At 41.9% G+C, this 57671-nt stretch carries 34 protein-coding genes (1 of these 34 running past the window's edge); 1 reads left to right on the forward strand and 33 read right to left on the reverse strand.

The features are described 5' to 3' along the window. Window positions 1-54 precede the first annotated feature (54 nt). From ABIN91_RS04635 to ABIN91_RS04725, 19 genes are all read right to left on the reverse strand, one after another. The gene (locus tag ABIN91_RS04635; RefSeq protein WP_348048966.1) at window positions 55-1635 is read right to left on the reverse strand and encodes a sodium/solute symporter; all 1581 of its coding nucleotides are present in this window, start codon (window positions 1633-1635) and stop codon (window positions 55-57) included. After that, complete coding sequence (locus ABIN91_RS04640) at window positions 1635-2708, reverse strand: Gfo/Idh/MocA family oxidoreductase (RefSeq protein ID WP_348048968.1); 1074 nt, start codon at window positions 2706-2708, stop codon at window positions 1635-1637. Before ABIN91_RS04640 ends, ABIN91_RS04635 begins: the two co-directional genes overlap by 1 nt. A 3-nt stretch (window positions 2709-2711) precedes the next feature. Beyond that, the gene (locus tag ABIN91_RS04645; RefSeq protein WP_348048970.1) at window positions 2712-3446 is read right to left on the reverse strand and encodes an L-rhamnose mutarotase; all 735 of its coding nucleotides are present in this window, start codon (window positions 3444-3446) and stop codon (window positions 2712-2714) included. Beyond that, window positions 3443-5335 (reverse strand): right-handed parallel beta-helix repeat-containing protein, encoded by a 1893-nt coding sequence (locus tag ABIN91_RS04650; RefSeq protein ID WP_348048972.1) that lies wholly within the window; start codon window positions 5333-5335, stop codon window positions 3443-3445. The genes ABIN91_RS04645 and ABIN91_RS04650 overlap by 4 nt, the downstream gene beginning before the upstream one ends. A gap of 35 nt (window positions 5336-5370) precedes the next feature. Then, window positions 5371-6288, reverse strand: a complete 918-nt coding sequence (locus ABIN91_RS04655) for a sugar phosphate isomerase/epimerase family protein (protein ID WP_348048974.1) — start codon at window positions 6286-6288, stop codon at window positions 5371-5373. A 3-nt stretch (window positions 6289-6291) separates the two neighbouring features. Beyond that, window positions 6292-7701: an acetylxylan esterase gene (locus ABIN91_RS04660; protein WP_348048976.1), complete on the reverse strand. Its 1410-nt coding sequence runs from the start codon at window positions 7699-7701 to the stop codon at window positions 6292-6294. A 1-nt stretch (window position 7702) separates the two neighbouring features. After that, the gene (locus ABIN91_RS04665; protein WP_348048978.1) at window positions 7703-8833 is read right to left on the reverse strand and encodes a sialidase family protein; all 1131 of its coding nucleotides are present in this window, start codon (window positions 8831-8833) and stop codon (window positions 7703-7705) included. A gap of 1 nt (window position 8834) precedes the next feature. Continuing rightward, a complete protein-coding gene (locus tag ABIN91_RS04670; protein WP_348048980.1) occupies window positions 8835-11609 on the reverse strand; it encodes a family 78 glycoside hydrolase catalytic domain in 2775 nt (924 codons plus the stop codon). Continuing rightward, a complete protein-coding gene (locus ABIN91_RS04675; RefSeq protein WP_348048982.1) occupies window positions 11606-14404 on the reverse strand; it encodes a glycoside hydrolase family 2 TIM barrel-domain containing protein in 2799 nt (932 codons plus the stop codon). Before ABIN91_RS04675 ends, ABIN91_RS04670 begins: the two co-directional genes overlap by 4 nt. A 1-nt stretch (window position 14405) precedes the next feature. Further along, on the reverse strand, window positions 14406-15848 hold the full coding sequence (locus ABIN91_RS04680) for a sialate O-acetylesterase (protein ID WP_348048984.1): 1443 nt from the start codon (window positions 15846-15848) through the stop codon (window positions 14406-14408). Next, window positions 15848-17686: an exo-alpha-sialidase gene (locus ABIN91_RS04685; protein WP_348048986.1), complete on the reverse strand. Its 1839-nt coding sequence runs from the start codon at window positions 17684-17686 to the stop codon at window positions 15848-15850. The genes ABIN91_RS04680 and ABIN91_RS04685 overlap by 1 nt, the downstream gene beginning before the upstream one ends. 26 nt (window positions 17687-17712) lie before the next feature. Further along, window positions 17713-18633, reverse strand: a complete 921-nt coding sequence (locus ABIN91_RS04690) for a glycoside hydrolase family 43 protein (protein ID WP_348048988.1) — start codon at window positions 18631-18633, stop codon at window positions 17713-17715. A gap of 1 nt (window position 18634) precedes the next feature. Then, window positions 18635-20032, reverse strand: a complete 1398-nt coding sequence (locus tag ABIN91_RS04695; protein WP_348048990.1) for a glycoside hydrolase family 140 protein — start codon at window positions 20030-20032, stop codon at window positions 18635-18637. Window positions 20033-20039: 7 nt separating this feature from the next. After that, the gene (locus ABIN91_RS04700) at window positions 20040-23195 is read right to left on the reverse strand and encodes a DUF6298 domain-containing protein (protein ID WP_348048992.1); all 3156 of its coding nucleotides are present in this window, start codon (window positions 23193-23195) and stop codon (window positions 20040-20042) included. Between the two features lie 36 nt (window positions 23196-23231). Then, on the reverse strand, window positions 23232-24908 hold the full coding sequence (locus ABIN91_RS04705; RefSeq protein ID WP_348048994.1) for a polysaccharide lyase: 1677 nt from the start codon (window positions 24906-24908) through the stop codon (window positions 23232-23234). A 526-nt stretch (window positions 24909-25434) separates the two neighbouring features. Next, a complete protein-coding gene (locus ABIN91_RS04710) occupies window positions 25435-26421 on the reverse strand; it encodes a hypothetical protein (RefSeq protein WP_348048996.1) in 987 nt (328 codons plus the stop codon). A 62-nt stretch (window positions 26422-26483) separates the two neighbouring features. Continuing rightward, complete coding sequence (locus tag ABIN91_RS04715) at window positions 26484-28385, reverse strand: RagB/SusD family nutrient uptake outer membrane protein (protein WP_348048998.1); 1902 nt, start codon at window positions 28383-28385, stop codon at window positions 26484-26486. A gap of 21 nt (window positions 28386-28406) precedes the next feature. Next, window positions 28407-31574 carry a SusC/RagA family TonB-linked outer membrane protein gene (locus ABIN91_RS04720; RefSeq protein WP_348048999.1) on the reverse strand — a complete coding sequence of 1056 codons (3168 nt, stop codon included), beginning with the start codon at window positions 31572-31574 and terminating at the stop codon, window positions 28407-28409. Window positions 31575-31630: 56 nt separating this feature from the next. Then, on the reverse strand, window positions 31631-32311 hold the full coding sequence (locus ABIN91_RS04725; protein WP_348049000.1) for a DUF3826 domain-containing protein: 681 nt from the start codon (window positions 32309-32311) through the stop codon (window positions 31631-31633). A 470-nt stretch (window positions 32312-32781) separates the two neighbouring features. Here ABIN91_RS04725 and ABIN91_RS04730 point away from each other — a divergent pair, with 470 nt between their 5' ends. Continuing rightward, a complete protein-coding gene (locus ABIN91_RS04730) occupies window positions 32782-33675 on the forward strand; it encodes an AraC family transcriptional regulator (protein WP_348049001.1) in 894 nt (297 codons plus the stop codon). A 35-nt stretch (window positions 33676-33710) separates the two neighbouring features. Here ABIN91_RS04730 and ABIN91_RS04735 read toward each other — a convergent pair whose 3' ends face one another. The 14 genes from ABIN91_RS04735 to ABIN91_RS04800 form a co-directional block, all read right to left on the reverse strand. Further along, complete coding sequence (locus ABIN91_RS04735; protein ID WP_348049003.1) at window positions 33711-34742, reverse strand: substrate-binding domain-containing protein; 1032 nt, start codon at window positions 34740-34742, stop codon at window positions 33711-33713. Window positions 34743-34871: 129 nt separating this feature from the next. Further along, window positions 34872-37283 (reverse strand): beta-galactosidase GalB, encoded by a 2412-nt coding sequence (galB, locus tag ABIN91_RS04740; RefSeq protein ID WP_348049005.1) that lies wholly within the window; start codon window positions 37281-37283, stop codon window positions 34872-34874. 3 nt (window positions 37284-37286) lie between these two features. Next, a complete protein-coding gene (locus ABIN91_RS04745; protein ID WP_348049007.1) occupies window positions 37287-38438 on the reverse strand; it encodes a glycosylase in 1152 nt (383 codons plus the stop codon). 4 nt (window positions 38439-38442) lie between these two features. After that, window positions 38443-41205: a family 78 glycoside hydrolase catalytic domain gene (locus ABIN91_RS04750; RefSeq protein WP_348049009.1), complete on the reverse strand. Its 2763-nt coding sequence runs from the start codon at window positions 41203-41205 to the stop codon at window positions 38443-38445. Beyond that, window positions 41202-42461: an acetylxylan esterase gene (locus tag ABIN91_RS04755; protein ID WP_348049011.1), complete on the reverse strand. Its 1260-nt coding sequence runs from the start codon at window positions 42459-42461 to the stop codon at window positions 41202-41204. Before ABIN91_RS04755 ends, ABIN91_RS04750 begins: the two co-directional genes overlap by 4 nt. 5 nt (window positions 42462-42466) lie before the next feature. Further along, a complete protein-coding gene (locus tag ABIN91_RS04760; protein ID WP_348049013.1) occupies window positions 42467-46051 on the reverse strand; it encodes a malectin domain-containing carbohydrate-binding protein in 3585 nt (1194 codons plus the stop codon). Window positions 46052-46064: 13 nt separating this feature from the next. Further along, window positions 46065-48872 carry a glycoside hydrolase N-terminal domain-containing protein gene (locus ABIN91_RS04765; protein WP_348049015.1) on the reverse strand — a complete coding sequence of 936 codons (2808 nt, stop codon included), beginning with the start codon at window positions 48870-48872 and terminating at the stop codon, window positions 46065-46067. Between the two features lie 5 nt (window positions 48873-48877). Beyond that, window positions 48878-51625, reverse strand: a complete 2748-nt coding sequence (locus ABIN91_RS04770; protein WP_348049017.1) for a hypothetical protein — start codon at window positions 51623-51625, stop codon at window positions 48878-48880. 17 nt (window positions 51626-51642) lie between these two features. Continuing rightward, window positions 51643-53214, reverse strand: coding sequence for a sodium:solute symporter (locus tag ABIN91_RS04775; protein ID WP_348049019.1), 1572 nt, complete (start codon window positions 53212-53214; stop codon window positions 51643-51645). Between the two features lie 5 nt (window positions 53215-53219). Continuing rightward, a complete protein-coding gene (locus ABIN91_RS04780; RefSeq protein WP_348049021.1) occupies window positions 53220-54383 on the reverse strand; it encodes a four-carbon acid sugar kinase family protein in 1164 nt (387 codons plus the stop codon). Next, entirely contained in the window at window positions 54383-55435 is a 1053-nt protein-coding gene (gene pdxA, locus ABIN91_RS04785; protein ID WP_348049023.1) for a 4-hydroxythreonine-4-phosphate dehydrogenase PdxA, read from the reverse strand. Before pdxA ends, ABIN91_RS04780 begins: the two co-directional genes overlap by 1 nt. Further along, a complete protein-coding gene (locus ABIN91_RS04790) occupies window positions 55432-56358 on the reverse strand; it encodes a dihydrodipicolinate synthase family protein (protein WP_348049025.1) in 927 nt (308 codons plus the stop codon). The genes pdxA and ABIN91_RS04790 overlap by 4 nt, the downstream gene beginning before the upstream one ends. A 50-nt stretch (window positions 56359-56408) precedes the next feature. Then, the gene (locus ABIN91_RS04795; protein ID WP_348049027.1) at window positions 56409-57563 is read right to left on the reverse strand and encodes an iron-containing alcohol dehydrogenase; all 1155 of its coding nucleotides are present in this window, start codon (window positions 57561-57563) and stop codon (window positions 56409-56411) included. Between the two features lie 24 nt (window positions 57564-57587). Further along, the coding region annotated (locus ABIN91_RS04800; RefSeq protein WP_348049029.1) for a glycosyl hydrolase family 65 protein crosses the window boundary (this coding region is incomplete at its 5' end): on the reverse strand, window positions 57588-57671 show 84 of its 351 nt. 267 nt of the annotated region lie beyond the right edge of the window.

Genomic DNA, 57671 nt, shown 5'->3' on the forward strand with positions numbered 1-57671 from the left:
TTGCTTCGTACCTCGCAATGACGCGCTTTTGGTTTCATAACAATCTCTTCCATCCTACTTAAAATAAATATATAACGCAACCATAACCACCGTTAACAGCGTCCACGAAAGCTTAACTTTATTGGTCACTGTCCAAACCGGAACCTCCGCCTTATCATCAACCACATATATTTGCGGAGAGGGGTCAAAAACAGATATCAGCACAGCCAAAATTGTAAGCAAAGCGAATATTAAAAACGACAGCATCATGTAATGCGGCCAAAAAGTGTATTTAGATGCCGGCAGAATCCACAAATAGATCACCCCAGTACCCAAACTGATAACAGAGCCTATGGAAAGTACAAAGTTAACTGCCTTGCGGGATGTGCGTTTCCAGAAAACACTGAGCAAAAACACCACAGCCAATGGCGGCGCGATGAAGCCGAGGATAGATTGAAAAACATCGAACAAGTTCAAATCTTTAATGCTATCAATAGCCAAAGCCATCCCGATGGCGAAAATGCATCCGGCAACAACTGTCCAACGTCCCATCTTGATGATCTGCTCATTACTTGCTTTCGGATTGATCTTTTTAACGTAGATATCCATCGTAAACACCGTACTCAAAGCGTTTAATGACGAACCTATAGTACCAACCAAAACGGCTATCAACACCACAATAACCAATCCGTTCATCCCCGGTGGAAATAGGTTGGTAACCATCGTCATGTAGGCTTCGCTTGGATCTTTTAAATGGGGGAACAGAATAAAGCATAAAATCCCTGTTAAGAGGAATAATGGTAATGATAATATCTTCAACCAACCAATAAAACTTACGCCCAATTGGCCTTGTTCCAGATTTTTAGAACCTAATACCGATTGAACCATAGCCTGATCTGTACAGAAAAAAGCGATTGCCGAAACCGGATATCCCAACATAATAGCATACCACGGATATTTAGGGTCGTTAGCCGGATGAATGAGCGTCCAATAATCCGCAGGTACGCCATGAACCACCGCTGATAAACTACCAACCTTGATAACACCTAAAACATTCAGGGTTAGCGACACCCCAATCAGTAACAACATTTGGAATATATTAACCTTGGCAATGGCCTTTAAACCGCCCGTAAAAGCAAACAATCCAGCGAAAGAAACCAATACAATAACCGATTCCCACATGGGGATACCCAGTACTTGCCTAACCAAAAGGCCGCCTGCAAATAAGCCAAGCGACAACCACGATATCAGCATTTTAACCAATGCGTACCAGGCCAAAATATTCTGTGTAGAATCGCCGTAACGGTTACCCATAAACTCGGGCATGGTAGTTACTTTGGCAGCCAGGTAACGGGGTGCAAAAACCATAGCCAGCAGCATCAAAAATATAAAGGCATACCAATCAAAATTGGCACCAACAATACCCGAGCTAAAACCGATACTCGCGAACGCCAGTAACAGCGATGGCCCTACATTGGTGCCCCACATGTTAAAGCCAATACTGGCCCAACCCAATGATTTATTAGCCAAGAAGTATGATTCTTCCTTATTACGCCCAACAAAGCTAGCGCGATAACCAATCACAATTAATATCACCAGATATGCCACCACAATGGCATAATCTAAAAAGGTAAGGCGGTCAACTATGCTGTGCATTAACTTAGATTTATGTTGTGCACGGTAAACATATCGGCAATTTTTACCGGTTTGCCGGTTTGTAATGATTGATCCATGGCTTGTAGCAAGGCAACGGTACCTATACCTTCTTTCAGATCGGGATAAGCGGTAAAACCTTGCTCAATACTATCGGCAAAGTACTCCAGGTAATTCTGGTATTCACCTGCATGGTGACTTTGCCCTTCAAACCGGAAGTAATGTTTGATTGTTGAATCACCCCAAACAACTATTTTTTCTTCGCCTGTTTTATCTGTAATCGCATAACGCAGTTCATGATAATCGGCTTGCGATGCGCCTACCGTGCCTCTTAAAATAACACTCATACCGCTATCGCGTTGAGCAGGTTGAGTTGGGCCGGTATAGGCTCCGCTTACCCTGGCTATGCGCCCATCAGTAGCTTTAAAAATAAAGTGCATGGTATCTTGATTTTTCAATCCTGCTATAGCACCGTTGCTGCTGATCATACCATAACCCATCACCTCTTCAATGTTTGGTAAATACCAGCGGATAAAATCTACAGGGTGGCTCAATCCGCCATATAGCCATTTAAATGAACTTTCCAATGCCCAGGGTTTTTCCAAAAACCAACGGTGATCGGCATTGTAATGGCTTTCTATGGTGATCAACTCACCTACTAATCCGGCTTCAAAATCTTTCCGCTGCCTTTTAGCAGGTTCAAAAAAACGTGAACTTTGACCAATAAACACTTTTTTGCCAACCTTTTCGGCCAGTTCAATTAATTCATTAGCATCTGCCAGGTCATCAATAAACGGTTTGGTACAAACCACATGTTTGTTATGCAATAAAGCTTGCTTAACATGTTGGGCATGTAGATGATCGGGCGTATAAATGGCAATTACATCAATATCCTTGTCATCCAGCATGTCCTGGTAATTGGTCGTGTAGTCGTACATTTTAAACTCGTCGGCGCGTTGGCGGCATAAATCTTCATTGCGGTCGCAAATCATTTTCAGGTCCCACTTGGGGCTCTCTATCGCTGCCGACATGGTACTACGGCCTTCGCCTAATCCTAATATTCCTAATCCGAGCATAATTTATTGATGATTGATGTGATTGGTTTGGTTATAGGCTTTTAAAAATACCCAGGTCTCGCCTTTCTTCGTCCCGGATACGCCTTGCTGATATTTTGACATGATCTTATTCCATTCATCAACTCTTGGGTTATTTTTAGTGGTCAATGGGTTCAGTTTATCTAAACTATCGCCTTTCGGGATGCTAATTACAAGCATCAACTGCCTGCCATTTCTAAACACCAGTAACCTTTGAAAACTGGCGTTACAAAAACCATTTGATACCTCTGGCCACTTTTCAAATTGTGTAGCATGGTAAGCTAAATACTCGTGCTGCAACTTGGGATCGGCAACAAGGTCAGCCGTCAAAAGAATATTATCCAAACGCGATGAAATATTTTTATTATCACAACGGCTTCGTTCAAAATTGTAAAAAGGCTTTTCGTAAAACTTGATAATGCACTCCTTAAATGCTGATTTCACTTTCAAAAGTAAATGGCCATATCCGTTCCCGTAAATCACAAAGTGGTTGTTCCATTGATAAATATCATTATTATCAATCAACTGCTGCTTGCAAAAGTCAAGCAATTTATCTTGCTCACCTTTAACATTAGCCGGGTATTCAATTTCGATAACACTTGTTGCCTTATACCCTGTAAATGCATAGATTTTTTGTGAGCCACACAACAAACAAAATCCAATTATAAAAAAGCTTAAATAGTTTATAATTAAATTTTTATGTAATTTATATCTATTCATAGTTTAAATATATTTATCTGTTGTTTAGCCGGATTTATAACTTTCTCTTTCAGCAAATATTGGTAAGCCGGCTCCAATCCGGCAGCGTTTTTTATTTGATCTGATACCTTCGGCCCATTGTTTTCCCATACATTTCCGGGGCCATTAGCATTCTTTAAATACTTCTCGGCAGGCGTCCAGTTATCCTTTACGGTGATGTTCGAGGAACCCTCATCCAAATACAAATAAAACCAATGGACAGGGTCATGAGCATACGATGCTTTGTAAATTGAATCCACATAGTTCTCTGAAATTATTGTTCCGGCTTGCGCCGATAAGGTGTAAACCCCCGCCACATCATACATATGTTTTGCGTAATGACTTACCTTATTTGCATGGATGCGATTATCGCTCATAGCATTAGTTGTCTTGGTCCAACCCCATCCTACACTGATGCCCGAATATGATGTTTCACAGATCTCGTTATGTTCAATACTAATGCCTTTAACATAGCCTGCCCCTATTCCTACGCACCCCCAATCTTCATTGCTAATATCAGTTATCACGTTATTTGAGATGTGCTCATTGGTACAAACCTCACGTGCATCTTTAGGATTGTAAGGCAAGTGAACCTCGGTAGCTTCATCAGAGAATACTCCTGCCAATATACCAGTGCCACCTATATCTTTAAACAAACATCCTTTTACTTCATCATCATGTGTGCCGCGTTTATAATCCAATCCGGTTGAAGCCATATGTTCAAACCTGCAAGCTTCAAAACCAGTGTGATTAGCGTATGATACTTCAACCGCTGCCGCGGGACGGCCAACCCAAGCCTGGTTCTCTAATCCCTTTTTATCCGGTGTACCGGGAACTTTCAATTTATAAGCATCCAGCATATACATTCCGGCCTGATGCGGCACCAAACCCGCCTTTGATGGATAAAGCCAGGTAGCATATTTAAAACTAATGCCCTTGAAGTAAACATAGCTCACCGGATTGTCTATAGAGCCTTCAACTTTAACTAATGTTTCTAATGATGGTGCAACTATATTGACCGTAGTCATATTCTCACCTTTACGTGGCCAGTAATAGACCTTTCTGGTTTTGGCATCCAAATACCATTCACCCGGTTCATCTAAAAACTGGATAGCGTTTATTAAATAAAAGGCCGAATTCCCCCCCGGCTTTTTAGATATAAAAGGTGCAGGCCAGGGATGCTCTGATTGTACCCGGCTCTCGGGCTGCATAAAACTTAATTTGGCACTATCACCTCGCACCTGTATTGATTTGATACGCAACACAGCAATTGCCCACCACTGGTGAATGAACATCTCCATACCGGCAACGGCAGTTAGGTCACCAGTTTTAGGTTTGGGTATCCAACAGGTTTGCTCTTTGTGGTTCCATGATAAAATACGGCTCATACCATCGGCATTGATGCTTTTAGCGCGAATAGCCTTACGCTCATTTACCCAAAGTTGCCTAAAGTTTAACATATTACCGGCGGCCATCAGAGCATCAGCAACCCAAACATTCCCCTTGGCTACTTGGGGTAATCCGGGAATTGAACCTTTTACTTTTTGCCATCCTTTAATTTGCTCGCCGCCACTTAAAACAGGAACTTCATTTGGAGCCGCTTCTATTGTTGTAGGGCTGGTTGCCGTTCCGGAATCCTCCGGACGAACGAAAACAGGTTCAAACAATTGATATGTCCCGCCTTTCACAATGATATGAATACCATCTTTAACCGATGCGTCATTTAATCGCCTTAACTCCCTTACTTTACGTAATGCTGCCGAAGGCGTAGCCATAGGTTGTTCTTTAGTCCCCGAGTTTTGATCGGAGCCTGTTGGTGAAACCCATATTTCTGCCGCACGACTCTGCCATACAGATAATATCAGCATCATTCCAATTCCTATTTTACAGATCAGTTTCAAATTATTTACGATTGAAATATTGATTTCACATAAGTTGTATTGGCACCAAAGTTGCCTTTCACATCCTTGGTGTTATTTTTATCGCGCGAACGCTCAATAACCAGCCAGCCGCTCCATTTCATTTTATCTAAAGTTTTCTTCACCTTTTTCATATCTATCTTGGGGTCGTTTTGCAGCCATACACCATCGGTATCACTGCAGTGGATCTGGCAGATCCGCTTTTTACCTAAGGTTTCCAACTCTTTACTCACATCCCTCCCATTATCACAGGCATTGGCGAAGTTGAAATAGCTTTGTACCGCTTTACAGCCTATCTCATCCAATAATCTAACCTCATCCGCAGCAGCTAAAGCAGTTTCGATACCAATGGTTATACCCATAGCTTCCGCTTTTGGTCCGATAGCTTTTAAACGCTCTACAATTGCGGGCCGTAGTTCGGGTTTCTTAACCACATCGCTCCCACCAAGCGGCAGGAATACTACCTTCACATTCATAGCCTTAGCCGTATCCAGGCAATCCTGAACCATTTTGTCAACTCCATCGCGTTCGGCAAATGATTGCGCGTAGAAACCCGTCATAGCAAGCGAGCATATCTCCAAATCCAATTCCTTCGCCTTATCTAAAAATTGCTGACGGATCTCCGGCGTAGCTAACTGGCTCTCAAAAGTAACCCGGTTACCCAAACCACCCATATCAACTTCTACACCATCCGCACCAATATCTTTAGTTAATTGAAAAGCGCCCAATTTTTGACGTTTCAATATCATCAGATCAACCACAGCGACCTTATATTTTTGATTAGATGCTGCAAAAATACTTGCCCATGATGCATTTCTGGCTAACAACAAACCTCCTGTAAGCAAGGCCGCTCTGCCTAAAAAACCTCTCCTGTTTATTGATGCTATTTCTTTGTCTGATTTCATGATCTATATTCTAATTGTTTTAGCTACCGCTTTATCAAATACTTTCACCATTTGCTCAAAGCCATGTATAGCATTGGCGGGTAAATGTTCTCCTTTATCTCCAAATACATACAAAGCCTGCTCCTTTTCTATAACGCTTTTAGTTTCGTCAATAATGCCATTAGCGTCCTGAACCTGTTTAATATCCAAACCTAAATTATGCGCCATAAACTCATATACGGCTTTCCGTTTTGAGATGCCATAATCGTGGCCCTCGGTAGGTAGATGCACATTTTTAACCGCATCCTTTTTGCCATAATAACTATAAACCTTTTGCAGATACGGGAACTCTATTTCGGGCACATGCTCGGTCCAATCTTTTCCATCAGATACTACCAGTTGAGGTTTTGGTGCGAACATCGCGGCCAATTCAGGATTGTTAGTACCGCCCTCACACAAATGAATTGGCATCCCGCTTTCCGACAGTGAACCGCCATAGAAATAGCAGGATAGCATAACCACCGGGGCGCTTACCTTAATCCTATCATCCAAAGCAGAAAGCAACATGGTTTGGCTACCACCGCCCGAGGCTCCGGTAATTCCTAATCGTGAGGCATCTGCACCTTTCTGAGTTAATAAAAAATCAATTAATCTCAAGCCATTCAAAGCTTGTATCGCCATAGCCAAACTGCGGTTATGATCCTCAAACTTAAATTGAAGCATTGATTCACCCCATCCAAACAGATCATAACTGAATGCCATTGCCCCCATTCGTGCCAGTGTAGCGCAAAGCTTTTGTTGATCTTTATTATATCTTCCGGCTTGGAAATGCCCGTTGGGTGCAATAATAACCGGTATTTTGCCCTTAACTTTTGCCGGTTGGTATAAGGAGCCGCAAACATATAATCCCGGTAAGGTTTCAATAGCTACATTCTCAATAGTATAGCCGTCCATTTGCCTTTGGTTGGTAATAAAAGGTTTTGAATTTGGCTTAGCCGGAAGCGGTGACAAACGCAAAGCGCTGTATATGCATTCACGGATCGCTTTCTTTCGTTTTTCAAAACTTGGAACATCATTATACAACGATGATAAATAATCCAATTGCTGTTTGCCATCTTCAACCGTCCAGCGTGGGTAATCAAATTTGCGTAGCTTATAAATATTCCCGGTTTTAGGGAAAGAGATATCCAGCGGCGTTAAAATATTGTTCAATGTCTTATCAGCATCGGGCCTGAAACGCCATTTGGCAAAGGTTACTACTTTATCTTTAACTAAACTTTCGTCATACTTGATCTGCACATGAAAGCGTGCCTCAATCTCTGTTAATACCTGTTTCAACGGCTCCTTTAAGCTATCATCGGCACTTACCTGCGCAAACAACCTTGCCGAAGAAACCAGCATTAAGCATAAAATGATATGAAGCCTTTTAATCATATTATAAATCTTTGGCTTCTCCAGTGGCTACAGGCAAACTGTAACCATCAACTTTGGGCCATTCGCCGTTTTTGATCTCTACCATTTTCAGTTTCGATGGATCAACAACCACGTGCTTGATTCGTTGCCTGCGCCATGTGTACACAAAATGCACCAAGCCATCGCTGGTTTGAATCACCGCCGGATATGAATATTGACTAATGGGCGAATCCTCGAGTATCAACGAGGCGAACCATGTTTTACCATCTTTAGAAAGCGCCACATTGAGGGGAGTACGGGCACCTTTTGCTAAAGTACCCGGAGGCAATACGTGGTTATACACCAGCAACTGGCGGCCATCTTTCAAAGTCACCGCATCAGTACCCGAATTATTGTTAGGCAAGGTGGTTTTAGCCAACGGCGACCAGCTTAATCCATTATCGCTCGACCAGCTTTCCAGAATGGCCCTGTCCTGGCTGCGGCACAAAGCTTGTAACCAGCCATCTTTATGAAACAAAATACTTGGTTGTATAGCGCCCTTGCTTTCACCTTTCGGGATACTAACCAGTTTCCATGTTTTGCCCTTATCGGCAGATATTTCAACATGTGCTTTCCAGCCACCATTTCCTTCAGTACTTGATGGACTCATTATTATGCCGTTTTTAAGCAATACAGGCTTATTCTTTATCGGGCCCAGAATCCCTTCAGGCAACGCAACCTGTGCCGACCATGTGATGCCGCCATCTTTAGACGTTTTGTAAAAACCCTTCCACTCAGATGGTTTTGGGCCTATCTTGTAAAATAATATCAATTTACCTTTCGGGATCTGGTACAACACCGGATTCCAGCAAGGGTAGCGTAAAGTATCGTTCTGGATCCCATTGGCTACGTTAACCGCTTCCAACCATTTGCCATTTACATTACGGCTCACCCAGATACATACATCCGGATTGCGCTCTTTTGTACCACCAAACCATGCTGCTACCAAACCTTTATTGGTTTGTACAATGGTTGATGCATGGCATTCGGGATAAGGTGCTTTTTCGTAAATGAACTCATCGGTCACAATTCCATTCCGCCAGGGATTTTTCTGCTGGGCAAAAGTGTTATTTATGGCCAAACCCAATATCAATATCGCTATTATCCTTTTCATATTACATAATTGATTTAAACGAATAATTACCCGAGCCTATTTCAAATACGGCCCTGTCTTTCTCCATTCTTAAAAATTTAACACTTTCGGCAATGCTTATTTTTTTGCCTGATTCGAGCACATCGGTAACACGTGTTGCCGGAACATAAACCACCGCGCTACTATTAGCCGGAACAGTTATGTTCCAGTTAAAAATTTTGCCGTCCTTTTTCCAGTTGCTTTTGATTACACCGTGAATAGAGTGGTAACTGGCATTCACAAAATCCAACCCTTCGGTTGATTCTGGTTTCATAACCAACTGTTTGAATCCTGGATGTAAGGGGTTAGTTTTTATCCCGGCAAGGTCCTCGTAGTACCAAACCAATAGATCACCCAATAGCATCACATGGTTTTGCGAATTCATTTGCGGACTGGCAGTATCACCGTTCCATAATTCCCAAAAAGTTGTCGCGCCCTTGTTTACCATATAGCCCCAGCTTGGGTAATCTGTGTTGGATACAATTTTATAGGCGATATCCGTACGGCTGTTATCAGTCAAACTGCGCATTAGCCATTGTGTGCCAATAACACCTGTGCTGATGTGGCCTTTGTTATCTATCAGTATCTTGTCCTCAATGTTTTTAAATACGGCTTTTCGGTTAGCCTCCGGTACCATATCAAAATACATAGGCAGCAAGTTTGACGTTACCGAATTATTGCTGTAGCGGTTAGTTTTGGCATTAAAAAACTTTTGGTTAAAAGCGGTTTTGATATTTGCCGATAAAGCCGAAAACTGCTGAGCATCCTGCGGTTTGTTCAATATTTTGGCAAAGTGTTGCATTAGCGATAATAATCTGAAATAGTAGGCCGTTGCTATCAATTTTCCATCCGTAGCACGTAAGGTATCCTTAGAGTGTATCAACTCCGGCGATTCAGGAGGAACACACCAGTCACCGTATTTATCTTTGGTAACAATGTAGTTCTTCATGTACTTAGCCTGCATGTAAGCCAGCCATTTTTTCATGGATTCATAGTGCTTCGCGATTGGTTTGGTATCCCCATATTGATTATAAAGCATATCAGCTACAATCAAATAAGTTGCAGGCCATGTTACATCATCGCTATAATAGTTCCAGTAAGCAGGGGCAACATCGGGTAGGTTACCTTCAGGCTTTTGTGATTCCTCTATATCATCAGTCCACTTAGCGTACAGTTTGGCGTTATCAAACATGAAGCTCTCACTGTAAGAACCGGTAGCATGATCGGCCAACCAAGGCATACGTTCGTTACGTTGCGGACAATCAAGCGGCATACCTTTATAATTAGCCCTTATACCCCAGTAAGCATTCCGGTATATTTTATTGATCAGAGTATTGGAGGTTTCAAATTGACCGGTATTTTCCAGATCATCGTTTACCACCTGCCCCTCAAAATCGTCAACAGTTGGGGTGCCGGGGTAACCTATTATCTCTACATATCTAAAACCATGATACACAAATACCGGGTGCCAGGTTTCTATTTCACCACCTTTAAGTGTATACACATCGGTAGATTTTGCATCACGTAAATTGGCTACGTATAGTTCACCGTCATTTTGAGTGGTTTCGGCAAAACGTAATTGCACTTTATCGCCTTTATTACCTTTCACACTCATTTTTAGCCAGCCAGCCATATTTTGCCCCATATCCATTACATAGGTTGTGGCATTTAATTTGGTGATCGATTTTGGTTTGATGGTTTCAGTCACACGAATCTTCTCATTCATCTGTGCCACCAATTTACCTCCCGGAGCTTCAACCAATTCTGGTTTCAACCAACCGGCATCATTAAAGCCAATAGAATACCAGTTAATTAACTCTTTATTAGCATCATATTCCTCACCATCGTACTCATTATTAGTTCTGATGGGACCATCAGCAGTTACTTTCCAGCTATCATCAGTAACAATAGCCTTGTGAGAGCCATCTGTGTATTCAATATCCATTTGCAACAGCATTTTTGGATAACCGAAGGTTTTGATCTTTTGCGGTTTATAATTTTGGCGCATAGTAAAAAAGCGGCCATTACCCAGGATAGTACCTATTACATTATCGCCTTGTTTAACCTGAGCGGTAACATCGTACGTATTGTATTTAACCGACTTTGTAAAATCTGTTGGAGCGGGCGCCATCACTTGGTCGCCAATTTTATTGCCATTAACGTACAACTCATATAATCCTAAACCAGATACATAAACTGTAGCTTTTTTAATGGCCGACTGTGCCTTAAACTCTTTACGGAAATATCTGGCCGATAATCTTGAAAATTTAGAAACGCTATCCCAGGGGAAAGCTTTATCCAGCCCTATCCATTTACCTTGCCAGTCGGCAGGTTTTAATAATCCCATGCTCCACGTAGCGGGTTTGCTCCAGTCACTTGTACCTTTATTGGTGATTACCTGTACTTTCCAGAAACAAGCTATACGGCTTGCTAGCACTCTTCCTGCATAATTAATTTGAATAGACTTATCAGATTTAATTACGCCCGAATCCCAAAGATCGCCAGTATTAGCGGCAAGCTTTGCTGCCGACGATGCCACAAGAATATGATAAGCGGTTTGCTGCACATTGCGTATGTCACTATTGATCTCCCAACTTAAACGGGGATTTAGGGCATCAATACCCAATGGATCTACCAGCATCTCACAACGCAAGTTTTGTAACTGAATAACAGCAGGGGCTTTTTCCCGAAAGGAAAAGAAGCAAACACTACTTAAAAGTAATGTAACTGTTAAAAGATATGCGCGGTTCAGTTTCATTTGCCCGAAAAATCAAAGTATAAGGTAATTGACAATGCCATATCTATATCCTTGTAGTAATCAAAATACTTATTTGGGAAGCCCTGCGTACCCAACTTCTCCGGCTTTTGCGATTTGGTACCAATTGCCGTTATCCCATTCATGAACGATATATCGCCCGACGGAAATGCAGGTGCCGTGTTGTAAACCTTTTTAGGTTGTGCCGGAGTGAACAAACGCATAAATACATCACGGTTATCACAAACAATAGTAATTGGCTGCGATGTGGTATTCAGTTTCATCCAGTACAGATCAGAGTAATAGCCCTTAAACTCAGGATATTCTACCTTTGGCTGCCCTGTTATGGTATTGTTATAAGTTTTGTCCCAAACATTCAGATTTACACCTTTCAAACGATTTTTCCACACACGACAAGGGCCATCGCCCATGTAGGTAACTCCTTTAACATCCTTTTCGGGATAAGAAAAACTAAAGCCCAACAAATTACCTTCTTCGCCTATAGGCCAATACTTAACAGTTAGCTTTAACCATCCCGATGGATAAATTGTCCATTTCAATCCGGCAATATTTGCTTTCTTTTCAAATGATGCTTCAACAACCAGCGCATTACCTTCATAATGATAACTCAATTTTTGGAAGCCCGTTTTCTCAGCACCTTCGGCTAATATTGGCCCGTTATTGAAGGGGATATTACCTTTCGCATTTTTCACACTAACTAATACGCCCGAGTTGCGGTTAAACTCTACATCAATACCATTGGCATTTACTTTATAAAGCGAATCGGTTTCTTTGATAGTGGGCTTAACAGTTCCGGCAGTATTTATCATTCTACGGGTAATTTCACCATGACCGCTGATGGGGTAACTCCAGGTGAACAATTCATGATGCGTAACATCATAAGCAGTTACGTATAATACATCATAATTCTTCCAATCGGTAGGTAACTGCAATTGCAGATCACCAAACTGACCGGGGGCAATATCAGACGAAGCAATTACACCTGCTTTTGAAGCGACTGTATTTTTACGATAAGGATTATCAAGATTAGTCAGCTTGTAACCGAAACTGCATTGTTTAATGTTGGTATAAAAATACCTATTACGCAAGCGCAACCTACCGTTGAATGATGGCGTAATTTCACGAGCCTCCATATGTACCGGGCACCATATTTCTTTTATAGCATTATAACTGCCTTCCTTTTCGTGATATGGGCCAACTATACCATCGGGAGCATGGTCGCCATCAGAGTCCAACTCACCATTTTTATCTGTACGCACTACATCTTCATCGGCAAAAGCCCAAATGAAACCTCCGGCAGATAGCGGCGTATGCCACATCAGTTCCCAAAAATCATCTAATCCGGCACCTGCGCCACCATCGTATAATCCATGCAAAAACTCGGTAGGGAATGTTACATCATGTCCATGCAGATTGGTGTATGTGCCATAATCATAATTGATATAATGCTGTGTATTTATTCCTTTATATATTGCCCATGGGTGTATAAGCGGGCGCTTTTGAATATCATAATCAGTAAATAGATGGTCAAGATCAAAATTAAAACCACCTTCGTTACCGTTATCCCAGATGGTGATGGATGGATGGTTCACATCTTTTTCAATCATCTCTTTCACCAATTTAGAGCCTACTTCGGTATCATATTTATTATGCCAGCCTGTTAATTCATCCAACACAAATAGACCTAATGAATCGCAAGCATCTAAAAAGTGATCGTCAGGCGGATAGTGCGACATGCGCACCGCGTTCATGTTCATTCCTTTGATCAGCTTAACATCTTCTATGCTGCGGGTTTTATTTAGGGCCCTGCCTGTGGTTGGCCAGAATGAATGGCGGTTAACACCTTTAAATTTGATCTTTACATTGTTCACGTAAATACCATCGTGCTCACGAAACTCAACTGTACGGAAACCAAATTTTTGTTTTACCAAATGGGTTGCCTTACCATTACTTGTTAAAGTAAATACAACCTGATATAAGTTTGGAAACTCAGGCGACCATACTTTAGGCGAAGAAGTATTTGTTTGAAGACGTACAACCGTATCGTTTTTATTTACTTTAGTTTGGAAAGCCAAACCAACTTTTTGTCCAGTAAGGGTATAAATTTGTCCAGTAACCACGCTACCAGCCGATGCTTTTTCTAAAAAGACATTGGCAGTAAATTCCCCATTAGCCAAACCATTTACCGCTACATGGCTGATGTGTTGTTCTGGCGCAGCTTCCAAATATACAGGGCGATAAATACCACCGAATATCCAAAAATCCGCTTTGCGTTCTGCCCCGTTTACCGATGCATTGGCCGAATGTTTATCCACCGTTGCTTCCAATAAATTGGGTTCGCCGTATTTAAGCAGTTTAGTTATATCGTATTTAAAGCGATAAAACGAACCCTGATGTATTGGCCCTGCCGGTTCACCGTTAATTTTTACACGGGTATCGGTCATCGATCCCTCAAAAACGATCTTGATGTCTTTCCCTTTCCAGGATGCAGGCACTTTAAATTCGTATTTATACAAACCTGATTCTTTGCCTCTTACCGTATCCTTGTCCAAACCATAATTATATTTACCAAAGCCTTGTAGTTCCCAGTTTGAGGGTACGGGTATGGTTGTCCATTTGCCGGAGTTCATTCCTGCGGTACAAAAGAATTGCCAGTTTACGGTATGATCGCTGCCCGTACCCGATAGGTATATTTTTTCTGTTTGCTGCGCATAGGATGAGCTAAAGGCAAAAAGCAGAAAGCTAAAGGCGAACAATGGTGCAAAGCGATATCTCATATTAGTTAACCGTAAATTTTAAAGGATTATCGGTACGAAATGGCCCGGCAGGCAAGCCTTCTTTATTAAACAAATTGGGTTGCGCCATTTGGTTCCATGCAAAACGCACCGTTGTTGGCGCGCTAACTTCGGGCGACGATACAATTACTTTATTACCCACAATAACAGCCTTGGCATCAACAAACTTACCATTGCTTCCAGCAATGGTAAACCAATCCAAGGGTTTACCGTTTTTACTGATCAAACCGCTACCGGTATCAGTAAATTCCAGTTCTATCTTATTGCCCACAACTTTCATCGCTTTGTACATTGGGCCGCTGTAAATCACTTTTTTACCATAGGCTTTTCCTAATGCCACCAAGGCTAATCTTTTACCAACTTCCCACTTATATCCTGGGTGCAGTTCTTTCGCATCATCATTCAAATCGGTAATTACGATCATGCCCGTATTGGGGATAGCTTGCGCCATGGTTTGCACTTCCCAAAATTCCGGTAATTTTTCGGGTGATATTCCGGGTATCAGTTTACCGTAATCATAAGGCGCTATCTGTACATAATAAAAAGGCAGGGTTTGATCTCCCCATAAACTCCTCCACGATTTAAATAAGGCCTCCATTTTATAGGCATAACTCACACTTTCAACCATATTGGCTTCGCCCTGGTACCATAAAAAACCGCGGATAGACATTGGCGCCATTGGCTCTATCATACTATGATAAAACTTGCCACCCTCTTTCCAAAAAGCACCTTCGTGTTGAAAGTATGGGATAGGTGCATAAGCCCCTTCAGGTATCCACGGTTCAATAGCGCTTCCGCTGATAGCCGCGCAAACTACACCAATAGGCACATGCAGTTGCTGATGCAGGTTTTTGGCAAAGAAATAGCCCGCTGCCGAAAAGGAACGTAAAGCAGAATCCTGCGCCAATTCCCATTTAGCTAAATAATTACCAGTGGTTCTCAGGTTCTTTTGATTTACCCAAAATATCCTGATCGCAGGATCATGCGCCCTGTCCATTTCATCAACAGGTGAGTTTTTATCCAAGCTATCTGGTTTTCTTACCTTGCTATTCTTACGCATTTCGTATTGCATATTCGACTGGCCTGAGCATATCCAAACCTCTCCTACTAAAATATTATCGAGTGTTATTGTATTAGAAGCTTTGATGACCATGGTAGCCGGTTTATCTGAAGCTATTAATGGATCAAGTATTACTTTCCAGTTCCCTGATGCATCGGCATTGGTTTTCTTTACCTGCTTGCCAAAACTTACCGTTACTTGTTCACCGGCTGCAGCTATGCCCCAAATTGGCAACGGTTTTTGTTGTTGTAAAACCATGTCACTACTAAACACCCGGGGCAATACCACCTGGGCATTCAGCTTGGTTGTAATAGCTGATATTAAAACAAGGAATAACGCGCCTGTATGTATTTTAAAAATCTTCATTAAAAGCTTTTTGTAATAAACGATTTAATATAGAATACTGCTGCTTTATCCTTTTCACCTGCCTTTGGCAGATCATAATCCTGATCTGTTGGCGTATCAGCATTTGGAAATCTGCGTACACCACCGGTACGGAAAACTACACGTTTAACGGTGTTTATCGGCGCAAAAAACAAACTTGGCGACAAATCTTTCCCATCAATATTTATTGTATAAAAGCGGGTATCGGTATTCATTTTTAAAATGATATGATAGGCTTTGTTAACCTCATATTTTTTTAAAAGGCTTTTATTGCGATAGCCCGCCTTAGCAACAAACGCCCCCGTTGAATCGAGCGTCAATCTGATCGCTGCATCACCTTTGGCATTTTGAAATTCAATATCCAGCATGCCATTGCTGTTTTGCCCGGCAGATATGGTGAAATCAACCATTAATTTTTTTGACTCTGGCACCACACGTTCGGCACGGGCATAATCAAATTTATCTTCATCGTGTAAAGCAAGCGCTTTGGTACCATCGATCATCTTTTCTATCTGTACCTTTGCCCATTGCGGACTAAACGTATTCCACTTATCCAGTTCTTTACCAGCAGGCATGGTGTTAAAATCTTCATTAGCATGTGCATCGGCCACATCAGTTACCGGAACAGGGATCGACGACACCCAAATATCCTCTTTATTCATGCTATAAGTTACCCATAGTTTACCGTCGGGAACCACGCCGTTACCCTCTTCAATACCCCGTACATATTGGGGACCGTATGATTTATAAGCGCCACCATAACGCATGGTCGATATTTCGCCATTAACCAACAACAGGTTGGTATAATCCAACCCATCCTTACTAACCGACATAGCTAATGGCCATCTGAATTCTGATGGGTTATAAACTGTAGCATATTTCCCGTCCGATGTTTTTTGTCCCCATATTTTGGCGTTGCTATTTACAAAATGTGGCGCTCGGGTAACTGCTCCCCATGTTTTGCCCTCATCTTTACTGATGGATGTTAAAGCGTTTTTCCATAAACCAACAGTTCTGCCATCGGGTAAATGGTAAAAATTGAATGCCTTATATTCTTTATGTAATGGTATCAACGGGTCTTTACGATCGGTCTCTTCGGCCCATTGCATCATCATTAATGGAGTTGCCATTAATTCATCACAAGCTTGTACAAAACCCTTATCCTTACTTGTTCTATAGAAGGGGTACGATGTGTTTTGCTCGTTCCATTTGGGATTGTAATGAATAAAATAGATCTGTCCGTATTTGCCATTAGGTAAAACCTCGCGCACAACGCGGCCAATACCTAAGCCATCATTAGGGTCATCATGCGGTTCCAAACAAATCCCATAAAAACCCAGTACCAATAAACGTTTTGATTTGGATTGATAAAAACCCATACGCTGGTGCATTACCGAATACAGATCTTTTGCTACAATGTTAATACCGGGTTTGGTTGTACCATCCGGCACCTTATATTGAGGGAAAACAACTTCGGGTTTCGACCAGGTTTGTCCGTCTTTGGATGTAACAACCAGTGTTTGACCTGGCGGCACACTCTCTCCTACTTTATCACTTAAATACTCTACAAAAAAAGTATTGTTCCAATAAGTAAGCATTGGGGCGTGGTTGTAGGTAAAACCAAAACCCTCTGCCCATTCAGGATGTTCACGATTAGCACGGAAGATCTGTGTGCTGTGCACCCCTATGGCCGGGCTCAACTGCCCGTGATGATAATCTACATTAACTACGGTATTGCCGCTATAATGTACCGTATCCTGCGCTTGTGCAAAGGTACAGCATGCCAGTATCAATAACGTTATATTACAAATGCCTCTCATAATTTAAAATCCCAGTCTGAAACTATTTAATTAATTCCAGCTTCTTGTTTTAGTTTATTTAAAACCTTTTTAGTGGTTTTAAAAATGGTACCATGCTTATGCCCAACCGGCACGGTAACTTGTTTGGTTATATTGGTAAACGTTTTAAAATCGGTAGTGGATACAGCGCCAAATATCTTTTCGCGATAAGCATCAAAGTAAATTAGGTAATTTTCGCCTGCTTTGGTAACTGTTGGCCCCTCGGTAAAATTCTCGGTAAATGGCCCAGATGCTTTAGTGTACGGGCCTAATGGGTTTGTGGCGAAAGCAACTTTAATATTGCGGTTAGGGCGTGTGTTATCTTTTACAACCATTACATAATCGCCTTTGCCTCGTTTAATGATTTCAGCATCAATAGCGCTGAATTGCGGATCGTAAAATAATTTCTCTTTACTAAAGGTTTTAAAATCTTTAGTAACAGTGTAATATAAACGATGGTTATTGGTTTCGGTTTCCGTACCTACCGGGAAACGGCCGGGAATAGTTGATGCCCAAACAATAATAAACTGATCGTTTTCATCATCATAAAAAATCTCGGGCGCCCAAACATTTACTGTGGTAGGCTCATCTGCCATTATGTTAATGATTCTTTGTTCCGACCAATGGATCAAATCCTTCGAATCCGCATAGCCAAATCCTTTATTACCTTTCCATGCACATGTCCACACAAAATGGAACACTCCGTCTTTACCCTGAGCTATTGATGGATCGCGCATTACGCTATCACCTACTATTGGTTTTAAGAATGAATGATTCAAATCGTTCCAATGGTACGCATCAAAGCTGTACAACATCCGCAAGCCATCAGTAGCTGGTTCGTGGAATGATGTGAACAGGTATATATCCTTTTTCACACTGCATGATGTAAGTAATACTACCGAAGCGATGATGAACCAGCTATTCTTCATATTACGCTTTATCTAATATCAACACCCAATCGTTACCATCCTTTACTGCGCCGCTTGGCTTGAATGATCTGGTTCCGGCATTTGCATAAGTGCCGATCACTTTGGTTTCGCCTGTACGTGGGTCATACCACGATGCCTTAACCTTTGCTCCTGTTATCTTACCGAAATTAACATCAACGTTGCGGCCATTGTAGGTATAAACAAAGGCATAGCCTGCGCCACGGGTTGCTATTAAGTAATTATATTTTTTGCCTTGCTTTGCAGCGACGATGATTGATTGATCGGGCACGCGATCAAAATACGAACGTGAAAGCATCAATTTTTTAATGTATTGCATTTGCGATGAACCCGGATCATGAATGGCATCAAACCAGGGCATTTTAGCCCCATAAGAACCACCTTTTTCACCAGGCTTAAACATTTGCATTACGGAGTTATCGCCATAAGTATAACCACAGCCACCCGCAAAAACCGACCAGTATGCATAACGCCTTACATCAGCAGCGGTCCATTTGGCTAAGGTTGTATCATGTAAACCATGTGGGATTCCTTCGTAAGATGGTTCGGCATCCAGTGTTGGTTTGGTTGGTAGTTTATAATAATCGGCTTTTACGTATTTCCAGTTATCCTCGCCATAATTTAAATCAACTTTAGATGTATCCTGACCATAATCGCGGTGACCTGATTGAAAACAGTTGAAACTCAACCAGCTTTCGTTATGAAACCATTTTGAAGATTGTGTACGGCCACGTGGGTGATATGTAGCAATATGTTCGGGATCAAACAGATGCAGCGTGTTGCCGATAGTTTTCCAAACCTTAATAGAGTCGGATCCTGGCACATCACCGCCATTCATCCAGATGATGTTTGGTCGGTTTTTATATCGTTTGGCTAAAAACGATGCATACAATTTGGCATCCTTTTGATTAACGCCGCCTTTCATTTTAACATTTGATCCCCAAACGGGTACCATAGCAATATAAATCCCTTTTGAAGCTGCCAGGTCAACAATATAATCAACATGATCCCAATAATCATATTCGTTTTTATTGCCGAAGGTATTACCCGCAGTTACCCGTGGAGTGGCTACATTCTGGTTAATTAAGGCAGAGTCGCCATAAGCGTCAACTACTTTAAGGGTATGTAATACCATCACCTGTATTACGTTAAAGTCCTTTATCCGGCGGTCTTCCAGATATTTTTCTGCATCTTCCCGGTTTAGTTTGGAGAAGAGCAGCCAGCCGGTATCGCCTAACCAAAAAAATGGCTTACCATCCGCGGTAGTGAAATATCGTTTATTTGGTGATATTTTAAGCCTGCCACCCATAAAAGTATCACCTAAAGTAAAGGCGAAACAAGCAAAAGCGCAAAGTACTATTAAAGCTATCTTTTTATACATATTCTATTTATTTGCGTGATGCCCACATAATTACAGCACCACCATTTGGCGACTTTAATTCGGTTTCTTTACCACCGCTAATATTTCCATCCTCTTTAATCACCCGGCCATCGCGTGGGTTTATCCAGCGAACGGTATAACTACCTTTTGCATTAGACAAATTCAAATGAATAGCATCAGATGAACTATTATAAACTATGTAACCTTTATCAGGATTACCTAAAGCATATTGCCCTTGTGGCTTACCGTCGAGTTCCATGACATTCATGGCTGAAGCATCGACCGTAAATTGCGGATTAACAACAACCGGTATGTTGGCCAATGACCCACCGCCAATGAATACCGCCCATGGGGAATTTTCATCATCCGAATAAATTACTGCTTTATCGGGATACTTGATACGGTATTCGCTTACAGCACGATAAACTGATTCAAAGGATGAGGCTTTAGGTTTTAACAAACGCTCATGCTGACGCGGTGCTAAACTTTGTCCGCCTGCCGGGGCATAAGTTTTACCATCGGCCTGGTAGTGCCAATACTTAATATCGATCACGTTAATTACTGAGGCACGCGCAGGATCTGCCAGAATAGCATCCTGAACATCCTTGGTAGTACTTAAACCAATGATCTCAGTTTTTTTATTGTCTGTTTCCCATTGTTTAATGTTATCAACCCAAAACTGAACAAAGTGCAGCGGACCGGTAAACTCCTCACCTATCAATTGAATAACACCCGTGTTATCTTTAAAATTATCTAAACACTGGCGAACAAAAGCGATGTGCAGTTTAGTTAAAGCAGGATCTTTTTCGTTATAAAATTGCTCTGCCATAAATATCCGCTTATCTCCGGCAAACGGCACAGGCTCAGGGAAACTGGTATTGTTGATGTTATTAGCAGTACGCCACGGGAAATCGGCATAGTGCGCACCTGCCTCTATGATGTTATGTTGAAAATAATTTTGATGAATTAATACTAACCCTTTTTCATCGGCCAGATCGGCAAACTTTTTCAGACGGCTCCAATACCATGGGTTATATTTGGTAAGGTCATATTTACTTAATCCATCCCAACCGCTGCTTTCGCCACTGCGCGCGAATGGAAGCTCATAAAATGGCGGCCATACATCACCATCCATCCGGCGGATACGTTCGTGATCATCGCGACGGCGATCATACCACAAAGCATAATTATGCTCATAGGTTAATACATGCTGGCTAACCATTTTATTGGTCATACTATCCAGATCATCCGTCAATCCATTGCCGGTACGGCCAGGTACATAGCGTGTTACCGATGGTTTAGCTTCTCTTAATCCGTTAGGGTGAACACTGCCATTCCACCACGGCGAATCATAATGCCTGCCGGTTAAAACACTATTTCCGCGTACTACCCAACCATTAATAACCTGCATCGGCGCAGCCGTTTTAAGCGCTACAGGTACTTTAATGCCTATCTCGTCAATTGTTTTAGCTCCTGATGTAGATGTTGGGATCGGAGTTCTTTTAGCAGATTGATCTATCCAATCAGTTAAAATTACTTGTGGTTTTTTGTAACGTTCTATTAATCGTTGAGCATCTTCTACCGATGGACTGCTTGAAGCAGTTGTATTTAACGGAAATATTTGTGCCAGTTCCATCGCTTTATCTTTACCGATACGATCGCTCAATTGCGCGTAATAAAAACTGCGTGGGGTGATACTGTTATTTGAATCGCCCCAATAGCCATCGCCCTGAAATTGCGCCCAGGTACCAAATGCCCAGTTTTGAGCGGTTGGTGGTTTAGGGCAATCCACTATAGCGGCGGTACAGTTCCAAAATAAGCTATTTGCTGCACTCCATCCCGCTCCTTGTCCGTCTTGCCCACGGTTTGCGTAACTTAATCGGTTGTTATCAATATTTACCACATCAAACAAAACCCCTGATGCCCAGCTATCAATTGCTCCGCTAAAACCCACTGATTGCCATGAGTTACACTGCACAAATGCATTAGGCCCGGCTGCGCAAAAGCCTACGGAATAATCATGATAACCAAATTCAGAATAGCAACGCTGGAAAAGCGTTTGCTGACCTGTAGTAGTAAAAGTAAAGCGGCGTTGCCCTCCAATTTCGGAAGTTGGGCTTAATGATTTACAATCTTCAACAGTAACACGTCTTGAGGTTTCTAATACATTTACGGCCGAACCTGCAAAGTGTTTAAAAACCACCTGCCTAACCCATGCATCGCTTGTGTTTTCTATTGTGATAGCCATCCAGCGGTGATCTTCGTCTTTGGGTTTAGCTTCATCATAATATGAACGCATTTGTAAGTTTTCGATACCTACGTTTTCAATACGACCAAGCCATTGATAAGAGGCGATAGTTCCACCGCCATAAGTACTATCTAAGGCTGTGGTTAAGGGTACATCAAATGCTATTACATCGCCTTTAACATCTACAATTTTCCTATCCCAATTAGTTTCACGGTCGCCGGGTTTCCAACCTAAGGCTGATAAGCCTCCGCCAAAACTTTCTGTTCCCAATTTATCTATCCAGGCTTTTGTTGTTGGGCGGTGTACTGTCACCATATCCCCAACTTTAAACTTAGCGGCATCAATAACTTTAACTTCGGTAGCGTTAACCGGAACGTAGGCGTTAACTATTTTAGCCGATGATTCGGTACTTTTATCATTACCGCCTAATACGCGGATAAACGTTGCACGATCTTTTCCTCCGGCAACTAAAATCGTTCCTTCTAAAGTGTTGCCACTACCACGCAATACAACGCCGGATTTGCGGATGAGTAAGCTACCTAAAACATCGTATTTGCCTTTTTCTAACAAAACTGCACCACGCAAACCACCTTTTCCAATTGGTAACGATGATACATAATCAATAGCAGATTGTATGCGTAGAGTAGCATCGCCCTTTTTAACAGGTACAACAACCTTAACATCAGCATTTGGAATAGCTTTTTCTGAAGCCATATAACCACAATAAGAAAAATCAGGAATGCGATCGCCATTGGATTCTATGGCATAATCCAGCTTACCCTCCCTACCTTCTCTAACCGGAGGCTGCGGCTTAACTACTTTAGGTTTTTGTGCGCTGGCAGGAAAAATTATAAATAAACAACCTGCTAAAAAGCAGGTTGTTAGATATGGATTAAGTTTCGATTGTGGAAACATATAAATCAGGTTAAATATCGCGATAGCAATTTGCCGTTAGTATTTAGTTACAACTGGCGGCATCAGCTTTTCGCCATTAGCGGCCAACCCATTTAAATATACTTCAATGTTAGTATAGCCACCACCATTTTTAGCTGGTTTAGCCGAATCGGACGCATTTTTAGGGTTTAAACCATGTGCAATTTCGTAAGCATCAGGTAAACCATCATTATCACTATCTTTATATGGAGTTCCTTTATAATCAGGGTAACCGCCAACTTGTTTTGGCTCTGTAATGATACCTAACTTATATGAATCTTTAGGCAGTTTACGAACCTTGAACTGGAAATCGGTATCTGTAACCATTTCTTTATATTCGATTTTGCCGGTACGGGCTTGTTCTGTAATTCGTTTATCAACAGCATCACGTACAGGTAACGTTGCACCAGCATTAGCTATAACAAACTTATAAGCATCCTGGGCACTTAGTATCTTTATTGGTGCCAGTGGCAATTGAAAAGGATGATCTGCATACATATAATCTTTATACTGGCCAGCATCAGGTAACTCTTTACCACCCTCACCTTCAACTTGTACGCCACCATCCCAATTATCTTTAGTTACCCGGGCATTGCCTTCCATAATGTTACCATTAACATACGCACGGCCAAATACTTTTTCTTTCAGTTTGCTTCTGCCCGATTCCGGTTTCAAAATACGATGCCCAACGGGTTCGTTTTTAGGTGTAACAGGACCTGGTTTAAAATAGTTATTGATAATGTTAAAGGTGCTGGTATAATCGCCTCCATCCATTGAGCGGTGGTGCCAGTTAAACACTACGTTATTTACAAAGTTATATACACCATTCCAGCCTATAGATGGATTACGGCCTGTATTATCAGCCCATAAATTACGGGTCAACAAACTATTTTCGCCACCTGTGGTACTACCGAACGAGTGATTCCAGTAATCCAAAGCTTCGGCATAGATACAGTTTTGAATAGTGATGTTAGCTGTACCATGTTTTTCTTCTTTTGAACCATCGCCGGGATCATACATATGGCGATACATTGAGAAGTTTTCGTCTAATCCCCAACTTGCCGATACGTGATCGGCAATAATATTACCAACGGGGTTACCACCTAAAGCATCGTCTCTGCGTGCCACATTGGTTTCGCCACGGCGGAAACGCATGTAGCGGATAATCACATCATGAGTATTTACCCAAAACGATTCGCCTGCAACGCAAACACCATCACCCGGAGCACTTTGTCCTTCGATAGAAATGTATGGAGCCCTAACTATAATTGGAGATTTGATACGGATTATACCCGCAACGTTAAATACAACAATACGCGCGCCGCCCTGCTCACATGCCCAGCGCAAGGTACCCGGACCGCTATCAGCCAGACTGGTTACTACCAACACTTGCCCGCCACGACCACCGAAGGTATAAGCACCGCCACCCTCAGCACCCGGAAATGCTAATATACTTGCCTGTGGCAAATCTGTAGGGCGTGCTGCCCATGGCACGTATGGTTTACCATGTTTTTGATCGTATTGTATTTTAGGCAAAGCCACGGCCCAGGCAGAATCAGATTTACGTTGATTTTCCTTCATCATGGCAGCGGCAGCATCATGCAGTTCCTTAGGTTCTTGCGGATACTGGGCTTTGGCCGATTGCGTGATTAGCAAAGCGGCTGAAAACAAAATGGGCAGTGTTATTTTTCTCATGTTTAACATTATTACAATTTAGCCTTACTTATTAATTAATAATGGTTTACAGTGTAGCATTCTGAAATAGAACTATCTGTTTCACATTTAGCATTAACGGTAAAATTATTTTTATTTAGATCTTAGGTAATTCTGGTTTGAAAATTATCTTAATTCAAATATGCAATCAATAAAAGGCTATTTCATATAGAATGTTCGCATGGTTTTATACAATATTATCACAAGGGGTATTGCGTTGTTAAATGGCTATTTTGTCGCAATGATGTTACAAATTCAACCATTATCATGGTATGTTACTATATAAGCATACATTATTACCTTGATCCGGCAACATCAAAATTGTTAATATCATACAGAAATAACATAGTTTTTATTAGCGCTATTCCCTAAAACAAATATACCATAACAAGATCATAATTACCCTAGCTTGTTAAAATAGAACGGGGAGAATGCTTTTAAGTATCCTCCCCGTTCACTAATTATTTGTTTGTAATATTACCTTGTTAAAGGCAATAAATACCCCGGCTTATCTTTGTATCTTATAATCAAAAAGCACATAAGTTTTAGGGGTAGGATTACCTTGGTTTATATAAATAATGTTTATAGCACCATATTTACCTGCGGCAGTTTTAAAGTAGATAATGTTACCGGCCACTATTGGTTTAAAGGCAGGGCTTTGAACTCCAACACCGGGTGTGTAAGTAGGCATACTAAGATTGGTAGCTGCTTTTAAAGCAGCCGTTGCTCCTGTTTTAAGCCCACCACCTGATAATAATGTGGCAAATGTAGGTGTACTTGCAATAGATATTTGTGTGGCATTTTTTGTCCATGTGCTTACATCATAAAACGTCCGTTGGCTGGCAGTTGGTGTAGAGCTTGGCGCGTAAAAAGTGTGGCCTACGGGTGTAAGTACAGGCGCAGCCACTGTGCCCGTATTTATAATATCGGTATTGAAAAAATACCCCAGATCAACCTTTGCGCTAAGGTTACCACTCGTAACATCGTTATAGCTGTAGGTAGTGCCGGTAGCTAAGTTTATATAACAAGGGTTACTTTTTGAAGTAGTATCTGGTGCAAACAGTTTTCTGTTTGTATAGTAGTAAAAATCAGGCGTTGTAGTAACCGTAATAGTAGTACTCGAACCTATATAAATACTATTGGCATCGTAAGCTACAACTTTATAGATATAGCTTCCTGCAGCGGTATCAGCAATCAGTTTTTTGTTTATACTGAACGACATCCTATCGCCGGTTTTGATGGAATCGCTGGTTACAAAAGTACCGTTCTTTTGTAATTGTACATAAGCAATTGGCTTTGTAGCAGTACCCGTATAGCTAAACTGGATACTATCCTTTCCGTTAACGGTTACATCAGCTGTTAAATACTTAGGGCCGGCCGCATTAAACTGACCTGTTAGGTTATTACTGTTAAATTTATCAATAACCTTAACGCAACTTGTTGCCATTGTTACAAGCAATGCAGCCACGTAATATATAATGGATCTTTTTTTCATTTTTGTTGTTTTTATAATGTTTAAAACATCAAACGTTTATACTAACTGAATATATTTCTATTTTATTGCAATGGATCAAACGAACCACCCGGCCAGCCTGCAGTTTGTTGCACTAAAGGGCTTGATGTTAAGAAATTTGATGGCAATGGATAAAAATAATAGTTAATTGGGTAATTGATAATAGGAGCAGTTGATGGCTCGATACTTACAATGGTTGGCGTAAAATACTTAATATAATTGCGTTTATCGGTTAATACGTTAAGCGTATCAATAAGCCTTACCGTAGTGGCACTGGGAGCAAAATCTAAATAAGTTTTAGTTGGATCAATGGTTGTTGGTTTAGCACCAGCCACAAACGGCGAATTAACTGCTAACCTAAGGCCAAACCTTTGCTTGCCGGTTAATTTTTCAAACTGGCGTGTGCGGCGCAAATCCCAGTAACGTTTACCTTCCATAGCAAATTCAACTTCGCGCTCGTTTAATAAGAAAGCTGACATTAGATCTCTGCTTGTTACTACACTCATACCATAATTATTGCCACCAGCCGCAGCTGCAGTAAATCCGCGGGCCTGACGTAATGCAATACACAAATTTTGCGCTTCTGCTAAAAATCCGGCGCCATTTGCCGCTTCGGCGTAGTTCAATAACACTTCGGCAAACCTAAGTTCTATCCAGTCCATACCGCTACCGCCAGACGTGCTGGTGTTATATACTGCCCCAGCAGCCGAGATAGTTGGATTGCTGATTTTACGACAATAAAAGCCTGTTCCCGAAGCTTTACTCGCGTCATCTAAAAAGCCGGTATAGGTCCACTCGTGACGGTTACTTTTACCGCTCAGGTTCCATATCTGGCCATTGTATGCAATGGTTTGGTTAAAACGTGGATCGCGATTTAGCCAATATGCCGTAGCATCATAACCCGAAGCAGAATTCACTGTACCATCGGGAAGGTAGGGCTGCAATCCGTTGGCCATAGGGAAGGCCGTTACCAAATTCCATGTAGGTTGGTTACTGCCACCACCACCAGTAGTTTCTGATATTGGGCGTGTAATATTCTCATTATTGGTACCATGTGTAGGGTTAACGGTTGTGGCATCTAATGTACGCCACATCATACGCTCTTTATTATTGGCTGTTTCATCAATCCACAGGTTACCTAAGCCTCCGCTTGAGCTCGGGTACAAAGCAAAACCATCGGCAACTGCCTGGTTATATGCCGCCTTACAAGCAGCGTAAGCATCATCCCACCTGCTTCTTATGTCGGTAGGGTTAAATTGTGGGCTGGCCCAGTAAAGCAATGCTTTGCCTTTGTAGGCGGCAGCTGTAGCCCTGTTTATACGGCCACCATCGGTACTTATTGCCCAGGTAGCCGGTAGCATAGCCGCGGCCGAATCCATATCTGCAGTTATTTGTTTTATACAATCACTTGATTTAGATCTTGGTACGTACAACGAATCGATATTAGGGCTTTGCACTTTTAATATAAGTGGCATGCCTCCATATATCCTTACTAAGTTAAAGTAAATATAGCCCCTCAGAAAAAAGAACTGGCCTTTAAGCTTAGCTTTAACATCGGCGCTCAATGCACCATGGTTAATACCATCTATGGCAAGGTTACAGCGGTATATCCAAAAATAATTGCTTGTATTTACGTTATTGCCTGTGGCAACATCCGGTATCTCGTTTCCGGTACCGGTTAAGGTTCCATTTAATATCGATGCTGTAGCATTACCTAACTCATCACTTGTATTATGTATACCACCGGGCGTAGGCCAGTTGGGCATAACCCTATCATAGGTGGCATTCAAAAATAACGTAGTTGCAGATTCGGTGTCCCAAATACCCGGGTCAACACCATTCAAATCCGATTTATTCAATACATCTTTATTACATGCTGCAAATGCTGCACTTATGGTTACAAGCGCCAATACCAACCGGGCTTGTTTTATAAAATTTCTTTTCATGTTAAATTATTTAATAATTTATTACAAGGTTAAATTAACACCTAACGAGAACGTACGAACCATTGGATATGTTGAGATTTTATCAGTCCTAACATCTTTATAATCAAATGGATTTATGATGGCCCATAAGTTTTCGCCGGTAAGTACCAACCGTAGGTTAGGTATTTTTAACCTATCGCCCCAGGCTTTTGGCAAATTATATGATAATGATGCATTGTTAATATAAAGCCTTGTACCGCTGCGTATCCAAAAAGTTGAGTTTTCTGATAACAATGGTGCATCAGCACGTGGGTAAGTAGCATCTGGGTTAGATGGGGTCCAATGATCGGCCCAAAAAACAGGTTGATTAAGTGAACCCGCTGAGTTAACTGTAGCGCTGGTAGGGGCGGTACGGTCGTTGATGGCAACCTTACCTCCTAATTGTAAAAAGCCGTTAACATTTAACTTTAAAGCTTTGTAAGAAACACCCCATGTCCAACCCATAGATAAAAGAGGGGTTGTGTTTTTGAATAACTGGGTTTCATCAGCATCCGTTGTGATCTTACCATCACCATTTACGTCAACAAAATCCATAAAACCTAATTGTGGTTTTATACCATTAATAGTATAGTTAGGGTTTTTAGCTAAAATACCATCTAACTGTGCCTGGTTACGTATAATACCTTTAGCCTGTAAGCCATAGTTGGTGCCATTATAAATGCTGGATAACTCTCCTAACGTTATATCCTGAGACTCGGTATTACCACCCAGCTTTCCAGGAGCGTAAAGTGCTTGTGTTGTTTGGCTATCACCCCATCCAAAATTAACATTTGCATTAAAACTCCAGTCTTTGTTGATCCGGTTATTATAACCAATGGTAACATTAGTACCCCAGGTATTGGCTTGGTTATAGTTAATTACACCAACAGAGTTACCAAATGTCCACGGAAAGATAGACTGAGCGGTTATATCCAACAAACCATCATAATAGTGCTTGTTCCACACATCAACCGATAACGTTAAATGATCGTTAAGGAATGAGGCATCAAAACCAAGCGTTTGCGATCTATTATGTTCCCAGGTTATATCAGGGTTAGCAATCTGGTTCGGATCTAAACCAACACTTACTGATGTACCAAATAAATTGGTATTGCTTGATGTAGTAAACCTTGATTTGTACAAGAATGCTGTAACCCTGTTATCGCCGGTTATACCAATGTTATACCTTATTTTTAAGCTATTAATATATTTTGAAAGATACCGTTTAAAAAAGTCCTCTTCGCTCACTCTCCAGCCTACGGCAATAGCAGGCGAGCTGCCAAAACGTTTGCCTGGCGCAAAGTTTGATGAACCATCAATACGATCGATAAATTGCATCAGGTATTTACTTGCGTAATCATATTTAACACTTAAAACATAACCTAAGTTACCGTTTTCTGTGTTGGAGGCTTGTTGTAATGTAGTAGTAGTAGGATCAAACGCGAACAATTGATCAACACCCGGAATTTGTTGGGTGGTGCGGTATAATTGAACAGCTGTAGCATTGGTTTCGTTTTGAGTACCAACCACTAAAACATCAAAAGTATGTTGTTTAATGGTACGGCTATAATCTACCGATCCGATAAGTTCGTATTGTGAAGAGCTACCTGCACTAACCAAGTATTGGTTAGAGTTAGATATGGTTTTGGGACCATTTAATGTAGTGGTATACAATGCACCATTTTGGCCTGTTGTATTAAAGTTATATAGTGTGTAAGGTACATAATAGTTTTTGGCGTTGTTTTGATAGTTGCTTTTACCAAACTGTACTTTTACAGTTAAACCTTTTATAGCATGCGGGTGAAAATCTATCGAAGAGTTAAGGTTAATTACCTGCGCGCTACTGGTTGCATAACTTCCGGAATCAAAGTATGCGCCGGGGTTCCATGTACTACCTGTAGCAGATGGCCCGGTCCAATAATTAGGGAGGCCGTTAATATACAAGGGCACCCAATTCGGAACCTGAAGTATGGCACCGAAAGTAGTGTTTTCATAATCGCTACCGCCACTTTCTGTTTTAGCTGTATTACGTGTATCTGTATTGTAACCTGTATTTAAGCTGATGTATGCAGTAATATCATCGGTAATTTTGGCCGTCATGCCCGAGCGGATATTATATTTTTTAATGGCTGTAGTACCAAAGTTTGAGCCTTCATCATAGTAACTACCACCTCCAAAAAAAGTAACCCTTTCGCTACCTCCGCTAATATTGATGGTATGGCGCTTAACCTGTGCTGAATGCCATAACTGGCTATACCAGCTTGGGTATGGGTTAGAGGCTATAAAATCAAGATCGGCCTGAGAAAACTTGGTATTAGATGCCGCGTTCTGTAGATCCAAAATATCATTAATGGCCGTAGCTTGCTGTAAACCACTCAGCATTTTAGGTTTAAAAGCGGCTGTACTGGTACCAAAATAACCGGTATAGCTAATTTGTGGTTTGCCAGGTTTTCCTTTTTTAGTAGTTACCAATACAACACCTTTATCTGCAGCTGCACCATAAATAGCTGCCTGAGCATCTTTTAGAAATGCGATAGATTCTACCAAACTTGCATCAAGGTTATCAAAATCACTTTTTTGAGCTATCAAACCATCAATAACATAAAGCGGATCGGTAGTTATACCATTAACTGCAGAGGCGGCATATGCACCCTGCAAAGTTAAAGTGGTAGTAGCTCCCGGCCTTCCTGATCCACCGGCAACGGAAACGCTAACACCTGCAATCCTGTTCATTAATGCAGTACCTAAGTTAGCTACTGGTAAATCTTCTATTTCGGCACCCTTAATTTCGGCTACCGAACCGAGGATTTTGCTTTTCAAGGTGTTACCATAACCGGTAGCAACAATAGCAACTTCGGCCAGGTCCTTTGTAGACTGGCTTAATTTAAAATCCGCTACTGCTTGGCCGGGTTTTATAGTTAACTCCTGATAATCATAACCAATGTATTTTACTGTTAATACCACACTTTGCAAATTGGTAACTTTAATTGAATACTTACCATTAACGTCTGTTGCTGTGGCAGCAAGACTGCCTTTAACACCGATTGTTACACCAACAAGGGGTTGGTTGTCGTCTTTACCCGTAACCGTACCCGTTATGGTTCGGTTTTGAGCATGTACAGTAATACTTAAAGCAAGCATTACGAAAAATAAGAGGAAAAGTTTTCTCATAATAATTCAGGTTTTAGTTTCATATTGGGTTTGTATTGATTGGTTTTATTGTTGTTTTATTGCTTTGCCGAAGCTGCTTTGATGCGTTTTTGCCATTCTTCTCCCTCCTTTTTCATATCATAGCCTTGTTTTGATAGATAGTTATTGATGCGGCCTTTGTATTTACCAAACACTTCGTGTTTTTTGTTAGATGATTCGGCATCTATAGCATGTTCACGGGCTTCAATAAGCCAGGCTTTTAATTGGGCCTTTTGTTCATCAGTTAAAGTGAGAACTTCTTCCAGGTATGCCTTGTATGTTATGGGCAATATGTTATAGGTCATTTCGTCCTTAACTTTTTCAACCTGCTCGGCACTTAGGTCAGCTCCTAATTTTAATAAGTAAGTTGCATGCATCGCATTCATTTTTTGATCCAGATCATCATCTGCTGCTTTTATTTTGGCTTGTGCAGCTGTTTTGTCGTCACCGGCCTGTTTTTTGATATCAGCAACCTGTGCATTACGCGCATCATGCACCTCATTAATAAAGCGATACTGGTTCACAATAACATCAAGCACGCGCTTATATTTTGCCTGATCGGTAATACCTAATTTGGCAACAATCTTATCGGCCCGGGAGGTAATAGTTTGGGTGTACTGAGTGGCTTTATCAGCATCAGATACTGGCGCGGTTTGCGCATAGCTTGTAATGGTTGCGGATAATGTTAGTACAAGTAATAGTTTTATAGTTTTTAACATTTTGTACATTTAAGCTTATTGGTTTCTAAATCAAATAGTATAATAGTTCGGTAATCCTTCTCTTTTCTTGTCGGATACATCCTGACAAAATCATTCGGGTTGGTTTTATTTTGTTAAGCATTTACATAAATGTAAACACTTAATTATTTTGCAAAAAATGTATAGCGTGAGCTGTTGGTTTATATATAAGTTAAAGCAGTTTATTTTTAAAACGTACTTTACCATACAAATATGGATTATACACTATGTATATTTCTGCTAATTGTTATCCACTTATTGTATAATCTTACCATAACATTCAATAGTTTTTATTAACTTTGAACAGAGGAAAAGTGCTATTATATGGTACTATAGCCTACCAATTATAACATACAAAGTTTCACTATTTACCAAGTAGCTAATAAGGTTGTATAAACGTTATTAATATTGTAAACTCATTGCATTAAAAATTAATTATTATCATTTTTAAGATGAAGCCACATTTTCTTAAAGTAGATGTTAAGCCACAAAATTCATTCAGCATCCGGCATGATGTTATACCCACTTTTAGGGGTATATGGCATTACCATCCCGAACTGGAATTACATTATGTTATTAAGGGCGAAGGCGTACGATTTATTGGTGACAATATCAGTAATTTTTCTGCAGGAGAAATTACATTACTTGGTGAAAACCTGCCCCATTGCTGGCGGTGCAAAGAGGAATACTTTGTTCCGGATTCGGGCCTGAATGTTGAGGTAATAGTTATACATTTTTTGCCCGATTGTTTGGGAAAATATCTACTAAACTTACCCGAAGCCTATCTTTTACCCAAACTTTTTGAAAAAGCTAAAAATGGCTTAGTGATTGGTGGAAAAGCCAAAATTGAACTGGCCAATTTAATGCGCCGGGCTGTAAATGCCACTAATTTAGATCGTATTATTGTATTACTATCTATATTAAAGGTGCTTGCCGAAAATGAGGACTTTAAACCGATAACGCTATCACATAACGAGTTTCATCAATCTAATGAATCTGACACGATAAGGCTAAATAAAGTTTGCTCATACACACTGGCCAATTACAAAAAAGAGATCAGCCTTGAGGAGATCTCTTCGATAGGCAATTTGAGTGTAACTTCTTTTTGCCGGTATTTTAAGCTAATGACTAAGAAAACCTATTCGGATTTTTTAACTGAAATAAGGATAAGCCATGCCTGCCGCTTTTTGATTGAGGATAAATTACCTACCGAAGTTTTATGCTTTGAATGCGGTTTCAATAATGTGTCGAACTTTTACCGCCATTTTAAAAAGATAACCAACATGACCCCGCTTGAATACAAGCGCAAATACCTGCATAACAATAATGCTAAACCTGCGGCGTAAGGAAGGGCTTTATAAAGCTGTTTAATATTTAGATTTTATAGCGAAGATCGTAGATTGATGGTGCAATCCAATTCAATCTGCTGCATCTTGTTATTCAATATCATACCGGCAGTTTGTAAACCCATTTGCTCAAAATTTGTTGATATGGTTGTTATACCATTCAAAATGTATTTTTTTAATGGTGTTTCATTGTACGATATTATACCTACATCTACCCCTACCCTCAATTTTATCTTTTTTATTCGTTCTATCAAGGTGATCAGGTCATTATCATCTAAACAAATAAAAACCTGTCCCTTGCTTATCTCTTCGTCTTTAATATAGTTTACTACTTTACGTTCAAAGGCATATTGCTGGCAAAATAATCTAAAGCCCTGGCTAATTTCGGCGGGAAAATAGCTATTGTGCGGAAATACCAATTTTATGGTATCATACTTACTTAATGGTTCTAATGCTTTTTCAAGAGCTTTATAAATATCTTTCTTAAAGTTTTCAATTACCGAACCAAAGCCACGTTCAATACCATTTAAGTTTTTATCCAAAAGTATCAGTTTATCTTTTGGGATGGTATTGATCAGTTGATGCGCTGTTTCGCCACCTTCGGAAAAATGTGGTAAAATAACATAATGAGAGTAACCTTCGCGCCGGGTATTGAGCAGCTTTTTAAATAATCCGAAATCGTTATTATAAACATAAAAATCTATGGCTACATTGTCGCCAAGGGCTTTGGTAAAGGTATCGTAAAAAGTTTTTTTATTGGTACTCAGCTTATTGATAAGCAAAAACACTTTATGTGGTTTTGCAAAATTACTGGCCGTTATATAATGCCCCTTGCCGGGGATGGATGATAAGATACCAAGCTTACGTAAATATCTGTATCCCCTGTCGGCGGTATCTTTTGATATTTCGAGGTGATAGGTTAATTCGTGAAGTGATGGTAAGATCTTGTCTTTATGTATTTTACCCGAAAAAACGGCCTCCTGTATGCAATTAGCCAGCTGTATGTATTTTGGTGTCGACGAAAATCCGTCTACATTGATGTAATCAAAAATGCTTTGCTGTTTCATAATTTCAGTTTTACTCCGGCTATGAGGAGCAGGTTATAACATTATAAAACTAACCTTGCAAACTGATGATTTCATATAGGCTTTTCTCCAAATGCTATACTATCTTACCACTGCTAAAAACACAATCGATTACCTGGTTTTTATTTTAATGCTTATTGATTTTAGCCCCACACCTTCGCCACTAATTGTTATTTCGCCTACCGAAGCTTTAGATTGCACTATTGCAAGACATAAACCATTAAACGCTTTGTGTTGCGATGCTTTAAATGGTTCAAGACTGGTTTGCTGGCCATTATCAACACCAACAACAACGCCCGGACCAACGATGCTAAATTTTAACAAATTATCAGCATCCGGAACTAAGTTGCCATCGGCATCTAACACCCTGGCGGTAATGTAAGAAAGATCGTTTCCGTTGGCTTTGATTAGGCTTCTATCAGCAATCAGTTCTATTTTAGCCGGCTTGCCTGCTGTTTTAACCTCTTTGCTCAATACAACTTTTCCGTTTAAATGGGATACAGCTTTGAGCGTTCCGGCCTGGTAAGGTACTTTCCATGATATATGCAGATCATCACCTTGTTTCTTTTTGATACCTAATGATTTTCCGTTTAGGTATAATTCAACCTCGTCGGCATTATTGTAGTAGGCCCAAACATCAACCACTTTACCGGGCTTCCAGTTCCAGTGTGGTAAAATATGTAAAACAGGTTTGTTTGTCCACTCGCTTTGGTACATGTAATACACATCCTTCGGGAACCCGGCCAGGTCAATTATGCCAAAATACGAACTGCGCGCAGGCCATGGATATGGTGTAGGTTCGCCTATGTAATCAAAACCTGTCCAAATAAAAAGTCCCGAAAGGAAATCGTATTTCTTGATGATCTTCCATGTTTTTTCATGCGTTGAGCCCCAGTATGCGGCTACATTATCGTATGCAGAAACCGTCATATCGGCATTGCCGTCGGTAAATTTTGATTTAGAATTATGCGGCCACTTTAGTGTGGTATCAGATACGGGATCATAATGCCCCCTACTCTCTAAGGCCGACATGGTTTCGGTAGCGATAAATTTTTCGCCGGGGTAGTTTTTAGGGAAATCGGCATAAGCTTCTTGATGATAGTTTAAACCGACCAAATCCAAGGCATGTGATTGATAAATAAAATTCTTTTTAGGATTATTCTCGCTTAAAGCAGACGTTACCGGGCGGGTTGCATCAAGGCTTTTTACAATGCTGACCAATTCTTTAGCAATGGTTATACCTGTGCTATCAAACTGCTCACGAATTTCATTCCCGATACTCCAAATGAATACGGACGGGTGATTTCTGTCGCGTTTGATCTGATCTATCAAATCTACCCTATGCCATTCTTTCCAGTCTCTATAATAATCAAATTTGTTCTTCTTTTTGGCCCACATATCAAAGGCTTCATCCATTACTAAGAAGCCTATTTTGTCGCATAGGTCTAAAAACTCTGGTGCGGGTGGATTATGTGCTGTGCGGATTGCATTACAGCCCATTGCTTTTAGTATTTGTAGCTGGCGCTCAATAGCGCGGGTGTTAACCGCTGCGCCTAATGCACCCAAATCATGATGCATACAAACACCTTGTATTTTGAGTGGTTTCCCGTTCAGGAAAAAACCTTTTTTAGCGTCGAAATTGAACGAGCGGATACCAAAAGTTGTTGTGTAAGTATCAACTATCTTATCTCCTTCTAATATTTGGCTGATTACTTTATACAGATAAGGCCTGTTTACCGACCAAAGTTTAGGATTTAATACATTCAAACTGTCAATTATTGTACATCCGGCCAGCAAGCCCATATCAGGAAGTTTTGATTTAGTCGACTTAACCAAGCGACCGGATTGATCTATAATAGTAGTTTTTAGAAATGTTTTGCCAAAACTGGCGCTATCTATAGTAGTTTGAATTTTCACCACTGCCAGTTCACTGGTTATTTTGGAAGTTGACACAAAAGTAATCCAAGGTTTGGCGGCATGATGAGATGTTGTCACCAGCCAAACATTACGATATATACCCGAACCTGTGTACCAACGAGAATTGGGTTGCTCGGAGTTATCAACCTTTACAGTGATAACATTAAGTTGACTACCGAAATGTAGGTAACCCGTTAAATTATACCGGAAAGAGATATAGCCATTGGGCCGTTTACCTAAAAAATGGCCGTTTATCCAAACCTGGCTGTTTTTATAAACGCCATCAAAGTCAATAAATACAGCTTTACTGGCTGATGATGTGGGTAAAGTGAACGTTTTGCGATACCAGCCTATACCGGTTGGCAAAGCACCTTCGTTGGTTGTTGAAGTTGCTTTTTCATCAAATGAACCCTCGATGCTCCAATCGTGAGGTAGGTTTAATTTGCGCCATTGGCTATCATTAAATCCGGGTTTGTATGCGGTACTATCATTACCTAAAAAGAACTTCCAGTTTTGGTTGAAATTTTGTGAAGGCTGATGATTTTGTGCCGTGACAACAAAAACATTGAACAGCAATACCAAACCTAGATATAATTTAAGCCTCATGATTTATTGTTTTAACGAGCGTGCTTTTGATGGTGGTGGCGCAATAAAGTGCAATGTGCTATTACCCATATCTTTTGATGTAGCAACGGCAATGCCACGCTGATCGGCTTTGTTTACCGCGCAATAATAATGATACACTACGCCTTTGTATTTAACCACGAAGGATTTATGAGCGAATTGCCCATCGTTCACTTCGGATGATTTGATGAGGTCTTCACCCGTCCAATCTGTCCAGTTGATCAGATCATAAGAACAGGCGAAACGGTTAAAAGCGCCGCCTTTCTTTTCCCAGGTGGGGCCCGATGTTGACCAAAATGCACCAAAGTAGAACATCACCCATACATCGCCTATCTTTTCAATGTTCGGATCGCCGGTAATCCCCGCGCCATGGTTGAGCACCGGATCTTTCCGGTTACGGATCCAGTGCGTCATATCATTTGATACGGCCAGGCCGATACGTTCGGCACCGCGTTTTTTGTTTACGCTATCACCATTGGCATTATAATACATTAAAAACGGATAGCCTGTGGTTTTGGCCTTATCCCAAATTACGGTTTCTTTATACAATGTATGATTATCCCACCAGCTAACATTGGCATCATTTGCCATTAATACAGGTTTGCCCAATGTTTTCCACTCGTGCGGAATTGATGGGTCTTTCTGGGTACATGCCACGCTGATGGATAGCATTCCCTTTTCGTAACCACTATCATGGCCACCAAAGTACGACAGCCAGTATTTGTTATCGTATTTTTGCAACTCGTAGCTTCCGCCCCATTTGGTATCCTGCAAGGCCGGATAGCCTGCCCGCTGATTCAAATCCCAGGCGCTGGTATCTTTGGGGAAGGACAGGATTCGACCCTGTGTTTTCCAGTTCAACAAATCACTGCTTTTAGCTATCCAGGTTTCGTAACCACGGCCGTTGAATAAAATATACGTCATGAACCAACTGTTACCCTTGCGAAAAACCGTAGGGCAATCAATTTTTTTACTATTGCTATCAGGCACCATCACCATGCCGTATTTGTAGGGGGTTTTTACCTCTTCGTAAATTTCTTTCATTTTGGCATCCGGAACTTTATTTTTTTCGGATTGGGCAAAACCTTTTGTTAAAAGCATGCTGATCATCAGCAACAATAAATATCCTCTTTTCATAAATTTACTCTGTAACTTTAAAATGGTATACGCCCGAACCAACATTGATTATAGCGCTCTCACCACTATTTTTATAACCGGTTACAGGCTTGCCATTATCTGTAATTTGCGCCATTGCTTTGGCGGGAAGGTGAACTTCGGCAGTAGTATTTGCTGGTATCTCAACAGTAATATCAAAACCCTTTTCTGATTTTTTCCAGTCGCTTTTAATTATGCCATAGCTTGAATGATAACTACCTTTTGCCGATGTGATATTACCCACAGGTTGCGGATGGATTACTATTTTATTGAAAGCGATGGCATCATCGGCGGGCTTTATCCCGGCCAAACCGGCGTAAAACCATTCCATTAAATGCCCCAGCATAAAGTGATTATTGGATACCCCCGATAACGCCTGCCACGATTCTGTTAAAGCTGTAGCGCCTTTGGCTAATTGAAAACCATATCCTGGCACATCAGAACGGTTATTCATATCAAATATCACATCAGAGTGGCCTTCGTCATCCAGTACTTTTAGTAAGTAGCGATAACCGATATCGCCAGCAGTTAAACTGTTATTGTGGCTTTTTAGCTCTTTCACAATATTATCTACAACGGCGGCTTTGTATTCGGGTTCAACCAGTTTCATGTAAACTGATATGGCATTGGCGGTTTGGCTGCCGGTATCGTATTGTTTGGTTGCTTTGTTAAAAAACTTATTGTTGAAGGCCGTTTTAACCTCGGCGGCAAGTTTGGTGTATTTAGCTACATCGGTAGGTTTGTTGAGCATTGATGCTATCTTGCTCATGATGGTGAGATCATAATAAAAGATGGCTGTTGATGTAACGCCTTTAGATGTTAATTGCGCAACGCCGGGGTGTTGCGGGCCCAGATCGTACCAATCACCTAAACCTTCGGTTAAAATATGACTGGCCGATTGCTTGTTCAAATAGTCTACATAGCGCTGCATCATGCTGTAACTATCAGCTAAACCTTGCTTATCGCCATACCACTCATACATGTACCAGGGTAATAATATACTGCTGCTACCCCACTCGGGCGAATCGCGGAAGCCACCGCCGAACACGGCGTACTCGGGGGCTATTTCGGGTACAAGGCCATCAGGTGTTTGAGCCTCGCGCATGTCATTAATTATCTTTTTGAATAAGGATGCAAGGTTGTAATTGTATTGCAAAGAATTACCCATCAGGTGATCCTGCTCCAACCAACCCAGTTTTTCGCGATGAGGGCAATCGGTTAGCGTACTGGCCATATTACTTTTTATCGACCAATCTATCAAAGTATTAGTTTTATTGAATAAATCGTTTGAGCAGTTAAACTCACCCACCTTATCGGTCGCGTTACGGGTGTGCAGGGTTTGGATGCTAATAATTTGCGGCAAGTTAGCAGGGTTGCTTTCCTTTTGAGGAACAGCGCCTTTAACCTGTATGTATCTCAAACCGTAATAGCAAAAGCGGGGTTGCCATGTTTCTTCGCCATCGCCTTTTAAAACGTAGGTATACCAGTGGCCATAACCATATTTACCAGCAACACCTGTATTTTTTTGTGTAGCGATGCCATCTTTATCCAATAATTCGGATGGAACGATGAGGATAGAATCTCCCTTTTTCCCCCTTACGGTGATCTGCGGTATGCCGGATGCATTTTGCCCCATATCAAATACCCATATGCCGGGTTTAGGTTGCGTTGTATTTTTAGGAGTAAACTTTTCGAATACTTTTAATGGTTGTTGCGATTGTGGATTTAACAACGCTGGGCCTTCAACTTTAATAGCATTTTGCCATTGCTGATCGTTAAAGCCGGGTGCATCCCAACCTGATCGTTCTTTTGTAGCATCGTAATCCTCACCACCATAAGTTGCCGAAAATGTAATGGGGCTGGGCGTTACCTTCCATGATGTGTTGCTGATGATGTTTTCGGATGTGCCATCCTGATATTCTATCAATAATCGGCACATCATTTTGGGATAACCGTAGGCTAAGGTCAATTTACGATAGCGCCCGCTTGGGGTAAAGTAAAAACCATTACCTAACATTATGCCGATTGCATTTTCGCCGGTTTTAAGCTGATTGGTAATATCAAAGGTTAGGTACTGTGCTTCCTTTTCATAATTTACCCAACCGCCATCCATAAAATGATCGCCAACTTTTTTACCGTTCAGGTTCATTTCAAAGTGGCCCAAACCGGATATAAACATGGTAGCATTTCTTACCGGTTTAGTTACTTTAAAACTTTTTCGCAATAAGGGTAAAATATCAGAGCCCGGTGAGTGTTTTTTATCGCCAGTCCTTGGGGTAGGCAATATTTTCATAGAGTCGGGCATATCCTGATAGGCTATCCAATTGGCTCCCTTCCAATCGACACTATTTAATAATCCCATTTGCCATTGTGCAATAGCGCTCCACGAAGAATTATGGCCTTTGTTATCAGATACAGCTACCCGCCAATAATACTTTTTTGACGATAGTAAAGGAGCACCTGAATAAACAATCTGAATAGATGAACCGGAGTTTATCTTTCCGGAATCCCATACATTACCAATCCCTTTTTGCAAAAGTGTAGGCTCATCTGCCACCAGAATATGGTAAGCGGTTTGCATTACATTACGCTCTGGTGAAGTTATTTCCCAGCTTAATTGTGGTTCGGGTACAGCTATCCCTAACGGGTCAACACTGTACTCGCACTTTAAATTGCTCACTTTTAATACCTGCGCAAATGTACTTATCGCGATAAAAGCAAATAAAAGGATCAGGCTAAACTTCTTCATTTCTTAAGGTATTTATCGGCAAAATTGAGATACTGTATCCAATCGTAATCAGTAACATTATGCCCACCGGGGCGTACGTGATAGGCTATGCGACCTACCGATGGCGTATTTAACGCGGGCCAGGTGGTAGCGGGTAAGCCATTGGTACCTAATAACCTGTAAACCGGGTCGGCACCCTTTGCGCCCCAAAATTCGGCTTCGGGATTTGAATTGGTATCGTCTTTTGCACTGGCAACGTATACCGGACGTGGCGCGATCAATGAGATCATCATGTGCTGATCGAACGGCAAGATAGAATCCAGCCCCATGTACTTTTTAAAATTGCCACAAAACCAATGCGGAAACTTGCTGCATATCCGGGTTATTCTTTCGCCGCTTGTATAGTGGAACAGTTTGGCCCCACCAGCGCCTGATTCATTACTGATCACCAGGGGAAAACGTTCATCTGTAGCACCGGCCCACAGCGCGGCCTTGCCTAATCGCGAAAAGCCAAATACGGCTACGCGTTTGGCATCAATAGCTTTATCGGTTTCTAAATAATCTAATATCCGGCTCAGCCCCCATGCCCAGGCAGCTACGGTTGCAAAGTTATCGCCACGGTTTTGCAGTTCTGGGTATAGCGCTTGCACTCCATTTTTAAAGCCATCATCAAAATCAGGGTCAATATCGCCACGGTAAACTGTGGCTACGGCATAACCTTTATCAATGATCATTGCTAAGGGCCATTGCCCGGCATCAATACCACGGGTAGCTTCGGTTGCCCTGTTATTGACTACGCCTTTGGTTTTATCAAACCAACTTGTACTCATTTTAATTGCAGGGTCGAGGTTTACCGATTGATTGCCATCAAAATTTAGTCCCACAATAGCGGGCGCATGTTTTATATTGTTGGGGATATAAAGCAAAATATCCATTTGCGGACCATCTTCTTTCCCATTAAAATAAACGGTTATTTGTTTGCGGGTAGCTTTGCCATTTAAGGCTTTGCTCTCATTATCAAAAACCTTAAATGTCATGTCAGCAGGTTTGCCTGGTGATTGGCCATACATTTCTTTTTTGAAAAATTTAATAAGCTCTGGCCTGCGCTGGGTTTTCCATTGTTTAGCTGTGGTAACCTTGGTACCGTTGTTCATGGTAAGCACATCGGGTATAGTTATGCCATTAACCATTTGCTGTGCAGAAACATTGCCTGCCAATAGAAACACAAGCAGCAATAAAGTTATGCTACAAGTACGATGATATTTTTTGCTGATCATTTTCATTATTGCACCTCCAGGCCCGAAATTGTTAATCCTACAGCATCAACAGCCGTTAATACTATTTTATAATTACCTGCATTTATGCTTGTACCCGTTGTGGTACCTGCTGTTTTCCATTTATCGGGTACGGTTTTACCAAAACTTAATGTGGCGTCCCGCATAACGGTACCATCGGCAGCCAATAATTGCATACGTGCCGTTAATGTGTTATCAGTTGTGTTGGCATATTTTATCCGTAACTCGTGCGATTCGCCTACGCCTGTTGATATATTCCATTCTACGCGCGAGCCTTCAGTTTTAATCAGGATGCATTTTCGGTCACTCACATCAATCATTACCGCGCCAGTATCGGTGAGTATGGCCACCTGAGCCTTATATGATATTGTTGGTTTCAGATCGGTTGCCGGCTCCATCTGGGTAAGGGGTTGTACGGCTATTATGTACATTAATGCCTTATCGGGATTATTGCCTAATACAACTTCGGCACCAGCTTTAAAACTTTTGTGATATATATTAAAGCTATTGCCACCGTTGGCATCGTTACGCATTATGGTTTTGGTATTGTCGTAATCCTTCAGCCAGTATGGCACTTGCTTTACAACTTCATCTAACCCGATATAAACATCGGCATCAGTACTAACTGTAAATTTGGCTGATGTGTTTTGATTCCCTTTCGGTGTTCTAATCCATTCTGCACCATATAAGTTGGAGGGTAACTGTGCTATTTCGGTTTGATCGTTGGCGTATTGCTTATCGCCGAGATCTAACCATTTTTGGGCCAACCAGCTATTACTTTGTGATTCATCAGCAACTATCAGGGTTTTAATAACTGATTCTGAAGCATTGGCTGCAACAGTTTCCTTATTAACTGAAGCTATCGCGATAGCTGATATGATAGCTTGTCCGGATTCTACATGCGGGAAGTTAATGGTTAGATGACCGCCTGTTACGTGTGTTTTAATCACTTTTTTCAATGCCTGATCGTATCCTGCTTCTTTAAAGATATCCAGATTTTTGATCATGGTTTTATTGTTGATGGCCACATCAAATAATCGCCATCCGGTGCAATCCATTCCACCGCCTATGCCATACCAGGGTTCGGTAAAGTAAAGTTCGATGGTATAATCACCATCGGGAACGGGGAAATCGTATTTTAATTTATCCAAGCCATAACGGAAAGTTTGGAATAGTTTGAAATCATTAGTTCCTTGTATTTTATCAAATGTGCGGCGCTGACTGCCAAACATGGCTGGCATGCCGGGGAAATCATTAGTCCATGAAGTTGAGCCCCATGTTTTGCTGTTGTTTTGATGCACATCGGCCATCCAAACATTATTGAACTGATCGGTATAATCCGGGCCACCGCAATTAACACGGTAGAGATATTTTAGTTCGGTAGATGGTTTAAGTGATACTTTATTGCCTTCAACTAAATCTTTAAAATGTGGCGCATCGGGCAAATGGTTTAGTATGACGTGATCTTCAGCAACTTTTTTACCCTTTACATAGCCAACCGCGTAAAGCACATTATATTGAATATTAACCCTATCCCATTGGAAATGGGTACCAATACCCCGATTTTTCTTTTTGCCAAATGATTCGTGGTTTACATCGTTAAACAGCTCTATCTCATCACAATTGGAATACACACAAGCACTATCACGTGTGCCCGGCGAAAGCCACCTATCGGGCCAGGTATGTGATACGATGTATACCATTGGCTCTTTATCTTTTGGCGCGTAATTAGAGCGGTATAAATAAAAAGCATCGGTAGGTTCGCCCCACGGTGTAAACAGGCCTTTATAGTTGATGGGCCCTATCCTATCCAGTTCCCGTAAACCTTCACCAGCTTGTATCCTGCCCGGGTTTTCGTGCGAGGTTAGAAGCCATTGAAAATGCCCGGCAACTTTATCTTTAACCAATTCGGCTAATCGGATCTTGGTTTCCATCAGGGCATCCAACCTGTTTTCGCTTAATGTACTGTTTTGAATGAAAGGCCCTTCGGTATGTGAATCAATACTGCGCCATGCGCCGTATTCGCCTACCAGAATTTGTTTTTGCAGATCGTCGGCATAGGTTAAGGGATTGCCGCCATATGTGCCTGTCCAGTTTTGAGGGACATCCCAATCGGTACCTTTACCACCGTTACAAGTGGTTATTTTGCGCTGCGATGATGCGGTTGGATCAAGCTTGCGGATGATATCTGAACATTCCTTCGCAAAATCTTCGGGTAATTTACTCTCGTTTTGTAAGCCCCATAATATATTGGATGGGTTGTTGCGGCGCTCTTTAACCCAATCAACTAATAGCGCTTTAAAGTTTTTACGAAACTCCGGCGTATCATACCAAATATGGGCCGTAAACTGCGGCCACCAAAGGATACCCTGTTCGTCCCAATATTTTTGATATTCCAGGTTGTGCGGTTGGTGCGCATCGCGGAAAGCATTAAAACCTGCGGCTTTAACCTGCATGGCACGTGTGCGAATTTGAGCGTTACTAAAGGCATGGCTGTTGCCCATCATATGCTCATACTCGGCTGTACCATTAATAAAAACGGATTTGCCATTTAACAGAAATTGTTTGTTATTCCCCTTTCTGTCAATTGGCCAGCTTATCCATCGGATACCATAATCGGTACTAACCTGATCGTTCAGTTTTACACCTTCGATCACTTTGGAAACCATTTTGTATAAATATGGCTGCCGTAGCGACCATAAGTTAACATGCGTAAAACTAAGTTTTTGTTTAAAAACGGTTGAAGTATTAGCCGATACGTTTTCTTCACTGCTCACCTCGGCAACCACAATTCCGCGGGCATCAATCAGCCTGTTAATTACCTGGATCTTTTTAGACTTAGCGGTATAATTTTTAACCTCGGTTTCGATATTCAGATCGGCAGATTTTAGGGAAACGGTAGTATCGTTCCAGATATGAACGCCGAAAGGTTCTATCCTTACGGGATCGGTCATGATCAGGTGAACCGGGCGGAAGATCCCCATCGGCTGTGAGCCTTCGGAAAAACCAACCTCGTCTGATGCGCCGCCACATACCCAGGGTAAATCCAGTATCTTTTCGGGGTGGTCTGCTTTAACGGCCAATATATTCGGCATGTTTTTAAGCAGATACTTGCTTACCTCTAAAGTAAACGTGGTACGCCCGCCAGCATGATGACCCACTAATTTACCATTAAGCCAAACTGTAGCGTATGAGCTAACGCCCTCGAAATACAAAAAGTAAGCTTTATCGGCAGCTATATTTGCCAATGTAAAAGTGGTTCGATACCAGGCATAGCCGTGTTTATCGCCATGTTTTAACCGGCGGTAACCTTCGTACGTGTCCCAATTATGGGGTATAGTGACTGATTTCCAGTTAGCGGTATTGAAAGCTGATTGCTCAAACCCCTTGTAAGCATCGGTATTACTATCATTGGCAATGGTTAGCCAGTTGTTGTTTAGGAGAATATCTTTACGGATACCGCTTTGAGCAAAACCATCTGCGGCAAACAATAAACAAAGTATGGCCAACCAAAAGCTTTGATAAGCCTTTACCCGCACTGTTTGATATTGATTTACCTGATATGCCATCATCAACTAAGATAGCCTAAATGGCTTTTAAATCGCCGTTTAACTGATATGTTTTTCCTTTTACAGTTTTGAAATTGTAACCTGCTTTACCATATTTTAAATGGCATTCATTACCTGTTTTAGAAATAACCTGTACCTGTTGTAGTTTACCATTTTGCCATTTAATGTTTAATACAAAGCCTCCCCGGGTACAAATACCTTTGAGTTCGCCATTGGGCAAAGCGGTTGGTAAAGCCGGCAGCAAATCAATGTATCCTTGCTGACTTTGAACCAGCATTTCGGCAATGCCCGCCGCGCCACCAAAGTTACCATCTATCTGGAATGGCGGGTGCGCATCAAACAGGTTGTGGTAAACCCCTCCCCGTTCTTTGGCTGAGCCATTTTCGGCAACACTTAGTAGTTTATTGACCAGAGTCATAGCGTGATCGCCTTCTTTAAAACGCGCCATCAGGTTTACTTTCCAGGCCAGGCTCCAGCCCGTGCCATCATCGCCACGGTATTGGAATGACTTCTCGGCGGCATGCATCAGGGTTGGTGTTGCATCCCAGGTAATATCCGTTCCGGGGTAAACACCCCATAAGTGCGAAACATGGCGGTGGGTATCGGCGGTATCATCTTTATCTTCCATCCACTCTTGTAACTGGCCGTATTTGCCAATTTGGTTGGGCGCTATTTGTTTATATTTTTCTTGTAATATTTTACGGAATGGTTCGTCGGTTTTTAATACTTCGGATGCTGCGATGCAGTTTTTAAACAGATCGCGGATGATTTGCCTGTCCATTGTTGGGCCCGCAACCAGACCGCCATGCTCAGGTGAGTTGGACGGTGTACTAATGAGATAACCGGTTTTAGGGTCTTTAACCAGGGTGCTTACAAAAAACTCGGCGGCACCTTTAATTTCGGGATAAACTTGTTGTAGAAAGATCTTATCCTGCGTGTATTGGTAATGTTCCCATAAATGACGGGTTAGCCATGCTGCCCCACCTTGCCAAATACCGTGGTTAGAAGCATTGATAGGTGCCGTGCCCAACCAGATATCAGTATTGTGATGCAGTATCCATCCGGGTGCATTGTAATGGATCTGTGCGGTTTGGTGGCCTGTTTGGGACAGATCGCTAATCATCCGGAACAACGGATTAATGCAGGCTGAAAGATTTAACTGCTCGGCCGACCAATAATTCATTTGCAGGTTGATATTGGTGGTGAACTTACTACCCCAGGGTGGTGTGATCTGATCGTTCCAGATGCCTTGTAAATTGGCGGGAAGTTTACTATCAGGACTGGAGCATGCTATTAACAGGTAACGGGCGTATTGTATATAAAGGCTGAGTAAGCCGGGATCATCAGTGGCATTGAATAGTTTGATGCGCTCGTCGGTTGGTAGTATTTCATTTTTACCTGAACCTAAATCAACGGAGAATGGATTAAAATAATGCTTGTAATCATTAACGTGAGCCAACTTAACTTGTGTATAGGTTTTGGCCTGGGCAGATACAATACGTTGTTTTGCTATGGTGTTGGCATCTGCTGATATATCTTTATAGTTTTTGAAATTGGTTGCCGCTGCCAAATATAAGATCACATCATCGGCATTGCTAACCTTGATCTGCCCGTTAACTACAGTGATCTTCCCCCCTTTTGCATCAGCATATAAATAGGCAGCGCCTTTTAAAGCGCCCTGGTTTACCTGCACATTTAACGCAATAGTATGGGCATTAATTTGTTTTACTGATGATAACTTATGGAGCGTGTTCAATAAGGCATCAAAACTGATTTGGCCCGGTTTATCAGCTTTGATGTGAATGGCGATGGTTTTATCGGGAGCGCTTGCAAAGTATTCGCGGGTAAAGTTTATGCCCTTGCTGGTATAGGTTACGTTGGCCAGAGCTGTTCTTAGATCAAGTGAGCGTTGGTAATTGGTGACCTCGCCAGTGTTTTTAAAGTTGAGGTACAGATCGCCGAAAGGCTGGTATGATGCCTGGTATGATGGATATGTCGGTGGGTTATCATCCTGCACCCAATACTGCCATTCGCCGTTTAGTTGGATTGGCTCTAATATTTTATCAGACTCTAATGGTTTAATTGTTAATTCTTTAGCCGCACTGGTTAAACCACCTTTATCATAATAGTTAATTACTTGTATAAGTATCTCATTAGCACCCGCATGCCAAAGCGTTTTGGGAATGCTATACTGGCGGTAAGTTGTCCCCTGAGTTGCGCCAACCTGTTTGCCGTTAACATAGGTAATATCTGCATCGCGGATGCGGCCCAGGCTCAATATCAAGCTTCTACCTTCCCATTTATCCGGTACGTTAAACTTTGTTTTAAGCCAAACCGCGCCATCAACACCTTCAAGCCCGGGTACTTTTTCCCAGCCTTGTTCGGTTGGCAGGGAAATCTTTTTCCAGGCAACATTGCCCGCGGGTTGTTTTAGCGATTGTACTTTTTTAACCCAGGCGGCAGAATCAACGGAATAAGTACCTTCCTGATCTTTAGTGCCCATAAAGTATTTTCCTGCTAAAGCTTCGGCCTCGGCTTGTTTGCCTTCAAAAAGCAGTTTTCTGATCTGTGGGAGATAGCTCGCGGCGCCTTCGCGCTGGTATTTGCGTGGGGCACCCGTCCAGAGTGTTTGCTCGTTAAACTGGATATGATCGGAGTTTACGCCGCCGAATATCATCCCGCCAAGGCTACCGTTACCTATGGGTAAAGCATCGGTCCATTTTTCGGCAGGTTTGTTATACCATAATTTAAGGGGCTTTTGCTGCGCGGTTGCAACTTCTGAAAATATCAGGCCTACAACCAATATATTTAAGAGCCTTTTCATGTTTATTAATTAAAAAGTGCATCAATCTTACGGTTTGCGCCACCTTTATTCATAGCCGCATCATAAACGGGCAGTGTTGTGTTGGCATCAATAAAACCCAATACAAGGCACTCCCCTTTGGCTAATGTTAGCGTATGCGTACCCGCGGCGAAACTATAAGCGTGAATATTTACTGCCGGCATATCAGTAAATACAATAGCGTTGCCTATCTTAATTTCGGCCTGACCGTAATCATTGGCACTGGCATCATTCTCCAAAGTTGGCTCGGCTGAGTAGTTTTTACCTTTCTCTTTAAAGAAACCCACCAGTAGTTTAACGGGTTTATTGGTGGTGAATTTTAGGGTTGTTCCGCTTGCTATTTGTTCTTTTTTAGATAAGCGGATGCCTTTTAAATCTTTTAAGATCCCATCATAAACATTGGCAATCAAATTGGTGTCGGCGTATATTGATGTTTTGTTAGCCAGGGTATAATTGTCTTCGTTTTTTGAAAGCCAGGTTACATTGGCTGGCGTTAAAACTTGTTCTTTCACGTCAGACTTTTCGCCCTGATGTAATTTTAACGAATCTACATTTTTAGTGAATGTTTTTAGCTCCTGCTCATATTTGGGCAATAGCTCAACCCAGGTTTTATTTTTACCATCGTTACCGCCGATAGGTATTTTGCGCTGACCAGTTTGCATGCTATTGGCATACAAGTAGGTATCGCTGGTTAAATTACTTAACTTTTTGAAATGATTAACACTGCTTTGCAGGTATGGGATAGCTTTTTGCAGATCGGCCAGGTTGTTTGAGTACTTGTAGTTTAACACCAATAACGCTGCCTGTGCTTTATCGGCATAAAAATTAGCTAATTCGTTATAGCAGTACATGTCATTCTTTAACCTTTTGAATTCTGCCTTATCAGCTTTAACTCCCGACCCGGCAGCATTGATGGCAGCAACGGCAGCTTTACCTTCGGCTATTACATCGTTTATTACGGTAACGGGCGTTTCGCCAACATGTGGTTGGTGTTTGAATTCTTTTTCGGCGTATTCGGCAAGTGCCTCACCTTCGGGGCCTTCGGAGTTGTAGAGTAATGTGAACAGACCATACCTTTCGGGATTAACCAACTGGCTCATAAACATGCCTAAAGTTAAGGTTTGGCGGTTACCATCGGTAATACCAAAACGCCTTAACAGCTTGGGTGCTATTTCGCCCGATTGCTCGTAGGCTTCTAAAATATTGGCGCTGCTTTTTGTATCGCAAGCATATTTTTCGGCCAATTGCTTATCCCAGTAAACTTTTTCGGCTTCGCGGTCGCGGTGGCAGTTCCATGAGTAACGTGCCCACTCTTTGTACCAGATCCAATCCCTATCCATTTGCAACAAGCGTGTACCGGCTTTATCAGCAGTATAAGGCCAGTCCCAATATGATGCTTGCGGATAAATATGCAAGCCATTGGCTTCGTAAGTGTTATGCATGGCCAAAACACATTTCTGTATAAAATCTGCCGAGCCATAACGGAAGGGTTCAAGATTGGCCATGATGTGGATATTCTCGATTTGTACACTCCCTAAGTGGCTTAATGTGCGATGCAATTCGGCCCAGGGACCACGTGGGGTGTAAGTGGTTAAGGCCTCGCCGGTGTATTTGGCTTCGGTATATAAGTTTTTGTAAAGCGGTAATGCATACTTCATTACATTTGGCGCATCGGTATCGTGAGCGCGTAATACGATGGGGGGCTCTTCGGTTTTACCTAAAGCTTTCAGGCCATCTTTAACACCGGGGACTATGGTTTTTGTAAACCATTCAACATCATCATTACCAACACCTTCCATAGCTTCGCCTAAACAAACCATTAAACCTACATTGGGATATTTTTGTACAAAGGCGGCTATTGATTTGCGGGTGTAATCGGCGATAAGCGGGACAATTGGGCGGTTCCTGTCTTGTGTTTTGATGTTGTAATGCTCGGCAAATGGTTTGGATACGTAGATGTTGTAGAACATTTGGATTATCCAGATACCACGTTTGTCTGCTTCCTGGGTTAAGAATTTGAAGATCTCTTCGTTCTTTTTGAAGGTCTCGTCGCTTACTTCAACAGCGAATGGGTATTCTTTTAAACGCACTAAGGAGGCGAAAGGATGGCCATTCCATAAATAAAGTGAGTTCATGCGGTTATCAACCATCTGATCGAGGTATTTGACCCACATCGCTTTATCGTAAAACCAGGGGAAGGTTTCGGGCGTGTATGGGTATTCGTAAACACCGCGACCGGGTAAATAGGTTGGCTTTTGCATGCCTATGCAGGCACCGCGCAATACCATTTCGGGATGATCCGTTTTGGAGATCTGGTTTGGGAGCTGGCCTTTATCTTTGATCTCATCTGCAACTTCGATACAACCATAAAGTGCACCTGAGTTGTCTAAACCTTCGATCACTATATTGTTTTGAGCTGAGGATGAAATTGAAAAACCTTCTTTGTGGAAAGCTATTTTTTTCATTGGCAAATGCCAGGCTTTTACCGCTTTGAGCAATATATCATTACCGGTAATACCTACTACAATGGTTCTGCCGCTTGCGGGAAGTTGATGAGCGTTATTGACTTTATACCCTATCGCTGTTAAAGCTTTAGTGAGTTTGCTTGCCCCGAAGCTAACCCGTACAGGGCTATTTATCGGAGTAACGATAGTTATTGATTGCTTTGTATCCGCGAAAGCGGCTGAGAAAAACACAACACCTAATACCAACAAAGTTATCTTCAATCTTCTCATCACAAATAGTATTAGTATTATCCCTTCAGTTCGGCAGCTATTTTTCTGCGCTTCTCGAGCCAGCCGCTAAATAGCAGGTTTTTATTGAGGTTAGGTTTTGGATAGAATAAGCTGGCTACATAGCCTACAGCTATCACAATTATATGGCTGTAAACGCCTAACATGTATTTGTGTTGCTTAAAGTTATAAACGCCTAAATCGAGCAAAATATGTTTGTCTTTACCTAAACCTATTTTGGTTGAAGTTAAAAAGGCATAGGCGGTAAACAACACACAAACTAATACGCCTATCAATAAGCCTTGTCTGTTAGCCCGTGAACTGAATAATCCCAATAAAAACATACCGGCAATACCGCCGGAGAAGATGGAGTATAGGGTAAATACGATACCCAGAACACCTTCATCGCCAGCCATTAAATACAGGGATGCGATGCCGATGGCACCTAAACCGCCTGCTACAATTATCCAGCGGCCAGCTTTAAGGTATTGTACATCTGTTTTTTTAGGGAAGGCGCGTTTATAATAATCTTCTACACCTATCGCGCCAAGGCAATTCAAATCGGAACCTAAACTTGAGATAGCGGCTGAGATCAACGCTGCCAAGATCAAGCCTACCACGCCCGGAGGCAGGTTAGTCATGATAAAATATGGAAAAACCGCATCGGGGCGCATGCCTGCGGGTAATGGGTTTTGTTTGTAGAATACGAATAGCGCTGTACCGATAAACATGAACAAGGCCCAAAGCGGAACGGTTAGCCCTACTCCTAATAAGGTAGCTTTGATGGCCGATTTATCGCTTTTAGCTGTTAAATAACGTTGCACCATGGTTTGATCGGTACCATATTTTTGAATGGCGTAGAAAACGCCATTGATAGCCATTACAATAAAGGTGAGCTTTTTGAAATTGAAATCGTAAGGGCCAAAGCCTGTTTTACCGTTACTTTGCGCAATGTGCCACACTTCGGCGGGGCCACCTTTTAGGGCGAACAGTAAGATAACCAGCGACACTACACCGCCAATAATTAACAGGAAGCCCTGAATTACATCGGCCCATATAACAGCCTCAATACCACCTATTAATGTAATAAATACAACCACTAAACCTATCACCCAGATGATGAGGAAGGTGTTAGCGCCCGTCATGTTGGACAAGGCCAGCGCGAGCAGGAAAAACACGGTTCCCATTTTGGAGAAATGTGTGAGCACGAAAGCTATGGAGCTATACAGGCGGGCAAATACGCCGAAACGTTTTTCAAAGTATTCGTAGGCACTCAGGCCGATAACTTCGCGGTAAAGCGGAACGATGAACCATACCATGAATAACAGCACAACAGGCACCATAAGCCCCTGTACAAGCAAGATCCAGTTGGACGAGAAGCCCTCGCCGGGATAGGCCAGGAAAGTAACACTGCTCACCAGGGTTGCCATAAGCGACATACCGATGGCCCATGAGGGTATAGTACCCGCCGAAACAAAGTATTTAGCGGTGGAATTTTGATTACGCCCAAAGCGTAGCCCTACCCCCAGCGAAGTTGCGAGTGAAACAACAATGATGAGATAATCAACTAAGTGCAAAGTTTCTTTATGCATAACTGCTAATATGAAGTATACTGACTGACCGACTGCGGCCAGGCGTAACTTCCAGGTTTTATGGTTATATATAATTCCGAATCATCATCGGCACTCATCCTGATCACGCCCAGAGCCAATTCTTCAACAGGATATAGTTTTGCTATACCCAATTGTTTTAGTATGGCTGCCGCGGTTGAACCTCCTTCTATCAACAATTCGTTAATATGGATCTGTTTACAAACCATGTTAACTATGGTGGCTGTTTTTTGGCGGAGCAAACGGCTTTGGCTACTCTTTATTGAATTGTGAGGATCAATAGCTATAATGGTTTTGCCAAATTTAGTAATATCCGCTACAATCCGATCGCACCATTGGAGATATTCTTCCTCATTAATTTCGCTTTCGCGGATGATATTTGCCGGCATGTAACTCACGGGAAAACCATCGTCTTTCAACTTCCTTATGGCATCAGCGCTTTTTTTGAAAGCGGTTCCAGAAACGATCAGGACAGGTTGTTCAAACGACCGTGCCTTTTTTTGCTGTGATTGCTCATCGGGGATAACAACCTTATCCAGCAAGGCTGTGAAAAAATTAGCGGCCCCGGCAATAATCATGTTACGGTTAACACGGTTTGTCCATGCTTTTAAATCGTTGTGATCCGCGGCATCGCCAACTACTATGCCTTCAAAGTTGAGCGTTTCTGTATGTTTTTGCGATGATATTTTGATGCCCTTACCATCCAACAGTTCAATCACCGATGATGATTGAACGGGAAAATCAGGATCGGTGGCAAAATTGCTTTGATGCAAAGGCTGGCCGTTTAAAAGGTATTGGCCATTCACAATGGTTCGACCTAATCCCGGATTAGCCGGAACCAATAACGCGCGTGTATGACTTAGCTTTTGGATATGCGCCAGTAATTCTTCGGCAACATAGCCTCGTAAAACGGAATCAACCTTTTTGAAGATGAGTGTAGGATTGAGTTTAACTACTTGTTCGGTAACTCTTTCCATTTCGGCCACAGCCTCGTTTTTGGTCATGGAGCGGGTATCTGTGGCGATAACCAACAGGTCGGCCTTCGATTGCAGATTCACGCTGGTATTCACCTCAACCTTGAGGTTGTAGCGTAACCCTATGCCGCCTAATTCGGCAGCACCGGTAAAATCGTCGGCTATAACTATGATCATTAAGCGGTTACCTTTTTACTATCGCCCTGATGTTTATACAACTGCACTGCCGATTCGATAGCCAACACCATAGCATCTGGACTGGCCACGCCTTTACCAGCTATTTCAAAGGCTGTACCATGATCTACCGATGTACGGATGATTGGTAAGCCCGTAGTGATGTTAACGCCTTTAACGCTATCCATTTGCTTTTTCTCGGAGTTCCATTTAAAGCCTGAGAGCTTAAACGGGATATGCCCCTGATCGTGATACATGGCTACTACGCCACCGTAATACCCTGTGGCCGCTTTGGCAAACATGGTATCGGCAGGTACGGGGCCTTCTACATCGTAACCTAATCTTCTGGCTTCTTCTACAGCAGGCAATATTTCGAGGTCATCTTCGGTTCCAAACAGACCAGAATCTCCCGCGTGAGGGTTTAAACCGGCTATGCCAATTTTTAGATTAGTAGCACCTAATTGGATCATGCCGTTATACAGCAGTTCGGTTACTTCTAAAATTCGTTCTTTTTTAACCAGATCACAAGCCTCACGGAGCGAAACATGGGTTGATACGTGTATCACCCTCATATTATCTTCAACCAATAACATAGCATACCTTTTGGTATTGGTTAAAGTGGCATATATTTCGGTGTGCCCGGCAAAATGGTGACCTGCTTCGTTGATAGATTTTTTGTTGATGGGGCCGGTTACCGTAGCATCAATCTCTCCTGCCAAAGCAAGTTCAATTACTTTTTTTACGGACTGGAACGCCGCTTCGCCACAATTGGCAGATATTTCGCCAAATTTTAGCTGGGTTATATCGGTATTACCTAGGTCGAATACATCAATAGTTCCAAACTCAAATTTGGCCTGGTTAACATTGCTGATGCGGTTTAAAGCGATATCAATGTTCAATATATTTTTGATCTGATCGAAAACATCATAATCACCAACCAATAACGGCTGGCATATATCGTACAGATCTTTATTTAATAGCGCCTTTAAAGCGATCTCGGGGCCTATGCTCGCCGGATCGCCCATGGTAATGCCGGTTATGGGTTTTAATCTCATATGCTGATCTTTAGATTTAAACCTTCGTTTTTTAAATACTCGTGTAGCGCTTTGATAATGCCTGCTTCTTCGTTAGCTGATTGAGGCTGTAATGGCGGCATTACGTATTGCTGGCATATTCCGGATTCGTGCATTAATACTTTAAGCGCCCAAAGGGATTCGCCTAATAAGCGATCGGCCTGGTAAAGTTTGCCCACCGCGTCCGATTTTTTTTGGAGTTCGATAACTAATTCGCGGTTGTCTGCTTTTAGAGCTTCCATCATTTCGCAATAAATGCCGGGGAAGAGGTTACCTGAACTTGGGATCAGTCCATCAGCACCACTTAAAAGCGCATCGGCAGAGCGTGCCGCCCATCCTAAAAAGTAACTAAAATCTTCGCGCTGGCTCCATAGTTGTAATGATTCGTTTAAGCGTTCATCACTCCGTTCAGAATCTTTTACACCAACGATGTTGTCGTGATAGCTTAATTCGTCAATTAATTTAAGCGGTACCGACATATGGGTTGTTGCCGGTATGTTATAAATAATGAGCGGTCCGCCGCATTGATCAGCCAATTGCTCAAAATATTTTTTCATCTGATGATCAGACAGTTTATAATACGATGGCAAGTGCGCGGCTACGGCATCCGCATTGTTATCAAAGGCAAATTTGGATAAGGCTACCGACTCTTCAAAGCTGTTTGAAGCAACGCCAACGTATAACTTTTCGCCAGTTTGTTTTAAGCTGCCTGCCAATTTAATGTAATCATATTTTACAGCAACAGGTAAAGATGCCGCTTCGCCGGTTGTGCCTAAAATAAAAGGAGACACATTATTAGCACGAAAATTGGCAAACATATTTTTAACCCCTGCTTTATCCAACTCATAGCTATCCGTGAGTGGCGTTATTGCCGGGATGATCACACCATTATATTTTTTTTCCATCAATTTGTATTGTAATGTCAGTTTTTACAATTATTTCTTTTCTATTTCTGTTAGTATGCCGCGTTGTAAATATCCACCGCATCGGCGTAAGTAACTTCGCGCGGGTTATTTTTTAGCAGGCGGGTTATTTTCATGGCGTTTACGGCCATTTCGGGTATTGCGGTTTGTGGTATTTGTACATCCCGTAGCCTTGCGGGGATGCCGCATAATGCTGTTATCTCTTCTATTTTGGCAATTCCGGCTTTGGCGGTTAGTTCATCTGTAGCTTGTGGCTCACATCCTAAAGCGATGGCAACCTGCGCGTATTTGTTTACCGCTGATGGGTAATTAAATTCCATTACATAAGGTAGTAACAAGGCATTTGACAGGCCATGCGCCAGGTTAAAACTGCTGCCCAATGGATATGATAACGCATGTACCGCCGCTGTATTCACCGGGCCTAAGCAAAAGCCACCCAACAGGCTTCCCATCGATACTTGTGAGCGCGCATGTTCGTCGGCGCCGTTTTTTACAGCCTGAACGATGTTGGCCGCTATCAGGCGGATGCCTTCGATGGCGTACATATCAATAAAGGGATGCGCAAATTTGTTGGTGTAGGCTTCGATACAGTGAATCAGGGCATCTAAACCGGTAGCGGCTGTGATATGCGGTGGCACGCTCATGCTGAGCAATGGATCGACATAAACAATATCGGGAACCAAAAACGGGCTGATGATACCTTTTTTCTGATGATCGCTATCATCGACCAGAATGGCGTTGGGAGATACCTCGCTGCCTGTACCTGATGTTGCCGGGGCACATATTAATGTTTTGGTACGGCCCTTTAGCAAGCCAATACCTACAATTTCGTTTAATGATTGTGTGTTATTTAACTGGGCGGCAACCAGTTTTGCTACATCAAGCACACTACCGCCACCTATGCCAATTACAGCATCCGGATCTGCCTGGGCGGCTATGAGCATCAGCTTTTCAAAATCATTGTAGCCTGGCTCCTGCTCTATATCGGTATTGATGTGTACTTTGATATTTTTGCTTTCCATATCAGCAATTAGGTTTGCAAGCTGATTGAGTATGGGTTTAATGGTAACAATTAAAACTTTAGTACAGCCCAAACCTTGCAGATCATCGGCCAAAGCTGAGATAGACCCGTTACCGAATGTGAGTTTTCGTGGAAAATGGATAGTTAAGTTTTGAAGGTTACTCATTAATGTTTTATTCTGTATTTGATTTTACTTTTGGGCTGGCAGGTTAACTAAAATGTGCTTCAACGTTTGGCTTTGTGCTAACTTTTTACCGTCGGCATATACTAACAT

It is taken from the genome of Mucilaginibacter sp., from assembly GCF_039921305.1.
Lineage (GTDB): Bacteria > Bacteroidota > Bacteroidia > Sphingobacteriales > Sphingobacteriaceae > Mucilaginibacter.

Excerpts from the sequence above, each read along its gene's own strand:
- ABIN91_RS04780 (WP_348049021.1), bottom strand. The coding sequence starts at position 54,383 with ATGATCATAGTTATAGCCGACGATTTTACCGGTGCTGCCGAATTAGGC.
- ABIN91_RS04680 (WP_348048984.1), bottom strand. The coding sequence starts at position 15,848 with ATGAAGATTTTTAAAATACATACAGGCGCGTTATTCCTTGTTTTAATA.
- ABIN91_RS04770 (WP_348049017.1), bottom strand. The coding sequence starts at position 51,625 with ATGAGAAGATTGAAGATAACTTTGTTGGTATTAGGTGTTGTGTTTTTC.
- ABIN91_RS04645 (WP_348048970.1), bottom strand. The coding sequence starts at position 3,446 with ATGAATAGATATAAATTACATAAAAATTTAATTATAAACTATTTAAGC.
- ABIN91_RS04705 (WP_348048994.1), bottom strand. The coding sequence starts at position 24,908 with ATGAGAAAAATAACACTGCCCATTTTGTTTTCAGCCGCTTTGCTAATC.
- ABIN91_RS04720 (WP_348048999.1), bottom strand. The coding sequence starts at position 31,574 with ATGAGAAAACTTTTCCTCTTATTTTTCGTAATGCTTGCTTTAAGTATT.
- ABIN91_RS04690 (WP_348048988.1), bottom strand. The coding sequence starts at position 18,633 with ATGAAGAATAGCTGGTTCATCATCGCTTCGGTAGTATTACTTACATCA.
- ABIN91_RS04735 (WP_348049003.1), bottom strand. The coding sequence starts at position 34,742 with ATGAAACAGCAAAGCATTTTTGATTACATCAATGTAGACGGATTTTCG.
- ABIN91_RS04795 (WP_348049027.1), bottom strand. The coding sequence starts at position 57,563 with ATGAGTAACCTTCAAAACTTAACTATCCATTTTCCACGAAAACTCACA.
- ABIN91_RS04750 (WP_348049009.1), bottom strand. The coding sequence starts at position 41,205 with ATGAAGAAGTTTAGCCTGATCCTTTTATTTGCTTTTATCGCGATAAGT.
- ABIN91_RS04685 (WP_348048986.1), bottom strand. The coding sequence starts at position 17,686 with ATGAGAGGCATTTGTAATATAACGTTATTGATACTGGCATGCTGTACC.
- ABIN91_RS04660 (WP_348048976.1), bottom strand. The coding sequence starts at position 7,701 with ATGATTAAAAGGCTTCATATCATTTTATGCTTAATGCTGGTTTCTTCG.
- ABIN91_RS04710 (WP_348048996.1), bottom strand. The coding sequence starts at position 26,421 with ATGAAAAAAAGATCCATTATATATTACGTGGCTGCATTGCTTGTAACA.
- ABIN91_RS04650 (WP_348048972.1), bottom strand. The coding sequence starts at position 5,335 with ATGATGCTGATATTATCTGTATGGCAGAGTCGTGCGGCAGAAATATGG.
- ABIN91_RS04745 (WP_348049007.1), bottom strand. The coding sequence starts at position 38,438 with ATGAAAAGAGGATATTTATTGTTGCTGATGATCAGCATGCTTTTAACA.
- ABIN91_RS04790 (WP_348049025.1), bottom strand. The coding sequence starts at position 56,358 with ATGGAAAAAAAATATAATGGTGTGATCATCCCGGCAATAACGCCACTC.
- ABIN91_RS04775 (WP_348049019.1), bottom strand. The coding sequence starts at position 53,214 with ATGCATAAAGAAACTTTGCACTTAGTTGATTATCTCATCATTGTTGTT.
- ABIN91_RS04640 (WP_348048968.1), bottom strand. The coding sequence starts at position 2,708 with ATGCTCGGATTAGGAATATTAGGATTAGGCGAAGGCCGTAGTACCATG.
- ABIN91_RS04670 (WP_348048980.1), bottom strand. The coding sequence starts at position 11,609 with ATGAAACTGAACCGCGCATATCTTTTAACAGTTACATTACTTTTAAGT.
- ABIN91_RS04665 (WP_348048978.1), bottom strand. The coding sequence starts at position 8,833 with ATGAAAAGGATAATAGCGATATTGATATTGGGTTTGGCCATAAATAAC.
- ABIN91_RS04715 (WP_348048998.1), bottom strand. The coding sequence starts at position 28,385 with ATGAAAAGAAATTTTATAAAACAAGCCCGGTTGGTATTGGCGCTTGTA.
- ABIN91_RS04760 (WP_348049013.1), bottom strand. The coding sequence starts at position 46,051 with ATGATGGCATATCAGGTAAATCAATATCAAACAGTGCGGGTAAAGGCT.
- ABIN91_RS04635 (WP_348048966.1), bottom strand. The coding sequence starts at position 1,635 with ATGCACAGCATAGTTGACCGCCTTACCTTTTTAGATTATGCCATTGTG.
- pdxA (WP_348049023.1), bottom strand. The coding sequence starts at position 55,435 with ATGAGATTAAAACCCATAACCGGCATTACCATGGGCGATCCGGCGAGC.
- ABIN91_RS04730 (WP_348049001.1), top strand. The coding sequence starts at position 32,782 with ATGAAGCCACATTTTCTTAAAGTAGATGTTAAGCCACAAAATTCATTC.
- ABIN91_RS04655 (WP_348048974.1), bottom strand. The coding sequence starts at position 6,288 with ATGAAATCAGACAAAGAAATAGCATCAATAAACAGGAGAGGTTTTTTA.
- galB (WP_348049005.1), bottom strand. The coding sequence starts at position 37,283 with ATGAGGCTTAAATTATATCTAGGTTTGGTATTGCTGTTCAATGTTTTT.
- ABIN91_RS04675 (WP_348048982.1), bottom strand. The coding sequence starts at position 14,404 with ATGAGATATCGCTTTGCACCATTGTTCGCCTTTAGCTTTCTGCTTTTT.
- ABIN91_RS04695 (WP_348048990.1), bottom strand. The coding sequence starts at position 20,032 with ATGTATAAAAAGATAGCTTTAATAGTACTTTGCGCTTTTGCTTGTTTC.
- ABIN91_RS04725 (WP_348049000.1), bottom strand. The coding sequence starts at position 32,311 with ATGTTAAAAACTATAAAACTATTACTTGTACTAACATTATCCGCAACC.
- ABIN91_RS04765 (WP_348049015.1), bottom strand. The coding sequence starts at position 48,872 with ATGAAAAGGCTCTTAAATATATTGGTTGTAGGCCTGATATTTTCAGAA.
- ABIN91_RS04755 (WP_348049011.1), bottom strand. The coding sequence starts at position 42,461 with ATGATCAGCAAAAAATATCATCGTACTTGTAGCATAACTTTATTGCTG.
- ABIN91_RS04700 (WP_348048992.1), bottom strand. The coding sequence starts at position 23,195 with ATGTTTCCACAATCGAAACTTAATCCATATCTAACAACCTGCTTTTTA.